Below are 54,068 nucleotides of genomic sequence, written 5' to 3' on the forward strand. Positions count from 1 at the left end.
CGGGAAGTTCCTGGTAATGGCGGGCGGTGATGGAGCCGGTGACCCGCGCGTGCACCACATCGGGCACGGTGGCCGCGCGGTCGAAGGTGAGGCGCCGCGGCGGGAGGTCGCGCAGCAGCACCGCCGCGCCCGCGGCGCCGGTCTGCTCGGCGATGATCAGCGTCAGCGTGTCGGCGTTCCAGGTGGCCTTGCTGACCAGGTGCCAGTCGACCCGGCGCATGCCCTGCGGCTGCCGGCACCACAGGCCGTGGCTGGTGGCGACGGCGTGGCCGCCGCCTCGCACGTCGGCGACGGCGAGCACTCGCTCGGCTGCCTCCAGGTCGAGTTCACAGCCCTTGGGCAAGCGGTCGCCGAACAGGCGGGAGAACAGGCTCATCGGGACTGCCATTCGCCGATGGCCTGGTTGCGCAGGGCCTTGTGGTACTCCTCGAACGCGACGAGGTCGCCCCAGAGCGCGCGGTAGTCGTCGGGCTGTTCCACCGGGGACAGCCGCTGCAGGCGGGACTTGATGTCGGCGATCTGCCTGCCGACCAACTCCTTCTGCAGGCCTGCCAGCACCGCCTCGACATAGCGGGCGTCGTGCTCGTCCTTGGTGGGCAGCGTCTCCACCGCCAGTTCGCTCACCAGCGTGCGCACGGTGCCGAACCGGCAGTGCTCGCTGACCGCGTCGACCAGCGCGGGGCCGGACAGCCCGCTTCCGGTGCCGCCTGCGGCGCGGATGGCCTGGTGGACCACCAGGTAGGCCTCGTCGGTGAAGGCTTCGTCGGGCAGCGCGTCGTACACCGGGCCCGCCATCGCGGGCAGTTGGAGGGCGGCTTTGAGCACATCGCGCTGAGCGCGCAGCCGGGGGTCGCGGCGGTCGGGCCGCGGTGGGCCGTCCACGTCGACGGCCAGCGCACCCTGGTTCGGGTCTGGGGTGGGTAGGCGGCGGTTGGTGCGGGGTGTGGGGGCGTTGCCCGCCTCCTCGCGGACCCTGCGCAGCACCGTCGGCACGTCCTCCCATCCGACCCAGCCTGCCAACTGGCGGGCGTACTCGTCCCGCAGCGACACGTCCTTGATCCGCGATACCAGCGGCACCGTGCGGCGCAGTGCCTCCACCCTGCCCTCGGCGGTGTCCAGGTTGTGCTCGCCGAGCATGGCCTTGATCGCGAAGGTGAACAGCGGCTGCCTGCGCGCCACCAGGTCGCGGACGGCGACCTCACCCTTGGCCTGGCGCAGCTCGCAGGGGTCCATGCCGTCGGGGGCGACCGCGATGTAGGTCTGTGCGGCGAAGCGCTGCTCGTCGTCGAACGCCTTGAGCGCGGCCTTCTGGCCCGCGGCGTCACCGTCGAAGGTGAAGATCACCTCACCGCGGAAAGCGTCGTCGTCCATCAGCAGCCTGCGCAGCACGCCGATGTGCTCGCCGCCGAAGGCCGTTCCGCAGGAGGCCACCGCGGTGGGCACGCCCGAGGCGTGCATGGCCATCACGTCGGTGTAGCCCTCCACCACCACGGCCTGCCTGCGTTTGGCGATCTCCCGCTTGGCCTGGTCGAGACCGAACAGCACCGTCGACTTCTTGTAGATCGGCGACTCGGAGGTATTGACGTACTTGGCCTGGATGGGGTCCTCGTCGAACAGCCTGCGGGCGCCGAAGCCGACCACGTCGCCGCTGAGGTCCTTGATCGGCCACAGCAGCCTGCGGTGGAAGCGGTCGATCGGGCCCTGTCTGCCCTCTTTGGACAGGCCCGCGGTGTACAGCTCGGACAGCTCGAAGCCGCGGCCAAGCAGGTGCTTGGTGAGCTTGTCCCAGCCCGCTGGGGCGAAGCCGCAGCCGAAGGTGGTGGCCGCGGTGGCGTCGAAGCCGCGCTCGGTGAGGAATTCACGCGCCGTCTTGGCGTCGGGGGTGCCCAGCTGTTCGGCGTAGAACTCGGCGGCGACCCGGTGGGCGTCGATGAGCCGGGAGCGCGTGCCGCGGTCGCGCTGCACGCTGGAACCGCCGCCGACGAAGGTGAGCCGGACGCCGACCCGGTCGGCGAGCTTCTCGACCGACTCGACGAAGCTGAGGTGTTCGATCTTCATCACGAAGGCGATCACGTCACCGCCCTCGCCGCAGCCGAAGCAGTGGAAGGTGCCGTGCGTCGGGCGAACGTTGAACGACGGCGACTTCTCGTCGTGGAACGGGCAGAGTCCCTTGAGCGCACCGCCACCTGCGCGGCGCAGCGCGACGTACTCCCCCACCACGTCGTCGATCCGGCTGCGCTCGCGTACCTCGGCTATGTCGCTTTCCCGGATCCGTCCTGCCACAACAGCGGAGTGTACTGAGGTCACAGTGTTCGGCGGCGGCCGCAGGTGCAGGATGGGCACTGTGCAGCACAGCTTCGAGGAACACCGCGGTCATCTGTTCGGCGTCGCCTACCGGATGACCGGTTCGGTGGCCGACGCGGAGGACGCGGTCCAGGAGAGTTGGCTGCGCCTGAACGGCCTCGGCGACGTCGAGCGCGCCGCGCTGCGGGACCTGCGGGCCTGGCTGACCACGGTCGTCGCGCGGCTGTGCCTGGACCGGTTGCGTTCGGCGGCGGTCCGCAAGGAGAACTACGTCGGCTCCTGGCTGCCGGAGCCGCTGGTGGCGCGGCTGGGCGAGGGCGAGAACCCGCTGGACTCGGTGGTCCGCGACGAGGAGTTGCGGATGGCGGCGATGGTGGTGCTGGAGTCGCTGACCCCCGAGCAGCGGGTCGCGCTGGTGCTGCACGACAGCCTGCAGATGCCCTTCGCCGAGATCGCCGACGTGCTGGGCTGCTCCTCCGCCGCGGCGCGGCAGCACGCCTCCCGGGCGCGCAAGGTCGTCGCGGACGCCGATCCGCCGCGCCGCGCGCCGCTGGCCGAGCAGCAGGAGATCCTGGACCGCTTCATGGCCGCCCTCGCCGAGGGCGACGTCCAGGGCGTGGTCGCGTTGCTGCACCCCGACGTCGTCGCGGTGGGCGATGGTGGCGGCCAGGCCGCGGCGGCCCGCCGCCCCATCGTCGGCGCGCAGGCGGTCACCCAGTTCTTCCTCGGTCTGATGCGCATCTACCGACAGCGCATCGGTTCGCTGGAGAACGTGCTGATCAACGGCGATCCGGGGGTGGTGTTCCGGCTCGCGGAGGACGCGAAGGCCACCCGCAAGCCCACCGATGTCGGTACCTCGGTGTTCGTCGTCCGCGACGGTCGCATCGCCGCGATCTACAACACCACCAACCCGGACAAGCTCATCGGCGTCTGAACCGCCTTGATGGCGGGCGGCGGCCTGCGCGTCCGCGAGGCCTGGTTTGGTCAGTGGTCGCCGGTGCTCCGCCGATCAGTTGGCGACGGGATAGGGGACGCGGCAGGCCGCACCCGAGGTGAAGCCCTGATCGGTGATGCCCAGGGCGTGGTTGTAGCGGGCGCGCAGGTTCTCCATCGCGATGGCGAAGGTGAGCTCCACCAGGCCCTTGTGCCCCAGCCTCCGGTCAAGCTCGGCGACCTGCTCTTCGGTGACCGTCATGGGTTGGTTGGTCATGGCCTCGGCGTAGGCGAGCACGAGCTTCTCCAACTCGGTGTAGTGCGCCGAGTTCCGGTAGTCGTGGATCTCGGTGAGCCGGTCGATGTCCAGGCCGTCGTGCTTCTGCAGCATGGTGCCGAAGTCGACGCACCAGGAGCAGCCGACCTGGACGGCCACCTGGTAGTAGGCCAGTTCGATCAACGCCTTGGGCAGCGTCTTCTGCGACCGTTCCGCACCCGCCTCCGCGATGGCCATGCTGACCATCAGCCTCGGGTGGTTCGCGGTGACCGCGAACGGCTCGGGCACCGCCCCGAAGCGCTTCTTGGCGAACCGGTAGAGCAGCCGGACCACCCAGCCTGCGTCCTTGGTGGGAACCGCGGGGATACGAGGCATCTCGTCCTCCTGTGAAGTCGTGTCATCAGGAGGACGAGCCGCCGAGCGGATTTGTGACAGCGCAGGTCAGGGGTTGGTCACCCGGGCCATGAAGTAGATGGCTCCGGTCTCGCGGTGCTGCACCAGCAGCAGGAACGGCCGGTCCACGTCGACCTGGACCGGCTGGTCGGGCAGGGCCATGCTCAGCCGCATCACCATCGCGGTGGCCGCGGCACCCTCCATGCCCTCCTCGTCGACCCGCAGCACGGCCTCGTGCACGGCCGCGGACACCATCAGCGGCACCTCCCCGGTGATGCCGGAGAGGTCGGCCTGCTCGGTGAACAGCTCGTTCACGCCCACCTTGCCCAGCACCCGGTCCAGGTCGTAGCGGCCCTTGATCTTCAGCTTGGGCAGCCGCAACTCGACCTTCTGCAGCGACGGCGCGTCCAGCAGCCGCCGCAGCACCTCGGAACTGAGCCTGCCCTCCGCTTCGGACAGTTCACCGTCGGGCAGCAGCACCGTCGCGGTCACGCCGCCGTTGGCGGGCAGCGACACCACCTGCCAGCCGTCGGTGTGGGCGTAGCCGAGGTCCTCGGCGAGTTGCATGGTCTGCACGTCGCGGGTGCCGCGCCGGGTGTGGAAGGGACGCAGCAGGGTGCCGCCGCGTTGGAAGCGGTGCCGCCAGCCGGTCTTGAGGTACAGGGCGTTGACCAGTGCGGCGACCGTGAGCTTCTCGATCGTGCCGGGCTGGAGCAGTTCCGGGATGAGCTGTCGCGTGGTTTTGGCGACGTCGGCGTTGATCAGCCTGCGCGCCGACTCCGGGTCGTGCTGGAAGGGCGCGAGCTGGGACGACCCGCCCGGCCAGGCCACCAATTCCGCCGAGTAGGCGTCCTCCACCGGCACGTCGTCCCTGATCCACAGGGTGTTGGACACGGCGAGCACGGCGTCGTCGTCGGCCAGTTTGCCCGCCTTGTTGAGCAGCTCGGCGTGCCGCCCCAGTCCGTCGTCGTCCCCGCCCGCGATGAGCGCCAACAGTTCCTGGCGGGTCTTGCCCGCGGCGCCGGTCGCGGTCAGTCCCAGCGCGCTGGCCACGGACACCGGCGACCAGCAGAGGTCGTCGTCGGCCGTGCCCAGGGCCCGGTGCAGGGTCAGGGCGAAATCCACGTGCTCGGTCACTCGGCCTCCAGGGTTTGCGGTGTACCCGCTCCCCCTGAGGACGGGAGCACGCGGGCTATGGGTTGCGTCGGGAGTCCGGGAGCCGGATGTTCGTCGGCGGCTTCGGATCGGGTTTGGCACCCGCTCCGGCCACCGGGCCGACCGGGAGCGGCCTGCGGGGTTCGCGAACCCCGGCGGCACCGCCGCCCGACTCACCACGGCCTCCACGGTTCGTCACGCCTGCGGGAACCCGCCTGCGGAACAACCGGCGAAGGCGCGAGCGCAACGCACGGAGCAACCCTCTCGCCATAACCCCGAGTGTGCCACTCGAACGAGTGTCGGCGTCGGTTTTCGCTGACAGCATGCGGATTGACCTGTTTGCGGACATCCCGGTTCGCGAAGCAGGCCGCGGGACGGAGGTGCACAGAACCATTCTTCGCAAATAGACATCGCCACAAACGATCGATCTGATGCGCCTGCACCGCTACCGATCCCGGACTGGCCATCGCGACTGCCTGCTCGTTCTGCCCGGTCGGCCTACTGCTGCCCCATCACGGACCTGGTCGGATCGCCGGCATCGGTCGGACAACCAGGCTGGTCCTCGCCGCACCCTCAGGCCATGGGGAGATGTCGCCTGCCTCCATGAATCGGTTCCGCACTCCGCGACTCCGCCGCTGTCGGGCCTGGCTAATCAGATTGGTGGCAGCACAGTTCGCGGTGCCAGCGGAATGCCTGGAAGTCGGTGAGCAGACTGACCTGGTCTATGACCACCCGCAGGCGGGCGGCGTCGTCGGTCGCGACGTCCCAAGCGGGACGGAACGACGGGTCCAGGGCGAGCGGCGCGCGTTCGGTCAGCGTGTGGACCAGGTCGGTGAGCAGTTGCCGCTGTTCCAGCTGCACCTCAAGGCGGCGCGGATCGCTCATCACGTACCGCAGCGCGACCGCCTTGAGCACCGCGACCTCGGCCGCCACCTGCGCCGGGATCTGTAGGTCGGCGGCGTACCGGGACAGCGGCTCCGCGCCGTACTTCGCCCTGGTCGCGCCGACAGCGGCGGAGGCGAAGCGGCCGACGAGTTCGCTGGTGAGCCGCTTCAACGCCACCGACGCCGCGAGCGAACCGTCGTACTCCCGCTCCACAAGGCCCGCCACCGCCTCCACGTCGAGCAGCCCCTCGGCAGCGGCCTCCAGGTCCGCCGCCGACTCGACGCCGAACGCCTGCGCGGCAAGCCGCGCGATCGCGGCCCGCTCCCCCGCGTCCGCGAGCGTGGGCAGCGAGATCCGACCGGACACCACCCCGTCCTCGACGTCGTGCACGGAGTAGGCGACATCATCGGACCAGTCCATGATCTGGGCTTCCAGGCACCGTGCCCCCGCGGGCGCCCGGCCCCGCATCCACTCGAAGACACTCAAGTCGTCGTCGTACACCCCGAACTTCCGCTCGTTCACCTCCCGCGTCCACGGGTACTTGGTGGAGGCGTCCAAGCTGGCTCTGGTGAGGTTGAGGCCGCGTCCGAGCCCGTCGGCGCCCAGGTACTTGGGCTCCAGCCTGGTGAGGATGCGCAGGGTCTGCGCGTTGCCCTCGAAACCACCGCAGCCGCGCGCGATCTCCGCCAGCGCGTCCTCGCCGTTGTGCCCGAACGGCGGGTGGCCGATGTCATGGGCCAAGCCCGCGGTGTCCACGACATCGGGATCGGCACCGAGTTCCTCGGCGATGCCCCGGCCAATCTGGGCCACCTCCAGCGAGTGGGTCAGCCGCGTACGCGGCACGTCCCCCTCCCCCGGCCCGACGACCTGGGTCTTCGCGGCGAGCCGCCGCAACGCGGCGGAGTGCAGCACGCGGGCACGGTCCCGCGAGAACGGGCTGCGGCGGGTTCCGTCGCTGCCGGGCAGCGCCGCCGTCTTCGGTGCCTCGGGCAAAAGCCGCTCGGCGTCATGCTCGGTGTAGCCGCTTTTCACCACACCAGCATGTCAGCCCAACCCGTCGCCGGTCCCCTCGGCCGAGGCATGCGTGAACCGGTAGTACAGCAGCGCCGCCGTTTCGCGCAGGATGTACCGGATCTGCCGGATCCGGGTCTGCACGACCGGTCCTCGCCGTGTCGGCGAGGTCCAACTCTCCAGCCCGGCGTCCCGGGCCATGGTGCGGGCCCGCAGCGAATGCCACGGATCGGACACGATCACCGCCGAGTTCCAGCCGCGCCGCTGTGCCTCGGCTGCCACGGCCTGCAGGCTGCCGAGGGTGTCGGCGCCCGCCCCGACCGCCACGACTCTGGAGGCGGGAACGGCGTTCTTGGACCTGCCGGAGGTGCGTTCGGTGCCGAGCAGCCACTTCCGGCCTGCTTCCGCCTCGGTGTACTTGTCCCCGCTCTGACCGCCGCCGACGGTGACGATGGTCTTGGCGACCTCGGTTTCGAACAGCCGCTGAGCGTGTTGCAGCCGCGCCTCGAACACGTCCGATGGCCTGCCGTCGTACTGCGCCGCGCCGAGCACCACCACCGCGTCGACCGGTTGCCGCTCATCGGACCGCGCGACCTGCCACACCCGGAACGAGGTACCGCCCACCAGCAGCAACCCGATCATGACGGCACCCACCACCGCCCGTCTGACCAACCGGACCGACATCGATCCGGACGGCGTCAGGCGCATGCTCACCACCCCATGGTCGCAGACCCGGTTACCGCTGTCTGAACACCCGGTTGCGTGTCCACCACCCTGATTCTCCCCACCCGCGCATCCGACAGCGAGGTAAGGCCCGCGGATAGCGGAGTGAATACGTTTCGGCCGAATGAACGTCGCCGGATGTGCTCAGGCGAGTTGCCACGATTCTTTCTCCGTTCCTGGGGCGTGCAGACGGGCCGGGAAGGGGATCAGCGGAGCAGGCGGGAAGCGAGGCGGCGCCGGTGGGCCGTGGGGTGCGCGGTCGGCGAGCGAGATGACGTTGGCTTCGGTTTCGCCGGGCTGTGCCGCATCGGAGATGGCTCCTTTCAGAGTGGCGGGGTGGTCGATGAAGCCCCGGAGGATTTCGCGTGGCAGCCAGGAACCTCGGGCTTGGGGCGCCAGCATCGCCAGCAGCGCCGGTGGGGTTCCGGCGCCCCGGGCGATCGCGGCCGCCAGCAGGATGCGGACCTCGGCGGCGATGCAACCTCCGAAGGACGAGGTCTTGGTGTAGGTGAGGCGGCGGCAGGCGTCCAAGACGGCCCTGGCCATGGGGACGGCGGGGATCGCGGCGATCGGGCAGGGCTCGGGCATATCTCGGGTGCGTTCGATGTGGACGAGGTCGTTGCCCGCCGGATGGCGGCGCGTCGGGACGAGGACGTGGACGGAGGTCGTGGCGGGTGGGGGAACCACGCGGTGCAGAGCCAGCGCGTCCAGGCCTGTGATGGCCGCGTCGGGGCCCGCGTGCAAGTGGGCGGCCCGCATCAGGTGCAGTGGCCCTGGGGGCGCGTGACTGAGCAAGACGATGCCGGGCAGCAGGCGCTGCCACGGACCGCCCGGTTTGCAGCGGCGGGAGATCGTGGACGCGGTGAGTCCGCTCGCCACCAGGTCCGAGGAGCGAGCTACCGCGTAGGGGAAGCGGTGGGGCAGGTCGGGCTGTGAAGGGGTCATGGGTCCAGCCTTCGCCGTCGGCGGGGGCGAAACCAGCAGAAGATCGGAATCTGTGGATGGCCGGGGGTCCTGTGGATAACACGCCGAAAACGAAGGAGTGATAGGGCGGGAGTGTCGGGCGGGTCTGGTAGGGGGCGCCGGCAGGATTCGGGGCATGGGCGCACCGGAACCGACGATTCTGGCCACCTCCGGCGGGTGGCGCCGCGGCGGCAGGATCACGCTGGAGTTCGGACCGCTGATCCACCACGCGCTGGAGCTGTCCGGGGTGGACGGTCGGCGGCCGAGGCTGTGTCACATCGCCACCGCGGGCGGCGACCAGCGGTACTTCAACGCCTTCGTGTCCGAGGCGGGCGAGCACGCGGGGGTGGAGGTGAGTCACCTCAACCTGTTCCCGCAGCCGCCGACGGCAGACCTCGCCGACTACGTGGGACGCAACGACGTCGTGTGGGTCGACGGGGGTTCGGTGGCCAACCTGCTCGCCGTGTGGCGGGTGCACGGCCTGGACGCGGTACTCCGCAAGGCGTGGCTGGACGGGGTGGTGCTCGGCGGGGTGTCGGCGGGGTCCATCTGCTGGTACCTCGGCGGCTCCACCGACTCCTTCGGTCCCGAGTTGCGCATCGTCACCGATGGGCTGGCCATGCTGCCCTACGGCAACGGCGTGCACTACGACTCCGAACGCAACCGGCGACCGGTCATCCACGCGGCCGTGGCCGCCGCCCAACTGCCTGTCACACACTGCACCGACGACGGCGTCGGCTTGCTCTACCGAGGCACCACGCTCGTCGAGGCGGTCGCCGAACGCCAAGGCGCGGGCGCCTACCAGGTGGAACGGTCGGCTGACGGCAGCGTCACCGAGCATCGGCTGGACGTGCGGCGCCTGCCCGGATGAGAACAAACGGTTCCGCGCAGAGCACCACCTCGTTCGGCGCGATCAGCAGGGACGTCGTCCACGGCGGTCATCTCGCCGACTGAATCCGGACACGTCGGGAGCGGCGTTCTCGCCGGGCAGCCTGTGGACCGACCACGGAAACGGAAGGTCGATGATGACCTTGCCGACCAGGTCGGCGAGGCCCGGTTGATTTCATTGGCAGGCCATGGGCCTGGCGCAGGCCACACAGGTCGTGGCTCAGCTGTCACGACCTGCCCATGACGTTGGTCAGCAGCCCAGCAGAGGACCTGCCAGGTAGGACTCGACCTTGTCGAGCGCGACCCGCTCCTGGGTCATGGTGTCGCGTTCGCGGATGGTCACCGCGTGGTCGTTCACCGTGTCGAAGTCGACGGTGATGCAGAACGGCGTGCCGATCTCGTCCTGCCTGCGGTAGCGGCGGCCGATCGCGCCCGAATCGTCGAAGTCCACGTTCCAGTGCTTGCGCAGCGCGGCAGCAAGGTCGCGGGCCTTGGGCGAAAGCTCGGGGTTGCGGGACAGCGGCAGCACCGCCACCTTCACCGGCGCCAAGCGGCGGTCCAGCTTCAACACGACCCGCTTGTCGACGCCGCCCTTGGCGTTGGGCGCCTCATCCTCGGTGTAGGCGTCCAGCAGGAACGCCATCATGGGCCTGCCCACACCGGCCGCGGGCTCGATGACGTACGGGCGGTAGCGGGTGCCCTCGGCCTGGTCGAAGTAGGACAGGTCCACACCCGAGTGGTTGGAGTGCGTGGTGAGGTCGAAGTCGGTGCGGTTCGCGACGCCCTCCAACTCGCCCCACTCCTGGCCGCCGAACCGGAAGCGGTACTCGATGTCCACCGTCCGCTTCGAGTAGTGCGACAGCTTCTCCTTCGGGTGCTCGTACAGCCGCAGGTTGTCGGCGTTGATGCCGAGGTCGGTGTACCAACGCAGCCGCTCGTCGATCCAGTACTGGTGGGTTTCCTCGTCGGTGCCCGGCTCGACGAAGTACTCCATCTCCATCTGCTCGAACTCGCGGGTGCGGAAGATGAAGTTGCCCGGGGTGATCTCGTTGCGGAAGGACTTGCCGATCTGACCGATGCCGAACGGCGGCTTCTTGCGCGCGGTGGTCATCACGTTCATGAAGTTGACGAAGATGCCCTGCGCGGTCTCCGGGCGCAGGTAATGCAGGCCCTCCTCGGACTCCACCGGGCCAAGGTGGGTCTTGAGCAGGCCGTTGAACATCTTCGGCTCGGTCCACTGGCCGCGGCCGCCGCAGTTGGGACAGGGGATGTCGACCAGGCCGTTCTCCGGCGCGCGGCCCTTGCGCTCGGTGAACTCCTCTTCGAGGGTGTCCGCGCGGAAACGGCGGTGGCAGGCGGTGCACTCGACCAGCGGGTCAACGAAGGCCTCGACGTGACCGGAGGCCACCCACACCTGACGCGGCAGGATCACCGAGGAGTCCAGACCGACCACGTCCTCGCGGCCGGTGACCATGTACTTCCACCACTGCCGCTTGATGTTGTCCTTGAGCTCCACACCCAGCGGGCCGTAGTCCCAGGCCGAGCGGGTGCCGCCGTAGATCTCGCCGCACGGGTACACGAAGCCCCGTCGCTTGCAGAGACTCACGATGGTGTCGATCCGATCGGCGGCCACTAGCGCTCTCCTGGTGCAGGTCAGTTCGGGGGATTCCAGCCTAGCCAGCAGCGCAAAGCCGATTCGACGCGGCCTCGACTACGCCCCGGTCTCACCCATTGGGAGCAAACAGCTGCCTCCTTTTGACATGCATGGATACGCATATGACGATGGCTCTGGCGTTACCGAAACGAGATTCAGGAGCGATCATGCTGACCGAGCACCGTCAGGCGGAGAAGCACAGCCACACCCACGGACCGGGCTGCGGTCACGACGCGGTCGTGCACGGCGACCACGTCGACTACCTGCACGACGGCCACGTCCATCGGGAGCACCGCACCGATCAGGGCGTGCACTACGACGAGTGCGCGAAGTGCTCGTGCTCCAACTGTTCCGACACCTGCGCGGCCTGCGATTGCGCGGACTGCACCTGCCCGACCTGCAACCACAACTCGTGCAGCTGCTCCAACTGTTCGGACTGCCGGTGCACCAACTGCACATGTGCCGACTGCAACTGCGCGACCTGCGCGCACGCCGCCTAGTCAGCGTGGCGGGATCGACGGGCCTGCCGCCTCGCCGAGGCGGACCCGGCCTGCATCGGAAGCAAGCAGGCTCGTCTCCCTCTCAGTGGCGCCGTCCCGCGCCCGGGTGCGGACCTCGTAGGCCGCGGGCTCATCCGCCAACGCCTCGGACAGCAGCGGAACCACGTGCTCACGCACCTCGAACGGCGACATGGCACGCCGGTAGGCGGGCACCGACTCGAAGCGGACCGTGAGCAACCAGCGCTCGGCGTCCTCCGTCGAACGACCCAGTTCGCCGCCGAGGCAGCCCGGCTGCGCGGTGAGCAGTTCCAGTGCCCGCTCCGCACGCTCGGTGAAGCGTACGGCTTCCGCATCGGGGACCGTGAACCGGCAGTTGAGAAGCACAGTGCATGCTAGACCGGTGACGTCACGACGCCTGATTCCCGGCGACGGCCCGCTGGCGCGGGTCCGTCCGCTTGCCGTGTTCCTCGTCGTCGCCGCCCTGTTCGGACTCGGCGTCTGGATCAAGGGTGCGGCGGGCGCAGGCCTGCTCGGTCTGCTCGCCGCGGGCGTGGTGGCGCTGCTGGCCGCCACCTGGTCCCGTCTGCGCCCCGCCGAACGCGCGCTCCGCGTGCTGGTGCTGTTGATTCTGATCGCCGTGGCGGTCTCGGTCGTGCGGTAATGGTTCTACGATGACTAGGCACGCTGGCGAGCTCGCGCGGTCCACTGACGTAGGTGCTGGAGATGACGATGGCTACCCCCGACGCTGTTTCGACCGAGCACGACGGGCTGCCGGGCGTCGAGGAGCACTCCACGGAACGCAGCGCCGCCAAACCCGCCCCGGCGAGATCCCAGCGCACCCTGGAGGCCGCGGGTGACCTGCTACGCGCACTGGCCGCACCGGTGCGGATCTCCATCGTGCTCCAGCTCCGCGAGGCCGAGCGCTGCGTGCACGAGCTGGTCGACGCCCTCGGCGTGACCCAGCCCCTGATCAGCCAGCACCTGCGCGTACTCAAAGCCGCGGGGGTTGTCTACGGCGAACGACACGGCCGCGAGGTCATCTACCGGCTGGTGGATGATCACCTGAGTCATATCGTGGTGGACGCGGTCGCCCACGCCGAGGAGAACCGGCCGCGAGGGGAGGACGCGTGAGCGCGGAGAGAGTCGCACCGGTACCCGGCCTGCGGGCCACCCGGCAGCGCGCGGCGGTGTCCCGGCTGCTGGATCAGCTTTCCGACTTCCGCTCCGCCCAGGAGATCCATGAGGAACTCCGCCGCCGCGGTGAAGGCATCGGCCTGACCACCGTCTATCGCACCCTGCAGACCCTGGCCGATGCGGGCGAGGTGGACACGCTGCGCACCGACAGCGGCGAGGCCATCTACCGCCGCTGCTCCAGCCACCACCACCATCACCTGGTCTGCCGCGAGTGCGGCCGCACCGTCGAGGTCGAGGGCCCTGCCGTCGAACGCTGGGCCGAAAAGGTGGCAGCCGACCACGGCTTCGTGCAGGTCAGCCACACCGTCGAGGTCTTCGGCACCTGCGGCCCCTGCGCGGGCTGACCGCCTGGCAGAGAGTGATTCGCGTCTTAACCCACTTTGGCGGAACCGCCGCGCCCTGAGCTGCGTCATTGCTAGCGTGACCCTGGACGATTCCAGCAAAGGGGGGTTCCGGTCATGCCATTCGGCCCTATGCCGGCCCAGATGCCCAGCCATGGCGGCGCGGCGCCCACCGCGGGCGCGCCCACCGGCGGCGGCAATGTGGTCATGCGCGTCAACCCGGAACGAGTCGTAGCGCTCAAGCGGGAACTCGAGGACGTCCGCAACGACATCGCCAACTTCATGCAGTCCAAGGGCAGCGACCTGCGCGTGCCTCCGATGGCGGGCGACCCGGTGTCGGGCGACGCCTCGAAGGAGTTCACCGGCAACGCCCAGCTGGCCATCCAAGTCGCGGACCAGTACATCCGGGAGTTGGAGGCGACCATCAGCGGGCTTCAATCGGCTGTGGACAACTACGGCTTGGCCGAAGAAGACAACACCACGACGATGCAGGACCGGAGCTGACCATTTCCATGCGTTCTCTTGCCTGGCTGCCCGCCATCGCCCTGGGGTTCATCGCGCTCAGCGCCTGTGGGAACGGGGAAGGCGGCGATACCTCGACCACCAGCGCGACCACCACGACCAGCCCATCGAGTTCGCAGCAGGCTCGGCCGCGCGAGATCAAGCTTGATGGCGCCGACCCCTGTGGATGGTTCGACCCTGCGAAGCACACCGAGTTCAAGATCGATGTGCAGGGCAAGCCTCATGACGACACATCGTCGCTGAAAGCCAAAGAATGCGTGTGGAACGTGAACGGGGCTGACTTCAGGCTGAGCTCGGTCACCGGCAAGGGAATCGAGCACTGGACCGCTCCGGGTGGGCTCTGGCAGACCTCCCCGGGAACCGTCCTCGACTTCCCCGCGGTCCGGGTCGTCCATTCCACGCCCAAGGAGCGGTGCGACGTGGCGGTGGACGTGGCGAACGGGCAGCACCTGTTCGCCAGCGCCACGGTTCGCGACACCACCAAGTACCCGCAGCCCTGTGATGCCGCCGAAAAGATGGCGACCTCGGCGATGACCGCCCTCGGCGCGGGGCGGTAAGCAAGCTTTGGAACGACCCATGTCCTGGAGGGGATGACGATGGGCCAGTGCTACAACTTCGACTCGTTCAGTCATCAGACCATGTACGACTGGATGCACAAGGGCGACACCATGTGCACCGCCGACGGGAACGTGGGTGGGGCCAAGGTGAGTGAGGGGTCCATGAGTGCCTGGAAGGAATTCCAGGCGTTGATGGCCAATGCCCAGGAGCGGGTCAACACGGCACTGGCCAAGGCGGCGCCCGAGTGGGAGGGGCAGGCCGGGAACGCCATGCAGGGTGGGGTCGCTCCGCTGGCGCAGTGGGCGGCGGACGCTCACACCGCGGGTGGCGAGACGCAGGGCAGCCTGACCAGGCAGGACACGGATGTGGCCGAGACCGCCAAGAACGTGCCGCCGCCGGTGCAGGTGACCTCCACCGCCAACAGTGACTACCTGGGGATTCCCGGTGGGTTCACGCATTTGTTCGGCGGGCAGACCGACCAGGACAAGCAGGAGCAGGCCGCCAAGGACGAGAAGGCCAAGGCCGTCCGGGCGATGCAGACCTACAACGTGCAGACCGGGCAGAACACCGGCGGGGTCGGGCAGTTCACGCCGCCGCCCACGGTGGCCGTCGAGGTGCCGCCGCCGTCGACCGGAACCACCGGTGTCAACGGGCGGACCGGCGGGCCGACGCAGCGGTCCGCGGGGACCGGTTCGCGCACGGGTGGCAGCACCGCGGGCACCGGTGGGCGGGCGGTGCATGACACGCCGACGCTCAACGGTGGTGTGAACACCGGAGGCAGCGGCATCCCGGGGCACACCGGAGCGCAGAACGTCACGCCGACGCCGCCGATCACCGGCAACCCGAACGTTCCGCTGCCGAGCCCGGGCGGTCCGCCGAACACGGGCAACCCGATTGGTCTCCCCGGCCCGGTACCCGGTGGCCTCCCACCAGGGGCCGGCGGCGGCAACGGGACCGGTGGGGGCCGGTTCGGTGGGGCAGGTGGCGCGGGCGGGCTGCGTGGCGGTGCGGTTGCGGGTGGCTTCGGTGGACGTGGCGGGCTCGGCATGGGCGGTGCCGCGGGTTTCGGGGCCTTCGACGACGGAGTGCAGAACCGCGGAATGCGCGGGGCGCCTGGGCAGCCCGGTATGGGCGGTATGGGTGCGCCTGCCGCGGGGGCTCGCAAGGAAGAGGACAAGGAGCACAAGCGCGCCGAGTACCTCGAGGAGACCGACGACACGATCTGGGGTGACAGGGACTTCAAGGTCGCGCCGCCGGTGATCGGGGCGTGACCGGGCGGTTCGTGCTGTCCAGGCTGGAGTACGACGTCTGCTGGGAGCAGCTTGGACTCGGCGAGTTCCCGACCTTGTTGAACATGAACTCGCACGGCACGACGATGGACGAGCGGACCGAACTGTCGGTCCGGGCGTGGCAGTCGCTGCGGGCCAAGGGCTACATCGACGGGCCGCGGCGGCTGCATCCCGACCTGGAGGACGCGCTCGGCCTGCTCGCGCGGCCCGAGCGGGAGGTCGACGCGCGGTTGCGGCTGGACAAGCACGGGCCGATGTTGCGGGCGCTGGCCGGGGCGAACGGGCAGTTCGCGGCGATGGCGGTGCTCAGCCACCAGGATCTGACCGTACAGCTGGTGCAGGCGGACGGGTTGCCGCAGGCGGTGGTGGGCCTGCTGCCGCCGCACCCGCCCGGGCCGAACCGGTCGGTGAACATCCTGGCGGAGAACCTGGACCGGGCCGCGGCGCAGTCCGGGGAGTCCGCGGAGGTGTTCGAGAACGCCCTCGCTCAAGAGGGGCTGAGCCGCGGCGATGCGAAGTTCGTCGCCGAGGTCATGGGCGATGTGGTCAGGATGGGCCAGTTCGGCGTCGGGTACCGGCCGCGGGTCTCCGGTCGGCGGGAGCGCGGCGAGTACGTGGTGTCGTTCTACGACAGCTCGCGGGGTCGCTACCAGTTCACCCGCAAACCCAGCAACGGCCGACTGTGGTGCACGCTCGCGCCCGGTGACCACGCGCGGTTGACCAGGTCGGTGCAGGAGCTGCTGACGAACCTGGTCAACCGGCTCGAGTACGCCTAGAACTCGTACGGGTCGGCGGGCGTGGCGATCGGGTTGAGCTGCTCCACGTTCAAGGTGGGGACGTAGTTGTTGGCCTCGGTGGCGGTGCCGGGCTGGAGTTTGCCGATCACCTCGACCCAGCTGTCCTGGGACAGCGTCGACAGGTCGGCGCCGTCCATGCGAACGCGGATGGGTCGCGCGTCGCCGACGCAGCAGGCGATGGCCATCCGGCCGACGAAGGTGGTGCCGTTGTCCTGCATGATGAAGCCGGTCAGCTTGACCGAGCGCTTCTCCAGACTGCCGGACTTGTCCCACACCGCGCGGGTGACGAAGTCGGTCATGCGCAGCGCGGGGTTGTCGCCGGGCGGGAGTTCGGCGAACTGGCTGCTCTGCTGGTTCTGCGCGGCGAAGTTGTTGGTGGTGGACTTGCTGGCCGCGGCGGCGCCCAGGGCGGGCGGGGCGATCAGGAAGATGGCCAGCACCGGCAGCAGCAGCATCCACGGGCTGCGGGACTCGTCGTGGGAGTGGTCGTGCTCGCTCGCGCAGACGGCCTCCACCGGGGCTTTGTCCTTGCGGAAGTCATGCAGGATCGCCAGCGAGGCCAGCACCACCATCACCACGCCGGAGCCGATCAGCCACGGTTGCAGGCTGGGCTTGACGTAGTTGAGGTAGGTGCCGGTCAGGGAGATCTTCAGCAGCGCACCACCGAGCAGGATCAGCAGGATGTTCTGCGTCTCGCGTTTCATCGGAAGCCTCCCAGGACGACGAACCCGGCGGCGGTGGCGCACAGGATCGCGACGACAAAGGTGGTCGGGGCGAAGCGGAAGGCGAACTTCCGGCCGAAGGTGCCCGCCTGCAACGCCATCAGCTTGACGTCCACCGCGGGGCCGACGACCAGGAACACCAGTCGCGGGAGCAGCGGCAAGGTGGAGAAGGAGGCCGCCACGAACGCGTCGGCCTCGCTGCACAGGGCCAGGATCACCGCGAGCGCAGCCATCACGATGATGCCGAGTGCGATCTGGCTGGCCAGCGAGTTGAACCAGGATTCCGGCACGACCACCTTGAGCACCGCGGCGAACAGGCCGCCGAGCACCAGGAACCCACCGGCCTGCACCAGGTCGTGGCGGGCGGTCTCGGCGAACACCATCCACTTCGACTGACCCGGCTTGGACTCCAGGCGCTGCAGTGCGCGCTCGGCGATCCACTCGGACTTGCCGAAGCGGGTCCACAGCCAGCCCATCACGCACGCCGTGAGCAGCGAGCCGACGAAGCGGGCGACCACCATGCGGGGCTCGCCCTGGAACGCCACGGCGGTGGACACCAGCACGATGGGGTTCACGGCGGGCGCGGCGAGCAGGAAGGTCAACGCGGCGGCGGGGGCGATGCCCTGCTGCATGAGGCGGCGCGCGACCGGCACCGAGGCGCATTCACAGCCGGGCAGCGCGACGCCTGCGATACCCGCGATGGGCACGGCGGCGGCGTTGTTCTTCGGCAGCGCCTTGCGCAGCGCGCTCGCTGGCACGAAGGCGGCGATGAAACCGCTGATCACCACGCCCAGCACCAGGAACGGCATGGCTTGCACGGTGATGCCGACGAAGATCGTGGCACCGGTCTGTAAGGCGGTGGTGTCCAGCAGGTCGGCCAACTGGCTCTGCAGGGCGATGGCCAGGATCAGCAGGACGCACAGCAGCTCCAGGGAGCCGGGGCGCCAGCGTTCCTTAGGCGGTCCGGGTATCGCATCCGGCTCCACCTGCTGGGTGGTGGTCGTCACGGCGCCCATGCTGTCATGCGCATCAGCGGAAACGGAACACCCTCCCCCATCGCAGCAGGTCGTAGTTCGAGCTCCTTCTTTAACTGTTTAGCCCCGTCGTGTTTGCCGTTTGTACAGCTGCGGTACTAAAGCTGCCCTGCATGAGCCCTGTTTCCCGACGCCGACTGCTCGGCGCCACCACCGCGGTCGCCGCGGGCACCACCGCCGCCTCGCTGCTGCCGCCCTCCCTGCACCGCGCCATGGCCGAACCGCTGCGCCGCGGCGGCCTGAACGCCGTCGAGCACGTGATCGTGCTGATGCAGGAGAACCGCAGCTTCGACCACTACTACGGGCGCCTGCGCGGGGTGCGTGGCTACGGCGACCGCACGCCGCTGGTCCTGCCCAACGGCAACCCGATCTTCCGGCAGCCCGCGGGCACGGGCGAGGTGCTGCCGTTCTCGCTGCGCAAGGCCGCCGAGGAGGCGGGCCGGGACAACGCCGCCATCCAGTACCTGGGCGATCTCGACCACAGCTGGAACGGCAGCACCACAGCGTGGGCGCAGGGCTGGAACAACGACTGGATCGCCGCGAAGACCGCGGCCACCATGACCTACTACGAGCGGCAGGACATCCCGCTGCAGTACGAACTGGCGGACACCTTCACCATCTGCGACGCCTACCACTGCTCGGTGTACGGGTCGACCAACCCGAACCGGAACTACCTGTGGACCGGCACCACCGGCTTCGAGCCGGGCACCTCGAAGCGGGCCGTCACCAACGCCGCGTACTCCTATGACCACGCCGGATACGAGTGGACCACCTACCCGGAGCGCCTGGAGCAGGCAGGCGTGTCCTGGCAGATCTACCAGGAGTGGGACAACTTCACCGACAACCCGGTGGAGTACTTCCTGCCGTTCAAGAAGATCGGCCGCAAGATCCTGGCCGCCGTGGACGGCAGGTACCGCACCACCGAGGAGTTCTACTACGCGGTGCTCGGCAAGTCCGCCGAGGAGCGCGCGAAGCTGCTGGCGCAGTTCGACAAGGGCCTGGCCTCGCTGACCACGCCGGAGCGCAGGATGTTCGACCGGGCGATGTACCGCAGCGAGCCGGAGTCGCTGGTCACGCGGCTGCGGGCGGACATCAAAGCCCGCAAGCTGCCGAAGGTGAGCTGGCTGGTGCCCTCGGCGGTGGACTCCGAGCACCCGGGTAGCTCCACCCCGGTCGGCAGCGCGAACCTGATCTACGACGTGCTCGACGCCATCGCCGCCGACCCGGAAACCTGGTCCAAGACGGTGCTGTTGATCAACTTCGACGAGAACGACGGCTTCTTCGACCACGTGCCGCCGCCGGTGGCGCCGCGGCCGTCCTCGGGCGGCGGCGACGACTGGTACGAGGGCAGGCCGATCGGCCTCGGGCCGCGGGTGCCGATGACGATCGTGTCGCCGTGGACCATCGGCGGGCACATCGACTCGCAGGTCTTCGACCACACCTCGGTGCTGCGTTTCTTGGAGCGCTGGACCGAGGTGAAGGAGCCCAACATCAGTTCGTGGCGGCGCACCGCCTGCGGCGACCTCACCTCGGCCTTCGACTTCGACCAGGCGGGCAAGCCGAAGCAGCCCGCCAAGCCGGGCGCGGTACCCGCGCCGATCAGCCGTTGGCGTCCCTCGGCGCCCGCCCAGCAGTCGCTGCCCGGTCAGGAAGAGGGCCGCCGCCCGGCCCGCGCCCTGCCCTACCAGCCCACAGTCACGGCCGCGCTCACCGACGCCACGCTCGCACTGACGCTGCGCAACGGGGGCGCGGCGGCCTCGCACTTCGCCGTCTACCCCTACCGCGGCGAGTTCCCCCACCCGGTGCACGTCGACGTGGCGAAGGAGCATGTCGAAAAGGTGCGGGTCAAGGACGAGTACCGGCTCGCCGTGCAGGGTCCGAACCGCTTCTGGGCCGAACTCGCCGGTTCGGCGACCGGCGCCAACGTCGAGGTGTCCACCAGGAGTTCCCGCTGGCGCGACAAGATCGCGCTGACGCTGACCAACGCGGGCAAGACTTCGGTCACGCTGCGGGTCAAGGCACTGGCCTACGGCGGCACCGATGAGAACGTGCAGCTCAAGCCCGGTAGGACGCACGAGGCCGCGCTGGCCACCGATCAGGGCTGGTACGACGTGGAGGTCACCGCGGCGGAGGACGCCAAGTTCCGGCGGCGGCTCACGGGTCGCGTCGAGAACGGGCGGCCGGGAGTAACGGCCTAATCCCTGGTGAACACCCGTGAGTGGCAACCGAGGTTGCCACTCACGGGTGCCCTACTTGACGCTGGCGAGCAGCTCGGTGCGCAGCTGGGAGGCGTTGGAGACCACCAGCATGAGCAGGGTGCTCAGCGCCTCGTTGCCGAGGCCGTCGGCGGGGAAGGCGTAGCGCAGGGTGACGTCGTAGTTCTTGTCCGCGCGGACCACGCCGAGCGTGCCGAACAGGCCTTGGCCTGCCCGTTCGGCCACCGAGATGGCGAGGGCATCGGTGGCGGGCAGGTCCCAGGCCACCACGCAGGTAAGGCTGAGCACGGTGAGGCCGTCGGACAGCTCCATGCACTGCACGGCGCAGGGCACCCCGGAGTGCTGGAAGCTCAGCGCGCCGTCGTCGTCGACATGCACATCGTGGTAGCGCTCCAGCGCCTCGCGGGCCGCGGTCAGCAGCTTCCCGGTTCGCAGTGCCTCGCTCATCCGGTGCCTCCCATCGCCTCGGGGGTGTCCTGCGCGCCGCCGAACCGCCGGTCGCGGCGGGCGTAGGTCTCGCAGGCCGCCCACAGGTGCCTGCGGTCGAAGTCCGGCCACAGGATGTCCTGGAACACCAGCTCGGCATAGGCGGACTGCCAGAGCAGGAAGTTGGAGATGCGCTGCTCACCGGAGGGCCGGATGAACAGGTCCACATCGGGCATGTCCGGCTCGTCCAGGTGCTTGGCGATCGTCCGCTCGTCCACCCGGTCCGGGTTGATCTTGCCCTCGGCGGCGAGCCGGGCGATCTCGCGGGCGGCGTCCGCGATCTCGGCGCGGCCACCGTAGTTGACGCACATGGTCAGGGTGAGCACGTCGTTGCGCTTGGTGCGCTCCTCGGCGACCTGAAGCTCGGTGACGACGCTGCGCCACAGCCGCGGCTGCCGCCCGGCCCAGCGGACCCGGACACCCAGCTCGTCCAGCTCGTCCACCCGGCGGCGGATCACATCCCGGTTGAAGCCCATCAGGAAGCGCACCTCTTCGGGGCTCCGCTTCCAGTTCTCCGTGGAGAAGGCGTACAGCGAGATCCACTTGACGCCGATCTCGATGGCGCCGCGGACCACGTCCAGCACCACCGCCTCGCCGCGCTTGTGACCCTCGATGCGGGACAGGCCGCGCTGGTTGGCCCAGCGGCCATTGCCGTCCATCACGATCGCGACATGGGCGGGTACGAACTCCGCCGGGATACGCGGCGGTGTTGCACCCGAAGGATGCGGGTCGGGCGGTCGGACGCCGGTGTCACCGCGTCCACGCAACCGACGCAACATGCGGTTCTCCATCCCCCCGCGCGAGGGTCAACTGGCGTTGCCGCTCACGGGTCTCTTGCGCTCAACCAACGGCAGCGAGCGTAGCTGTCGCTCCAGATGCCACTGCAGGTGAGCGGCGACCAGGCCGCTGCCCTCCCGACGGGCCGCGGCCACACTCGCCTCCGCCACCGTCCAGTCGCCGTGGAGCAGAGCGACCATCAGCGCCAACGTCTCCTCGGCCGGGCTGGCCGAGCCCGCGGGACGGCAGCGAACGCACACCGAGCCGCCCGCGGGCACGGAGAACGCGCGGTGTGGGCCGGGTGTTCCGCAGCGGGCGCACTCGGCCAGCGCGGGTGCCCAGCCCGCCTGCGACATGGCCCGCAGCAGGAAGGCATCCAGCAGCAGCGTCGGCTCCCTGGTGCCCTCGGCCAGTGCCCGCAACGCCCCGCAGACCAGCAGGTACAGCTTGAGCACCGGCTCGCCCTCCTCGGCGGAGAGCCGGTCGGCGGTCTCCAGCACCGCGCAGCCCGCGGTGTAGCGGGGATAGTCGTCGACCATGGTGGAGCCGAAGGCGTCCAGGGTCTCGGCCTGGGTGATGACGTCCAGCGTGCGGCCGGTGTAAAGCTGCAGGTCGACGTGGGCGAAGGGCTCCAGGCGGGCGCCGAAACGCGACCGGGTGCGGCGCACGCCCTTGGCGGCGGCGCGCAGCTTGCCGTGGCGGCGCGTGAGCAGGGTGATGATCCGGTCAGCCTCGCCCAGCTTCTGCACCCGCAGCACGACTCCGCAGTCCCGATACAGGCTCACCGGCTTATCGTCGCATTCAGATGCGGAACCAGAGGAAAGGCTCGACCGGCAGGTTGCGCACAACCCACCACACCATGACCAACGCGCCGAGCGTGAACAGCAACGCCGTGCCCGTGCGGCCCGCGGGCCAGAAGCGGCGGCCCCAGCCCAATTCGGTGCGGGCGAAGGCGACCAGCACAGCGGCGGCCACCGGCACGAGGACCAGCAGTGCGAAGGCGTTGAAGTGCAGTGCCGCGGTGAAGTCGCCCTCCAGCAGCGCGCCTGCCATCCGGCTGCCGCCGCAGAACGGGCAGTTCAGGCCGGTGAGCAGCCGGAACGGGCAGGGGATGGCGACCAGCCCGGTGCCCAGCGCGGCGCCGACCGCACCGGTCGCGCCGAGGATGATCGCCGTCTTGCGCAGCCGGAAGATCACGGGCGTCTGGGCAACGTGCACGGCTGGGCCTCCCTATCGGATCGCGATGACCACGGTACCGGCGGCCATATCGTGCCAACCCTGTTTGCGGCGGGAATCGAACAGCGGCGACAGCCACAACAGCGCCACGAAGATCGAACAGGCCAGCGCCACCGCGTACGGCAGCGCCGCCCGACCCAGGGCCTGGCCGTAGTTGACCGGCCCGCCCGTGCGGGAGTCGATGATCTTGATGCCCATCCACTGCTTGCCCAGTGTGGCGCCCCACGCCGCGACCATCAGCCACTCGTACAGCGGCGGCCCGAAGATCCAGAAGACCATCAGGACGATGAACACGGCCACCGCCAGCGGCGGCGGGGAGTCGTGCTCGAAGCCGCCGCCGAGTCCGACGACAAGGAACGCCAGCACGGCGGGCAGTACGTTGACCAGCAGACCGTCGAGCAGTCGCGCCACCAGCCGCTTGCCCATCGAGGCCAGTCGCACCTCGCCGACAGCGGGTAGCACGAGCCGCTCGCCGGGCACCACGACATCCAGATCGCCCGCGGCGTAGGCGGCCGGATGCATCGGGTACGGATAGGGCTGTCCGAGGTGCGGCGGCGGATACGCCGGATAGGACTGCTGACCGTACTGAGCGGGCGCGGGTGGGTACTGGCCATAAGGATCTTGCGGATCGTGACTCACGTCGGTCTTTCTGTCCACGCTCCGGCGCCTGCATCCGCCCGGAACCCCGTCGACGACACTAGCTCGGCAACACCCGACGCGGGTCGGGATCGCCGTTCGGCATAAAGCATTCGGCCACACCAAGGGTCAGCGCCGCGGCCGTCATTCCCGCACATTGCGAAGGCTTCGATCGGATGCTCTTCGATCGAAGCCTTCGCGGTGCGAATTCGTTTACTTGGTGCTGATCACCACGGTCTTGGCGACCTTGTCGTGCCAACCCTGCTGCTTGCCGGACTTGTCGAAGAAAGGCGAGATGTAGACGACCAGCTGGCCGATACCACACACCAGGGAACCGACCATCGGAATCACCCAGCGCAGGACCGCGGGGCCCCAGCCGGGCACCTGTCCATCGGCCTCGCGGACGACCTTGAGCCCGAGAATGGACTTTCCGAGAGTCGCACCCCGGACCGCGATCAACACGATTTCGTACAGGATGGCGACGATGCCGACGAAAGCGATCGTCCCGAAGTAGGCCGCGAAGAATCCGGCGCTGGGCTGGCCACCCGCTTCGAAGTTCTCCTGCTCGTTCACCGCCGCGCCACCGATCAGCAGGGTGGCCAGAATGGAGACCGGGATGCCGACGATCAGAGCGTCCAGGATGCGCGCCAGCAGTCGCTTCCCCATGCTCGCAACGGGAATCTGTCCATAGCCGGGGTGGGGCTGTTGCCCTCCTGGAGCGCCATAGGGCTGTTGGCCATAGGGAGGCGTGGTCACCGTGACTCCTCGCGTTGTGTTCTGGTCCGGAGGAGCAAGGCGAGTTCCCCCAGAATTTCGCTGCGCGGAATGTACCGACAAACCCGGAGGCAGGCAGGCGAAATAGATAAAGCTTTCATCAACTTGGGTCAAAGATCAGGCATGAGTGACCGCTGGTGATCGTCATGTCACGGAGACGACCACGGTGCCCGCTGCCTTGTCGTGCCAACCCTGCCGTTTCAGCGAGTCGAACACGGGCGAGAGGTGGATCAGCGGCATCGCGACGAAGCAGAAGCAGGGGAACCAGCCCAGCGCCGTGATCACCCAGCGGACCAGCCCGGCGCTCCAGCCGGGAAGCTGCCCGTCCTTGAGCCGGATCGCCCGGATGCCGGTGAGCTGCATGCCCACGGTGGCGCCGCGCAGGGCGACGGTGCTGATCTCGTACAGCGCGCCGATCAGCCAGAGCGCGCCGATGCCCAGGTAGATCACCGGGCCCATCTCATTGAACTCGCTGAGCTCACGCAGGTTGACGGCATCGCTAAGGCCCCGCCAGAGGTAGGCGATGTAGGCAGCGACCGGGGGCACGATGGTGAACAGCGAGTCGATCAGCCGGGCGAGGAACCTTTTGCCGAAGCCCGCCAAGGGCAGCGTGCCCCGGCCCGGCACCGTGATCTGGCCGGTCGGACGCAGCGCGAAGCCGGGTTGGAACGGGGGTCCTGCCTGCGGGTACGGCTGGGCGGGGTACTGCGGTGGTCCCGCCTGCGGGTACTGGCCGGTCTGGGGGTGCTGCGGCCCGGTCTGCGGGTACTGCGGGTAGGGCTGTTGCCCGTACGGCTGCGGAGGGTACTGGCCGTACGGATCGTGCGGGCTGCTCACCGGTGGTTCCTCTCCCCTGGATGGCGCAGCGCACGATACCGTTCTAGAAGCCCAGCTTCCGCAACTGGCGCGGGTCGCGCTGCCAGTCCTTGGCGACCTTCACATGCAGGTCCAGGTAGATCTTGCTGCCCAGCAGCGCCTCGATCTGGCGGCGGGCGTCGGTGCCGACCTTGCGCAGCCGTTCGCCGCCCTTGCCGATCACGATGGACTTCTGGCTCTGCCGCTCCACGTAGAGGAAGGCGTGCACGTCGATGAGGCCCTTGTGGCCGTCGCGGGGCATCATCTCCTCCACCACCACGGCGATGGAGTGCGGCAACTCGTCCCGGACACCCTCCAGCGCGGCTTCCCGGATCAGCTCGGCGACCAGGGTGGCCTCGGGCTCGTCGGTGAGCTCGCCGTCCGGATACAGCGCGGGCCCCTTGGGCAGGCGCTTCACCAGCAGATCGGACAGGGTGTCGACCTGGAAGGACTTGACCGCCGATACCGGCACGATCTCGGCAAAGTCCATCAGGTCCTGCATGGCCAGCAGCTGCTGGGCGATGGTCTTCGGCTCGGCGAGGTCGGTCTTGGTGACGATGCCGATCACCGGGGTGCGCTTGGCGACCTTGGCCAACTCGTTGGCGATGAACTTGTCGCCCGTCCCGACCGGCTGGTCGGCGGGCACGCAGAAGCCGACCACGTCGACCTCGGACCAGGTCTCGCGGACCAGGTCGTTGAGGCGGCGGCCGAGGAGCGTCCGCGGCCGGTGCAGACCGGGAGTGTCCACGATGATCAGCTGTCCGTCGGTGCGGTGCACGATGCCCCGGATGGTGTGCCGCGTGGTCTGCGGCTTGTCCGAGGTGATCGCCACCTTCGCGCCGACCAGCGCATTGGTCAGCGTCGACTTGCCCGCGTTCGGTCGTCCCACGAAGCAGGCGAAGCCGGAACGGTAGTCATCCTGGCTCTCGCTCATCCGTCACATTCTGCTGCCAGGCCGCTAACGGCGCGGTGGCGGGGTGATGCGGTGCAGTTCGAGGAGATCCGGCACGGCATCCGCGTCGCCGCCCCGCCGCAACCAGTCTTCCATGCTGTTCACGGTGGTGTCGGCCAGCACGAAGCCGAACCACTGCGGCCTGCCCCTGCCATGCACGACAACGACATTCGAGTGCTCACAGGAGTCGAGGCAGTCGGCTGTCCGGACGGTGATCCGGCCCCCGGACTCGGCCGCCAGCGCCCGCAGCCTGGCCAGCTGACCGTCATGGTCGACGTCGGGGTGCTTGTGCCGGGTGCCGCAGCAGCAGTCGCGGCACACCGTCACCCGCAGGGGCTTGCTCATCGAGTTCCCGCCTGTGGAGGAAGTGGATCAGCAGTATCCTCCCCGCCCGGAGCCGGGCCGCGATCATGCTGTACGCCACATCGGGGCCGGTCTAGGGTCGGCCCATGCTGATCATCGCAGGCTGGTTGCGGGTCGACCCGGCGACGCGGGCCGAGTACCTCGAGGGGTGCCGGACGGTCGTGGAGCAGGCGCGGGCGGCGGCGGGCTGCCTCGACTTCGCGCTGGACGCCGATCTGCTGGAGGCGGATCGGATCAACGTGTACGAGCGGTGGGAGTCCGACGAGGACCTGCACCGGTTCCGCAGCTCGGGGCCGGACCCGGAGCAGACCGTGCAGATCCTGGACGCTTCGGTGGCGAAGTACCGCATCTCGGCCACCGAGGCCCCTTAGTCCCTCACCGCGCGCCGTGGACCTGGCCCTTGGCGTCGGCCAGCAGCAGGGCCGCGTCGGTGGTGAGGTCGCGGACGGCGGCGGCCGAGGCGTCGTCGATCCGGTCGGCGTCGGTGACGACGGCGGCGGCTTCAAGGCCCTCGGCGCCGCTGGACACGGCGGCGGCGACCGCGGCCTGGAGCGCGGTGAGCTTCAGTGAGGGCAGGCTGACGGTGCTCGCGGCGTAGGCGCGGCCATCGGTGTCGCGGACCGCGGCACCCTCCGCGGCGCCGGTGCGGGCGCGGACCGAGCGGGCCAGCGTCACGATCTTGGCGTCTTCGGCGTCGAGCTCGATCTGGTCAGTCACCCTGTCCGTTTCCTTCCGGGTCGGCGGAGCGGTCCACCAGCACCGTGGTGATTCGCATCCGGCCTCGGTTGTCCTTGCCGCCCTCGGCCCGCAGGCGCAGGCCCGCGAGCTCGGCCTCGGCGCCGGGCAGCGGCACCCGCCCCAGCCGCTGGGCGAGCAGGCCGCCGACGGTCTCAACGTCATGATCGCCCAATTCGATTCCGAACAGCTCGCCGAGGTCCTCGATGGGCAGCCGCGAGCTGACCCGGTAGGCGTCGGTCTCCAGCTGCTCGACCGGCGGGCGTTCCTCCTGGTCGTACTCGTCGGTGATCTCGCCGACGATCTCCTCCAGGATGTCCTCGATCGTCAGCAGCCCTGCGGTGCCGCCGTATTCGTCCACGGCGATGGCCAGGTGGTTGCGGGACACCTGCATCTCCTTGAGCAGCCGGTCCAGCCGCTTGGAATCGGGCACGAAGGTGGCCGGGCGCATCAACTCGCGGACCGCGGGCCCGCCGTCGCCGTGTTCGGCGTGTTCGATGGAGGCGCGGACCAGGTCTTTGATGTTGATCACGCCGACGATGTCGTCGACGGTCTCGCCGATGGCGGGCAGGCGGGAGAAACCCGTGCGCAGGCACAGGGCGAGCGCTTGGCGGACGGTCTTGGTCTGCTCGATCCAGACGATCTCGGTGCGGGGCACCATGACCTCGCGGGCGATGGTGCCGCGGAGCTCGAACACCGAGTGGATCATCTCGCGCTCGCCCGCGGCGACCACGCCGCGCTCCTGCGCGAGGTCGACCAGTTCGCGGAGCTCCACCTCGGAGGAGAACGGCCCCTCCGGGAAGCCCTTGCCGGGCGTGATCGCGTTGCCGATCAGGATCAGCAGCTTGGTCAGCGGGCTGAGGATGGTGGCGAGCAGCCGGATCGGCGCGGCCGCGATCAGGCCGACCCGGTAGGGGTGCTGGCGGCCGATGGTGCGCGGGCCGACCCCGACCAGCACGTAGGACGCGACCAGCATGCCGAGGCCCGCGACGAGCACGCCGAGCCACGGGGGCTGGAGGAGTTCGAGGCAGGCGACGGTGACCAGCACGGTGGCGCCCAGTTCACTGCCCAGCCGCAGCAACAGCAGCAGGTTGATGTGCCGGGGCCGGTCGGCGAGCACCTGGGCGAGCTGTTTGGCGCCCGCCCGGTCACGGCGCACCAACTCGTCGACGCGGGCGCCGGAGGCGCTGCCCAAAGCCGCGTCGGCGGCGGCGAAGCAGCCCGCGGCGAGCACCAGCAACACGGCGAAGATCAACAGTTGCACGGCGCCGCTGATCATCGACTACCGTCCCGGTTCTTCCCCGGAGGGCGGTTCGCCGGTGTCGGCGAGGCCGACCGCGCCGAGCATCCGCAGGTCGGCGTCGCGCTGGGCGGCGACCGTCGCCGCGTCCTGCACGGCCTGCCGGTACTCGGTGAGGATGCGGTTCTGCAGCGCGAACATCTCCCGCTCCTCGGCGGGCTCGGCGTGGTCGTAGCCGAGCAGGTGCAGCACGCCGTGCACGGTGAGCAGGTGCAACTCGTCGGTGAGGCTGTGGCCCGCCTTGCGGGCCTGGTCCTTGGCGAAGGCCGGGCACAGCACGATGTCGCCGAGCAGCGCGGGCCCGAGGCCCGCGGCGTCGGGCCGCCGCGCCGAGTCAAGCTCGTCCATCGGGAAGGCCATCACGTCGGTCGGCCCCGGCAGGTCCATCCACCGCTCGTGGAGGTCCGCCATCACGTCCAGCTCGACCAGCAGCACGGACAGCTCCGCCAGCGGGCTGACACCCATTTTGTCCAGGGCGAACCGAGCCGCGGCCACAATCGAGGACTCCTCGACCGTGACACCGGACTCGTTGGCGATCTCGATGGTCACCGGCCAACCTTAGTGTTCAGTTCTTCAATCGCACTCAGCGGCCGCGTCGCCCGAACTCCCGCTGCCTCCCGTCGCCGACAGCCGCGTTGGGGTGCCTGCGAGCGTGCCGGTTCTGGTAGATCGGCGCCTGCTCCGCTGCCTCCTGCGCCGCCTGCCAGCGGTCATAGGCGTCCACGATGTTGCCCACCAACCGGTGCCGAACCACATCGTGGCTGGTCAGCATCGAGAAGTGCACGTCATCCACACCGCCGAGGATGTCCTGCACAACCTTGAGCCCGCTGCGCTGCCCCCCGGGAAGGTCGATCTGGGTGATATCACCCGTCACGACGATCTTGGACCCGAACCCGAGCCGGGTGAGGAACATCTTCATCTGCTCGGGCGTGGTGTTCTGCGCCTCGTCCAGGATGATGAATGCGTCGTTGAGCGTCCGCCCACGCATGTAGGCCAGGGGCGCGACCTCGATCGTCCCCGCTTGCATCAGCCGCGGAATCGACTCCGGCTCGATCATGTCGTGCAGCGCGTCGTACAACGGACGCAGATACGGGTCGATCTTCTCGTACAGGGTGCCCGGCAGGAACCCCAGCCGCTCCCCCGCCTCCACGGCAGGCCGCGTCAGGATGATGCGCGTCACCTGCTTGGCCTGCAACGCCTGCACCGCCTTGGCCATCGCCAAGTACGTCTTGCCCGTACCGGCGGGCCCGATGCCGAACACCACGGTGTGCGCGTCGATGGCGTCCACATACCGCTTCTGATTCAGCGTCTTCGGCCGGATCGTCTTCCCCCGCCGAGACAGAATGTCCAGGCTGAGCACCTCGGCAGGCGATTCACCGGTCCCAGCGGACAACATCGCGATAGTCCGCCGCACGGTATCCGGCCCCAACTGCTGACCCTTACCCGCCAGCGCGATGAGCTCGGCAAACACCCGATCGGCAAAAGCCACATCAGCAGGCGTACCGGACAGGGTGATCTCATTCCCCCGGACGTGCACGTCCGCGGTAAGCATCTCCTCGGCAACCCGAAGGTTCTCGTCACGAGAACCCAGCAGGGTGAGCACCTTCGCGTCCGGTACGGCAATCCTGGACTGGGCCGACGCCGCGGCCAGGTCATCGGACCGCTGCGAGCCGGTCACGTCGGCGGAATCGGCGGAGTCGTTCCCAGTAGGTTGTGCGGTAGGTCCGGCCACGAGGCCCCTTGCCTGCTTCCTGCGCATCGCCTGCGCATTCGGGTTGGGTGTCGACACCGATGCTAGCGGTGCCCAAGCCCAAAACGCAGCGACTTAACCCCCGTGTCAGCTCGTAGGCCCACCCAGCCGTCCCATCGACCCCCATGCAGTTGTCACAACTGTGCTAAGAAGAGACCGTGCCAAAGGTGGTCGACCACGACGAACGGCGCCGAGAGCTGGCGCAAGCCCTGTGGCGAGTAGTGGAACGGGACGGAATCGAACACGCTTCGGTACGAACCGTAGCGGCCGAGGCCGGCTGGTCCACCGGCTCACTCCGCCACTACTTCCCAACCCAGGAAGCCCTGATCGGCTTCGCCGCCGAACTGGTAGGCGACCAGTTCACCCAACGCATGGACGCCCTGGTGGCCCGCTTCACCGGCCGAGACCTGCTCCGAGCCTTCATACTCCAGCTACTCCCCCTGGACGACCAGCGAAAACTGGAAATGTCCGTCTGGCTCTCCTTCTCCGCCAGATCCCGCTACGACGAAAGCCTCCGCGAGGTAGAACACAAAGCCAACGCCGCCATAGCAACGTCCTACACCGACGCCATGCACCACTTCGCCGCAACCGGCACCCTAAAACCCAACGCCGACCCCACCCTGGAAGCCCTGCGCCTACAAGCATTCGTAGACGGCCTGGCCATGCACGCCCTACTGGCCCCCACCCGCTTCAACGAGGCCACGGTAACCAAATTGGTAGACAGCCACCTCAACGACCTGCTACCCACCCCACCCCAGCCACAACCTACCCTCGGTGAGGCAACGGAATAACCATTAGCCTGCGGGCATGGATTGCCTGTTTTGCAAGATCGTGGCGGGAGAGATTCCAGCAAGCGTGGTCGCGGAAACCGAGCACGCCCTAGCCTTCCGGGACATCAACCCGCAGGCCCCCACGCATGTGCTGGTAGTACCGCGAAAGCACTACGAGCATGCCGCGGAGCTAGCCGACGCGGACCCGCAACTCGCGGCCGAACTGCTGAGCCTCGGCGGCAAGGTCGCCGAACAAGAGGGAGTGGCCAGAAACGGGTACCGGCTGCTGTTCAACACGGGCCGCGAGGCGGGCCAAACGGTGTTCCACGCCCATCTGCACGTACTGGGCGGAAAGCCACTAGGCGCAATGCTCGTGTCGTAACTGGAGCGCGAAGCTCGGATCGCAATCTGAATAAGCACCACACCAACGAAAATCCCCAGCTAGCCACCCAAACGAACAGTCCCAGCTAAACCCAAACGTCAGCACACACCCAGCCCCCCTCACCACAAAGTGGGGGTCCGGGGGCGAAGCCCCCGGCTGGGGGTCTGGGGGGCTCGGCCCCCCAGAGCAATCCAGTGCGGAATAAGGCGAAGAGCGAAGCTCGAGCACCACCCACCCAATTACGCACTGTGGCGGGGCCTGGGGGTCACCCCGCCACAGCGCTACCCCACCGGACCGAGGGGGGAGGTGTCCGGCGGTCCTCCGGGTGCCCGTCACCCGAGGCCTCTGGGAATCGATTTCACTACTGTTTGGTTACCAGTTGTGTTCCGACCCCGCTGAAGCCAAAGCCTATCCCGTTGCCGCCGCTGAGCGCTACATCTGCTTGCCGGGGTATTTCAGCTGCGAGGCGAAAGCCCAGGTCAGCAAGGTCAAATACCACCTCGTGGGCGACAACTTCACCTGGTGGCGGCACCCCAAAACGCGCCTGTCGGAGGGCATCCGCGGGTCGCTGGCGGCCACGACCCGATATCAATCCCACAAAGGTTGCATAACCCTGACAGAAGTCAGTTCCACCGCTCGGTCAGCACCCCAATGGCACCCAGCGCGACCGCGGCGGCGGTCGAGGCGCGAAGCACGCCCGGCCCCAGCCTCACCGCGTGCGCACCCGCCGCGAGCAGCACGGACAGCTCCTCCTCGGAGATCCCGCCCTCCGGTCCCACCACGATCATCAGCTCGCCGTCGGTCGGCAGCTCAAGCTCGCTGAGCCCGGACCCCGCCGCCTCGTGCAGGACCAGCGCCAGGTCGGAGTCGTCGATGCGCGCGGCAAGCTGCCTGGTGGTGACCGGCGGGTCGACCTCGGGCAGGCGGCTGCGGCGGGACTGCTTGGCGGCCTCGCGGGCGGTGGCCCGCCAGCGGGCGAGAGCCTTCTCCCCGCGCGGGCCTTCCTCCCAGCGCGCGACACAGCGCTGCGCACGCCAGGGGATGATCGCGTCGACGCCCGCCTCGGTGGCCAGTTCGACGGCGAGTTCGCCGCGGTCGCCCTTGATCAGCGCCTGAACCAGCGTGACCGCGGGCTGCGGCGCGGGATCATGGCGCTTGGACAGCACATCCAGCTGCAAGCTGTCCCGATCGGCTTGGGCCACAACGCATTCCGCCACTCCCCCGCGCCCGTCGGTGACGAGCAGGTGCTCACCGGGCTTCAGCCTGCGCACGGCAGCGGCGTGGTGGCCCTCCGGCCCGTCCAGGACGGCGGAACGGCCCTTCGGCAGTTCGTCGACGAGGAAGACCGGCAGGCTCACCGGAACGATTCACGCAGCCGCGAGAACAGGCCGCCGCGGGAGGTGCTGGCCAGCTGCGGCTCCTCTTCGTTGCGCAGCCCGGCCAGCTCACGCAGCAGTTCGGTCTGGCGGCTGTCCAGCTTCGTCGGCACCATGACGTCCATGTGCACATGCAGGTCGCCGTGCCCGACCACGCGGCCGTTGGACCGCAGCTTGGGCATGCCGCGGCCGGGCAGCACCCGGACCGTGCCGGGCTGGGTGCCCGGTTCCACGTCGAGTTCCTCCCTGGAGTCCAGGGTGGCCAGCGGAACGACGCTGCCCAGCGCGGCGGTGGTCATCGGCAGCCGCACCGTGCAGTGCAGGTCCGCGCCATCGCGGGTGAACACGTCGTGCAGTAGCTCTTCGACCTCCACGTAAAGGTCGCCGGGCGGCCCGCCGCCGGGGCCGACCTCGCCCTGGCTGGCCAGCCGGATGCGCATGCCGTCGGCGACGCCGGGCGGGATCTTCACGTTGATCGTGCGCCGCGCCCGGACCCGGCCCTCGCCGGTGCACTTCTGGCAGGGGTCGGTGATGACCTCGCCGAAGCCGCGGCAGACCGGGCAGGCCCTGGTGGTGACGACCTGGCCGAGGAAGGACCGCTGCACGGACTGGATCTCGCCGCGGCCGTCGCAGGTGTCGCAGGTGGTGGGGTTGGTGCCCTTGCGGCAGCCGCCGCCACCGCATTCGTCGCAGAGGACGGCGGTGTCGACGGTGAGCTCACGGTTGCCGCCCGCGGCGCAGTCCTCCAGCGTCAACTGCATGCGCAGCAACGCATCCGAGCCGGGCTGCACGCGGGAGCGGGGCCCGCGGGAGCCCGCGGTGGCCGCGCCGAAGAAGGCGTCCATGATGTCGCCGAGGCCGAACCCGGCGGTGCTGAACGGGTCGCCGCCGCCGGGACCGCCGCCGCCCGGGCTGAGCGGGTCGCCGCCGAGGTCGACGATCTGCCGCTTCTTGGGGTCGGAGAGCACCTCGTAGGCGGCCGTGACCTCACGGAAGCGCTGCTGGGCCTCGGCGTCGGGGTTGACGTCCGGGTGCAGCTCGCGCGCCAGCTTCCGGTAAGCGCGCTTGATGTCTTCGGGCGTGGCCTGTTTCGCCACACCCAGAATGCCGTAGTAGTCCCTGGCCACCGTTTCGTTTCCTCCTGCCGCGCAAGCGCAGCCTTCGGGGGTCGCCCCCCTCGCAGTGTTTCAGCTCTTCTGCCTGAGAACGTCAGGCGTTGGCAAGAATCTCCCCGACGTACGCGGCCACCGCGCGCACCGCGGCGATGGTGCCCGGGTAGTCCATTCTCGTCGGTCCGACCACGCCCATTCCCCCCAGCATGGTGCCGTGTGCGCCGTAGCCCACCGACACCACCGACGTGGTGCGCATCGGCCCATCCTCATTCTCCTCACCGATGCTGACCCGTACCTTGCCGGTGTCGGTGACGGCGGCGAGCAGCTTGAGGACGACGACCTGTTCTTCCAGCGCCTCCAGGATCTGCCGGAGGGAGTGCGGGAAGTCGGCGACGTTGCGGGTGAGGTTCGCGGTGCCGCCCAGCAGCAGCCGTTCCTCGGGGTGGTCCACCAGCGTCTCGATGAGCACCGTGGCGACCCTGGTCATCGCGTCGCGAAGCTCGTTGGGCGCCTGACCGGGCAGTTCGGAGACGCGCACGGAGGCCTCGGACAGCCGTTTGCCGACCATCGCGCTGTTCAGCACGCCCCGCAGCCGCGCCACGTCGTCCTCGACCATGACGTCGCCGAGGTCGACCATCCGCTGGTCGACCCGGCCGGTGTCGGTGATGAGCACGAGCATGAGCCGGGCGGGGGTGATGGGCACCACTTCGAGGTGGCGCACGGTGGCCCTGGTCAGCGTGGGGTACTGCACGACCGCGACCTGCCGGGTCAGCTGGGCGAGCAGCCGCACGCTGCGCCGGAGCACGTCGTCGAGGTCCATGGCCCCGGACAGGAAGTGCTCGATGCCGCGCCGCTCGGCCGTGGACAGCGGCTTGACCTGGGACAGCCGGTCGACGAAGAGGCGGTAGCCCTTGTCGGTGGGTACCCGACCCGCGCTGGTGTGCGGCTGGGCGATGAGCCCCTCTTCCTCCAGGGCCGCCATATCGTTGCGAATTGTGGCACTGGACACACCGATGCCGTGTCGTTCGACCAGCGCCTTGGACCCGACGGGCTCATTGGTGGACACGAAGTCGGCCACAATGGCACGCAGCACCTCGAAGCGGCGGTCCTCCGCGTTCACTACCGGCTCACCTCCGCAGTTCTCTCGCCTTGGCGTCGATTCTACGGTTTCGACGCAGCCTCCTCGGCCCGTGTGGCCCCGGCTACGCTGCTTGGCGGAGGTAGTGCGTGATCTTCTCTGACGTTCGGGACGGGCGGCCATACCCGGATCACGGCCTGTCCACCCGTGACTGGGCCAGAATCCCGCCCCGTCAGGTGCGCCTTGACGAGCTCGTCACGACCACGAAGGTTCTCCAGCTCGACCGTCTGCTGTCGACGGACTCCACGTTCTTCGGGGACCTCTTTCCGCATGTCGTGCAGTGGGAGGGCGAGCTTTTCCTGGAGGACGGGCTGCACCGCGCGGTCCGAGCCGCGCTTCAGCAGCGCTCCGTGCTGCATGTGCGGGTGTTCGAACTGGACGCCCTGCTTCCCGACTAGACCTTCTCCGCGCCCTTGAGCAGGCGGCCGGAAAGCCAGTCGACCAGGCGGTGCACGAAGATCCTCATCGCCTTTCCGACCAGTCCGTTCGCGGTGAAGCTGCCTTGCCAGTGCAGGTTCGTGCCGCCGTCGGTCCGCCTGCTCAGCAGGACGGTCGCGTGGTAGTCCTTCATCGGGGTCTTCGAAACCATCCGGTACTCGTGGCGCTCGGGCTCAACGGACTCGGTGATTTCCTCCAGCAGCGCCACCGGCCAGCCACCCACTTTCCGGATGGCTCCCTTTCCGCCCGGCGCGGGAGTTCCCTGCCTCGCCCACTCCGCTTTCCTGATTTGCGGGCTTGCCCAGGTCGGCCAGGTCGTCACGTCCGAAAGCAGCCTGAACACCGTTTCCGGAGCGGCTTTGGTGGTTTTGTTTATTTGGTACTGGAAAGTCGGCATCGTGGTCCTTCTCGATACGGCCTGGCAACGGGGCGTGGATTATCACACGCTCACGACAAAAGGCGGTGAACAAGCCCGTCCGCCAACAGCCGCCCGCGGCGGGTGAGCACACAGCGGCCCGCGGCCAGCGCGGCGGCGTCGAGAAGGCCCTCGGCGGCGGCCGACCGGGCTTCGGCGAGACCGGCGGCGGCGAGGACCTCGGCTGGCAGCCCGGAGGCAAGCCGAAGCTCCAGCATGACCCGCTCGGTGCGCCGGTCGGAGTCGGACAGGATTTCCCGCCCCGCCCCGGGGGACAGCCCCTCGGCGAGCAGCGCCGCGTATGTGGCGGGGTGTTTGACGTTCCACCAGCGGACCCCGCCGACGTGACTGTGCGCGCCGGGTCCGGCGCCCCACCAGTCCCCGCCCTGCCAGTAGCCGAGGTTGTGCCTGCAGGCCCCGTCGGCGTCGCGCGCCCAGTTCGACACCTCGTACCAGGAGAACCCGTGCAGGGCGTCGTCGATCTGCTCGTACCGTTCGGCGAGGAGGTCGTCGTCGGGCATCGGAAGCTCGCCGCGGGCGATCTTCCGCGCGAACGCGGTGCCGTCCTCGACGATCAGCGAGTACGCCGACACGTGGTCGACGCCTGCGGCCAGCACCACGTCGAGGGACCGGGCCAGGTCCTCGGCGGTCTCCCCCGGCGTCCCGTAGATCAGGTCCAGGTTCAGGTGGTCGAAGCCCGCGGCTCGCGCCTCTGTGGCGGCCGCCGCGGGGCGCCCCGGTGTGTGGCGCCGGTCGAGGATGGCCAGCACATGCGGTGCGGCCGACTGCATGCCCAGCGATACCCGGGTGTAGCCGGCGTCCCGGATGCCGGCGAAGAAGGCGGGGTCGGTGGACTCCGGGTTGGCCTCGGTGGTGACCTCCGCCCCCGGTGCCAGGCCGACGCTGTCGCGGACAGCGGCGAGCACCGCGGCCAGGCCGTCGGCGCCGAGCAGCGACGGCGTCCCGCCGCCCACGAACACGGTGTCCGCGGGCGGCGGGTCGCCAAGCACCTTCGCCGCCAGGTCAAGCTCGCGACGAAGGCCGTCAAGCCACGACCCCGGCGAGGCCTGGCTGCCAAGCTCGCCGGGGGTGTAGGTGTTGAAGTCGCAGTACCCGCAGCGGGTCGCGCAGAACGGGACGTGCACGTACACGCCGAACGGGTTCCGGGCCCGCACGCCGGGCGGCAGCGAGCCGTCCTCGGGTACGGGGTCACCTGGTGGCAGTGTCGATGGCACCCGCTCAGTGTCTCAGCAGGTCCGGGTCCACCGCCCGGGCCATCGCCTGGTAGCCGGCGTCGTTGGGGTGGATCCAGTCGGCTTGGAGGTCCTTGCGGATCCGGTCCGGGTCCGCGGGGTCGGCGACGGCGCGGTCGAAGTCGATGACCCCGTCGTACTCGCCGCTGGTGCGCAGCCACTGGTTGACCCGCTTGCGAAGCTCGTTGCCGCGCTCGGTGTAGTAGAAGTCGAAGCCCTTGTACGGCGTCAGGGTGGCCCCGATGATCTTCAGGCCGCGGGCGTGGGCACGCGCGATGAGGTCCCGGTGTGCCGCGATGAGCTGGTCGAAGGTGACCTGCGGGTTGGGCGAGAAGCACGGTTCGCCGCTGACCTCGCTGAAGCCGATGTCGTTGATGCCCTCCAGCACGATCACGGTGTGCACGCCGGGCTGGTCCAGCACGTCCCGCTCATACCGGGCCGCGGCGCGCTCTCCGAAGCAGGTGGAATCGCTGATCAGGCGGTTCCCGCCGATGCCCGCGTTGATCACCGGGCGGCCCTTGCCCAGCTCGCGCAGCCGCTCGGCCAGGTCGTCGGGGTAGCGGTTGTTCGCGTCCACGGTGGAGGCGTTGCCGTCGGTGATCGAGTCGCCGAGGGTCGCCACGCCGCCGCGCTGGACACCGCCCGCGACGTCGACTCCGGCCAACGCGTACCAGGACTCGGTGCGATCGGTGAACGCCGTGGCGTCGGCGTCGCCGCGGTGATCGCCCTTGGCCAGGTAGCTGGTGGCGCGGGCGTCCCAGTGCACATCCACCGGCCCGGTCGGGGCGTCGAAGTACAGGTCGATGGTCAAGCTCTGCAGGGCGCGCACCGGCAGCACGACCGGGTCGCTGCTGAGCTGGGTGCCCGGCTGGATCACCGTGCTGGTCGAGTGGCCGAAGGTGAGGTCGCGGCGGGAACCCGGCTGGATCGCGCCCTTCTCCCCCGCCCTGGCCACCGAGGCCGCGGTGATCCGCAGTGGCTTCGTTCCGTACACATTGGACAGACGTACTCTGACCAGCGGGCCCGCGGCGGTCGATCTCACCACTTGGCGCAGGGTCTGGTCGGCGAAGCCCTGGACGGACCAGTTGCGGGCGAAGGTATCGGTCGGGCCGTGCGGCGAGGCCGCCCAGGACGCGGTCCACTTCGGACTCGCCCCGGCGGCCGGTGCGGTGATCAGGCCGGCGAACATCGCCGTCAACAGCAGGAACAACGTGACAGGTCTGGCGCGCATGAAGGACCCCCAGTCTGAGTGCGCCGATGACGATCAGACTCAACGTCACAAAGATTTCACGCATTCCCACGCCAGGAAGCCGCCCGCTCGGGTGAGCGGGCGGCCCATGCGGAGCAATCAGACGCCGGAGACCTGGCGGATCCAGTCCCGGTAGGTCGCCACGCTGGTGTAGGCGGCGTTGGAGGAGCGGTCGCTGGTGGAGCACACGCCGACCTGGACACCGTTGTGCTCGGCGGGACCACCGGAGTCACCGCCCGCGGTGATGCCGTTGCCGCGGCGCAGGCCCAGCGCGGTGCCGCCGTAGTAGTCCCTGGTCAGTCCGGTGAAGGTGGTGGTGGCCGTCTTCAGCGTCGGGGACTGGCAGCTTGCCTCGGGCTTGCACTGGGAGGTGGCGCCCCAGCCGTAGATGTCGATCGTCGAGTTCACCGACGGGTTGGCGCTCGCCAGCTTCGCGGGTGCCAGGTTCACCGAGCGGTCCAACTTCACCAGCGCCAGGTCGGCCACCGAGTGCTTGGTGACCGAGGTCCCGTTGGCCTTGGTGCCGCCGGTGGAGCTTGTGCTGCCGATGCTGAAGCTCAGGTTCCCGCCGACGCAGTGCCTGGCGGTGAGGATCCAGGTCGGCGCGATCAACGTGGAGGTGCAGTTGTGCTGTCCGTTCAGGAACAGCCTGGCCGCGTAGGACTTCGCCGCGGCCTGCTGGCCGCCGATGATGTAGCCCTCCGGGTTGTCGTTCGCGGTGGCCGCGGGCGCCATCGCCAGCACACCCAGGACGGCGACAGCCGCCGACGCGATCATTTTCGAAATACGCATTTTCCCTCGTTTCAAAGACATTGCCGCGCGTGGTGCGCGGCAGCAGGGTTGTCTTTGCAGCGCCTGTCTACCGTCGGCGCTTCGAGGGCGACAATCCTTGACTTTTCTGTTGTCGAGAGGATTTCACCGTATTTCCGCCAGACAACGCGGAAACCCGCTGTCACGTTCTAACTGTCGACACCCGCGGGCCGCTCCCGCTCCCGAAAGGCGGGAGCGGCCCATGCCGGCCGCGCTGACTCAGACGCCCGCCACCTGGCGGATCCAGGAGCGGTAGTCGGCGATCACCGTGTACTGGGTGTTGTTCTGCCGGTCGCTGGTGGAGGCGACGCCGACCTGGGTGCCGTTGAACTCGGCGGGGCCGCCGGAGTCACCACCGGCCGCGATGCCGTTGATGCGCTGGAGGTTCAGCGCGCGGCCACCGTAGGCGTCCCGGGTGAAGCCGCTGAACCGGACGTTGGCCGTCTTCAGCGTCGGCGACTGGCACTGGGCCTCGCCGCCGTTGGGCCGGTAGCAGGTCGCGCCCCAGCCGTAGATCTGCACGGTCGAGCCGACGGCCGGGTTGGCCGTGGCCAGCCGGGCGAAGCCGGTGTTCACGGACCGGTCCAGCTTGACCAGGGACAGGTCGGCGGTCGAGTGGTTGGTGACCGAGACGCCGTTGGCGGGCGTGCCGCCGGTCGAGCTGGCGCTGCCGATGCTGAAGCTCAGGTTGCCGCCGCCGACGCAGTGCTTGGCGGTCAGGATCCACTGCGGGGCGATCAGGGTGGACGTGCAGGTGTGCCGCCCGCCGCTGAACAGGCGCGCGGCGTAGGCCTTGGTGCCCGCCTGGCTGCCGCCGATGATGTAGGCGTTCATATCGTCGTTGCCGGACTCCGGCGCCGCGGTGGCGGCGGGGACGGCGCCCAGCACGGCCAGCAGGGCGATCGCCCCGGTCGTGATGATTCGTGTCAAACGCACGATCGTTCCCTCGTTTCAAAGACGCGCGGCGCAGGGGTGGCCGCAACAGGGTTGTCTTTGCACGGGGATTCTTACATTAAGTTTCCACAGTTGAACAGACTATGCCGAAATCATGATTCAGGCCCATAAGAGGAAAAACGCATGCCGCGGACCGCTTTCGCCGATGCAGAAAGGCGAAAGCGGTCCGCGAGCGTTCAATCGCGCAGCGTCAGACGCCTGCCACCTGGCGGATCCAGTCGCGGTAGTTGGCGACCGCGGTGTACTGGGTGACCGTGCGGCGGTCACTGGTGGAGGCCACGCCCACCTGGACGTTGTTGTACTCGGCGGGGCCACCGGAGTCGCCGCCCGCGGTGATGCCGTTGCCGCGCCGCAGGTTCAGCGCGGTGCCGCCGTAGTAGTCCCGGGTCAGGCCGGTGAACGTCGTGGTGGCGTACTTCAGCGTCGGGGACTGGCAGCCCGCCTCGTTGCCGGTGCAGGTCGCGCCCCAGCCGTAGACGTTGACCGTCGCGTTGGTCGGCGGGTTGGCGGTGGCCAGCGGCGCGTAGCTGCCCTGGACCTCGCGGTCCAGCTTGACCAGCGCCAGGTCCGAACCGGAGTGCTGGGTGTTGGACACCGCGTTGGCCACGGTGCCGCCGCTGCCCGAGTTGTTGCTGCCGATCCGGAAGCTCATGTTGGCGCCGATGCAGTGCTTGGCGGTGAGGATCCAGGTCGGCGCGATGATGGTCGAGGTGCAGACACCGCGCCCGTTCTGCATCAGCCGTGCCGCGTAGGGCTTCGGAGGCGCCTGGCCACCGTCGATGATGTAGCCGCCCGCGTCACCGTTGGGCGCGGGGTCGGCACCGGCCGGGACGGCCGTTCCCAGTGCGGCCAGCAGGGTCACCGCGGCCGCCGTCACAACTCGTGAAAGTCGCACTGTTGTTCCTCGTTTCAAAGACCTGCGACCGGATCACGGCCGCATGCAGGGTTGTCTTTGCGCCTCTGTGTACATCTGGGCGAGTTTCAGGAACAACACTTGACATTTTAGTTCGCTTCTTGATTTAAAACCTGGCTGCTCTGTTCGGAGCAGCGCGAGCGACTTCGCGGTCCCATATCACCTTCCCACTGTCTGTTCACGGTATGCGGAGCGCTTTCAGCCGCTCTCAGGTCACGACGAGGACACGAATGCCTTGTTGATCAGGTGACGCTGGTCCCAGGGCGCCCTGAGCGCTAGACCTAAGTTGTCCCAACATGGCATCTTTGGGATATGTCTGCGCTGAAACTCCGTCTCGTGGCCCGCCGCCACGTTGATTTCCGACGGGTTTCCAGCGCTATGTGCCGACGGATGGCCTAGCCCCGCCGGCATTTTCTTGATCTTGTCCAGCCGGCGCAGGGTGCGCCGCTGGAGGCTTCCCCCGACCACCACTTCCGGGGCTTCGACGGTGCGCGCAGCGCCCCCGCGAACCCGGAGGAACATCCGATGGTCACCCCCACCAACGCAGCGGCACGCAAGCCCAAGCGGCGCCGTGGCGAGGGGCAGTGGGCGCTCGGCTACCGCGAACCGCTCAACCCGAACGAGCGCTCGAAGAAGGACGACAACCCCCTCAACGTCCGGGAACGCATCGAGACGATCTATGCCCACCAGGGCTTCGACTCGATCGACCCCGCCGACCTGCGCGGCCGTTTCCGCTGGTACGGCCTCTACACCCAGCGCCGCCCCGGGATCGACGGCGGGCGCACCGCGACGCTGGAGCCCGAGGAGCTCGACGACAGCTACTTCATGCTGCGGGTCCGCTCCGACGGCGGCGCGCTGAGCACCGAGCAGCTTCGGGTGATCGGGGAGCTGTCCCAGCTTCACGCGCGCGACACCGCCGACATCACCGACCGGCAGAACATCCAGTACCACTGGATCGACATCAAGAGCATGCCCGAGGTGTGGCGTCAGCTGGAGGCTGTCGGCCTGAGCACCACCGAGGCCTGCGGCGACTGTCCGCGCGTGGTGTTGAACTCGCCGTTGGCGGGCATCTCCGACGAGGAGATCATCGACGGCACGCCCGCGATGAACGAGATCGTCCGCCGCTACATCGGCGACCCGCAGTTCTCCAATCTGCCGCGCAAGTTCAAGACCGCGATCTCCGGCCTCCAGGACGTGGCGCACGAGATCCACGACATCGCCTTCGTCGGGGTGAACCACCCCGAGCACGGCCCCGGCTTCGACCTGTGGGTCGGCGGCGGCCTGTCCACCAACCCGATGCTGGCCAAGCGGCTGGGCGCCTGGGTTCCGCTGGAGGAGGTGCCCGAGGTCTGGGCGGGCGTGGTCAGCGTGTTCCGCGACTACGGCTACCGGCGGCTGCGGATGCGCGCCAGGATCAAGTTCCTGGTCAACGACTGGGGCGCGGAGAAGTTCAGGGATGTCCTGGAGACGGAGTACCTCAAGCGCAAGCTGATCGACGGCCCGGCGCCCGAGGTCCCGCGGCACCAGCACGACCACATCGGCGTGCACCGGCAGAAGGACGGCAACTACTACGTCGGCGCCGCCCCGGTGGCGGGCCGGGTGTCCGGCTCGACCCTGGTCGCGGTGTCCAAGGCCGCCGAGCGGGTGGGCTCCAAGCGGGTGCGGCTCACGCCGCTGCAGAAGATCGTCGTGCTGGACGTGCCCGAGGCCGAGGTCGAAAGCCTGGAGAGCGAGCTTGCCGCGCTGGGGCTGTCGGTCCGGCCGTCCATCTGGCGGCGCGGCACGATGGCCTGCACCGGCATCGAGTTCTGCAAGCTCGCGATCGTGGAGACCAAGGGCCGAGCCAAGTCGCTGGTACCCGATCTGGAGACGCGGCTGGCGGACCTCAACGCCCAGCTTGAGCAGCCGATCACCATCAACATCAACGGCTGCCCGAACTCCTGCGCCCGCATCCAGGTCGCCGATATCGGCCTCAAGGGCCAGATCGTGGTGGACAACGACGGCAACCAGGTCGAGGGCTTCCAGGTGCACCTCGGCGGCGGGCTCGGGCTGGACGCGGGATTCGGCCGGAAGCTGCGCGGCCACAAGGTGACCGCCGAGGAGCTTCCCGACTACGTGGAGCGCCTGGTCCGCGGCTTCGTCGCCCAGCGCACCGAGGGCGAGCGGTTCGCGCAGTGGGTGGCGCGGGCCGACGAGGGCGATCTCCAGTGAGCGCGGCTACCGGATTTTCAGACCAGGGAACAGGTCAGCGGGCGGTCCCGTTCTACTGCCCGTACTGCGGCGACGAAGACCTGCGCCCGCACGAGGAGCCGCGTTCGGCGTGGCTGTGCGGTAGCTGCCGACGGGTCTTCACGGTCCACATGACCGGCCTCGCCCTGCGCGACACGGAGGTTCCCGAATGACTCTCACCGCCACCAAAGAACAGCACCGCGCCCTCGCTCTGCAGGCGCAGAAGGACCTCGCCGACGCCTCCGCCGAGGAGGTGTTGCGCTGGGTCTTCGACACCTTCGGGGACCGGGTGATCGTCGCGTCCAACATGCAGGACGCGGTGCTGGTGCACCTGGCGAGCAGGGTCCGACCGGGCGTGAAGGTGCTGTTCCTGGAAACCGGCTACCACTTCGCCGAGACCATCGGCACCCGCGATGCCGTCGAGGCCGTCTACGAAGTGGAGATCGTCAACGCGATTCCCGCACAGACCGTGGCCGAGCAGGATGCCACCGAGGGGAAGAACCTCTTCGAACGCGAGCCGGACCGCTGCTGCCATCTACGAAAGGTGGTACCGCTGCGGAAAACGCTGGCCGAATATGACGGTTGGGTAACGGGAGTTCGCAGAGTCGAGGCCCCCACCAGGGCGAACACCCCTCTCGTGACCTGGGACGAACGTAACGGGCTGGTCAAGGTGAACCCGCTGGCCGCGTGGACCGACGAGGAGTTCGACGCCTACATCGCCGAGCACGGCGTACTGGTCAACCCTCTGGTCGACGCAGGTTACCCGTCCATCGGCTGTCAGCCATGCACCGCGAAACCGGCCCCCGGCGCGGACCCGCGCAGCGGGCGCTGGGCAGGACGGGCGAAGACCGAGTGTGGTCTCCATGGGTAGGGACTGCTTACCCGCCACCAGAGCTGAGGGGCAGATGACTGTCACCACCGAGGTTGCGCAGCGTACGGACAACCTGGACGCCTTGGAGTCCGAGGCGATCCACATCTTTCGCGAGGTCGCGGGCGAGTTCGACCGCCCGGTGATCCTGTTCTCCGGCGGCAAGGACTCCACCGTGCTGCTGCACCTGGCGCTGAAGGCCTTCTGGCCCGCGCCGGTGCCGTTCCCGCTGCTGCACGTCGACACCGGGCACAACTTCGACGAGGTGATCAAGTTCCGGGACGACGTTGTCGCCCAGCACGACCTGCGGCTCGTGGTGGCGCACGTCCAGGACTGGATCGACGACGGTCGGCTGACCGAGCGGCCCGACGGCACGCGCAACCCGCTGCAGACCGTGCCGCTGTTGGACAGCATCACCGAGCAGCGCTATGACGCGGTCTTCGGCGGCGGACGGCGCGACGAGGAGCGCGCCAGGGCCAAGGAGCGCATCTTCAGCCTGCGCAACGCCTTCGGCCAGTGGGAGCCGCGCCGCCAGCGCCCCGAGCTGTGGAACCTCTACAACGGCAGGCACAAGCCTGGCGAGCACGTGCGGGTGTTCCCGCTGTCCAACTGGACCGAGTTGGACGTGTGGCGCTACATCCAGCGCGAGCAGATCCTGCTGCCCTCCATCTACTACAGCCACCAGCGCGAGGTGTACCTGCGGGACGGCATGTGGCTGACGTCGGGCCCGTGGGGCGGTCCCCGCGATGGCGAGGACGTGCAGGTCAAGACCATCCGCTACCGCACCGTCGGTGACGGCTCCTGCACCGGCGCGGTGGAGTCCACCGCCGCCACGGTGGAGGACGTGATCGCCGAGGTGATGGCCTCCCGGCTGACCGAGCGCGGCGCGACGCGCGCCGACGACCGGCTGAGCGAGGCCGCCATGGAAGACCGCAAGCGGGAGGGCTACTTCTGATGACCGACCTGCTCAGGCTGGCCACGGCGGGCAGCGTGGACGACGGGAAGTCCACGCTGGTCGGCAGGCTGCTGTATGACACCAAGTCGGTGCTGGCCGACCAGCTCGACGCGGTGCACCGCGCCAGCGTCGACAAGGGACTGTCCACACCGGACCTGTCACTGCTGGTGGACGGGTTGCGCTCGGAACGCGAGCAGGGCATCACCATCGACGTGGCCTACCGCTACTTCGCCACGCCAAAGCGCAACTTCGTGCTCGCCGACACCCCAGGGCACGTGCAGTACACCCGCAACACCGTGACCGGGGCGTCCACCGCGCAGCTCGCGGTGCTGCTGGTGGACGCGCGCAAGGGCGTCATCGAGCAGACCCGCCGTCACGCCGCGGTGCTGGCGCTGCTGGGTGTGCCGCGGCTGGTGCTGGCGGTGAACAAGATCGACCTAGTCGACTACGACGAGGCGACCTACACCGCGATCACCAAGGAGTTCCTGGCACACGCCGCCGCGCTGGGCTACCCCGCGGACTCCGTGGTCACCATCCCGGTGTCGGCGCTGGTCGGGGACAACGTGGTCGACGTCTCCGAGCGCACCCCCTGGTACTCCGGGCCGACGTTGCTGGAGCACCTGGAGAACGTGCCGGTCGCACCCGACCCGCACGACGTGCCGTTCCGGTTCCCGGTGCAGTACGTGATCAGGCCGCGCACCGCCGAGTTCCTGGACTACCGCGGCTACGCGGGCCAGGTCTCCTCGGGCGTCGTGCGGCCGGGCGACGAGGTGACCGTGCTGCCGATCGGGCTGCGCAGCCGGGTGGTCAAGGTCGACACCCCGGACGGCGAGCTCGCCGAGGCCACCGCGGGCCAGTCGGTCACGCTATTGCTCGCCGACGATTTGGACATTTCACGCGGCGACTTCATTGTGGCCGCGGATTCCACTCCTCGTATAGTGGAAGAATTCGATGCAACGCTGTGCTGGCTGGCCGAGAAAGATTTGCGTCCAGGCGCCCGGGTATTGGTGAAACACGGCACCAAGACAACTCAGGCAATCATTGTCACGCTGCGGTCGCAATTCGATGAGCAAACCCTGTCGACCGTGGACAATCCGGATACCTTAGGGCTGAATGGTATTGGTCAGGTTTCACTGCGGGTGGCGGAGCCGCTGCCCGTGGATGACTACTCGGTCAACCGCCGTACCGGCGCGTTCCTGGTCATCGACCCGGCCGACGGCAGCACGCTGGCCGCGGGCCTGGTAGGTGACCCGCTGCCGGTGCCCGACGCCGACCGTACCTCGGAAAATACTTCCAGCGGATCCGGGAATACCCCCGACGTATTTTCTCCCGGCCCATAAGGCAGCACGACTCGGAGGCTTGATATGCATCCCGTCTTACGGCGCTTTCTCGCGCTCGCGATAACGGTTCCCTTGGTTGTGGCTGTTTCCTCCTGCACGAGGCAGGAAGCGCCGAAGACGGATGTGCAAGCGGAAGGCCCGGCGAAGGAACTGCGGCTGGGCTTTTTCCCGAATATCACACACGCAGCGGCGCTGCTCGCCGCAGAGCAGGATTTCATCAAACGCGAGCTGGACGAAACCAAGCTCACCACACAGACGTTCAACGCGGGGCCCGCGGCCACCGAGGCGCTGCTCGGCGGTTCGATCGACGCCGTCTACATCGGGCCCAACCCGGCCATCAACACCTTCGCCAGGTCCAAGGGCGAGGCGGTCCGGCTGGTGGCGGGCGCGACCTCGGGCGGCGCCCAACTCGTGGTCAAGCCGGAGATCAACACCCCGGCGGACCTACGCGGCAAGTCGCTCGCCTCGCCGCAGAAGGCCAACACCCAGGACGTGGCGCTACGCAAGTGGCTGCTCGACCAGGGCCTGAAGACCGACTCCACCGGCGGCTCGGATGTCAAGGTGCAGACGCTGGAGAACGCGTTGATCCTCGACGCGTTCCGCAAGGGCGAGGTGCACGGTGCCTGGGTGCCGGAGCCCTGGGCGTCCCGACTCGCCATCGAGGCGGGCGGCAAGGTTCTGGTGGACGAAAAGCAGCTGTGGGACGGCGGGCGGTTCCCCACCACGGTCCTGATCGTGCGCAAGGAGTTCCTCGACAAGCACCCCGCCACGGTCAAGGCGCTGCTCAAGGGCCACGTCTTCGCCGTGCAGTGGAGCAAGGGCAACCCGGAGCAGGCCAAGCAGTCCGTCAACGCCGCGCTCGGCAGGCTGGCGGGCAAGCCGTTGGCCCCGGCGGTGCTGGAGCGCGCCTTCACGGGCATCGAGATCACCAACGACCCACTGGCGGCGCTGTTCCCTCGGCTGGCCGAGGACGCCAGGAAAGCGGGCGTCGCCACCGAAGTGCCCGACCTGTCCCGGCTCGCCGACCTCACGCTGCTGAACCAGGTGCTGCGGGAGAACGGCCTGCCCGAAGCCGGCTCGGCCGGGAACTGAGGGGGCTGACATGACGGCGACACTGGACCGAACTCGGCGCTCGGCCGACAGCAGCACCCCGATCGTTCGCCTGAGCGGCGTCGACAAGACCTTCGGCCGCGGCAGCGCCGCGGTGTCCGCGCTGTCCGATGTGGACCTCGAGGTGGCCCCCGGCGAGTTCGTCTGCCTGCTGGGTGCCTCCGGCTGCGGCAAGACCACACTGTTGAACCTGGTGGCGGGCTTCGACAAGCCCACCACCGGTAATGTCGCGGTGTCCGGCGGCCGACCCGCGGTCGTGTTCCAGGAGCCCGCGCTGCTGCCCTGGCTGACCGCGGCGCACAACGTCGAACTGCCCCTTAGGCTGCGCGGTGTCGGCCGGGCGGAGCGGCGTGATCAGGCCGCGGCCCTGCTGGAGCTGGTCCGGCTGCGCGATGCGGCGGCCAAGCGGCCGCACGAGCTTTCCGGCGGCATGCGGCAGCGTGTCGCGCTGGCCCGCGCGCTGGCCACCACCACCAGCGATGAGGCGGGTAGCCCGCTGTTGCTGATGGACGAGCCGTTCGCCGCGCTGGACGCGATCACGCGTGATGTGTTGCAGGCGGAACTGCTGCGCATCTGGGAGCAGACCGGCACCGCGGTCATCTTCGTGACCCACGACGTCCGCGAGGCGGTCCGGCTTGGCCAGCGGGTGGTGCTGCTGTCCTCACGGCCCGGCCGGGTCGTCCGCGAATGGCGGATCACCGAGCGGACCGAAGCGGTCACCACCGAGATCACCGCCCGCCTGCGGGAGGTGATCAGCAGCCATGCCGCCGCCTGACGCCGCCGACACGCTGGCCTCCCGGCCCAGCGACCTCGCCTCGGTCGAGGCCGGGCTGGACGCACTGGACACCCCGACCGTGCGGGCCAGGCGCACCTCGCAGTGGCTGCTCACGGCGCTGCTGCCGCCACTGGTCGCGATCGGTGCGGGCCTCGGTGTCTGGCAGTTGCTCTGGTCGCTGGCGCTGTGGGAGGAATACGTCCTGCCCTCGCCGGGACAGGTGTGGAACCACACGACGAAGCTGCTCGCGGAAGGCGTCATCGGCGAGGTGCTGTGGACCTCCATGCACCGGGCGGTGCTCGGCTTCGCCGCCGCCGTGGTGATCGCGGTCCCGCTCGGAATGCTCGTCGCCAGGACGCCCCTGATCCGCTCGGCGATCGGGCCGCTGCTCAACGGTCTCCAGGCCATGCCCTCGGTGGCCTGGGTGCCCGCCGCCGTCGTATGGGTAGGGCTCAACGACGGCTCGATCTACCTGGTGATCCTGCTGGGCGCCGTCCCGTCCATCGCCAACGGCCTGGTCGCCGGACTGGACCAGATCCCGCCGCTGCTGTCCAGGGTCGGTCACGCACTGGGCGCGACCCGGCTCCAGCAGGTGCGACATGTGTTGCTGCCCGCCTCGCTGCCGGGCTTCCTCGCCGGTCTCAAGCAGGGCTGGGCGTTCTCATGGCGGTCCCTCATGGCCGCCGAGCTGATCGTCCGCTCCCCCGACCTCGGGACGGGCATCGGCCAACTGCTGGACGACGGTCGGATCCTCGGCGATATGCAGCAGATCCTGACCGCGATGCTGCTGATCCTGGCCATCGGCATCGGCATCGAACTGCTGCTGTTCCGGCCGCTGGAGCGGCGGGTGTTGCGCGCCCGCGGACTGGCAGCCGCGCTGTGAGAAGCACTGTTCCCCCGCTGGTCGCGGTTGCCCACGGCAGCCGCGACCCGCGGTCCGCGGCCACCGTCAGCGCGCTGGCCGACGTGGTGCGCCTGCTGCGCCCCGAACTCGACGTGCGGGTGGCGTTCCTCGACCTGTCCGCGCCGAGGCTGGTGGACGTGCTGGCCGCGGTGGACGGCGACGGCCACGACGAGGCCGTGGTGGTGCCGCTGCTGTTGGGCAGCGCCTACCACGCCAAGGTGGACGTGCCAGGCCTGGTGTCCGAGGCACGGACCGCCTGCCCGCGGCTGCGGGTCAGGACCGCCGAGGTGCTCGGCCCCGACGAGCGGCTCTCCGCGGCCGCGCTGGGGCGACTCTTCGACGCGGGAGCGGTACCCGGCGACACCTCCCTGGGCGTGGTGCTGGCCGGTGCGGGCTCCTCCCACGCGCCCGCCAACGCCGCGGTTGCCGCGGTGGCGGCGGAGTGGGCGCGGCGCTACGGCTGGCACACCACCGCCGCATTCGCGGCGGCCGCCCCGCCCCGGGTCGGCGCCGCGGTGAACGCGTTGCGCCGCAGGGGCGCCGCCCGCCTCGCGGTGGCCGCCTGGTTCCTCGCCCCCGGTCTGCTGCCGGACGGCGTGATCAGGGACGCGCTGGCGGCGGCGCCCGACGCTGTGATCGCCGAGCCGATGGGCGCCGATGTCCGCGTCGCGGAGCTGATCGTCGACCGCTATCTCGCCGCGCTGTGCCCACTTCCCCAGCTGGTAGCCCTCTGACGTGCATATTCACCCTTAAAACTGAAACCTTGTTTGGCTTGCTACCGACGGGTAACACTGACCTCGCCTGGGGAACGCTGATCAACTCAAACCCTGCGAGGAGATCATGGGTATCCGTCCACTGTGGTGTGGTGGGGCCGCGATGGCCCTGCTGTGTGCGCTCGCGCTGCCCGCGTCGGCAGATCCGCACACGCTGAACTACAAGTGCCGTTCGAAGGCGCCGACCGGGGATGTGCTCACCCCGCTGGAGCAGAAGCTGACCGCGACCGCACCCGCGTCGGTCGCTCCCGGCGGCGAGCTGACCGTCGTGCTCGACCCCGAGCCCGGCAAGGTCCCCGCCGAGGCGGGCGGCCGCAAGATCCGCGAGCTGAAGGACCTCACGCTGGAGATCCCGATCCCGGCGAACTCCGGTCACGTCTCCTCCAAGCTCACCGGCGGCAACGGGCTGGGCAGCGAGCCCAAGCTGGAGGTCAAGGACAATGTCGCGAACGTGACGCTGGCGGGCCCGATCAAGGGCGGCGCCGACTTCGAGCTTCCGACGATCACCTTCCAGCTCAAGGCGGGCCAGTCCGGCACCATCGTGACGAAGATGGGCGGCACCAGCTACGACGATCCCGGCCTGACCTTCACGGTCGTGGTGGACACCCTCGTCGGACCGGTCAGCGCTCCGACCGGCTGTTATCCCGACCCCAACCCGGCGCTCACCACGACGACCATCGGCTAACCTCCGGCGGCATGACCGATGAGCTGGTGCACATGGCCGTGCGGCGGGGGATCGCCACCGTCACGCTGGACTCCCCCGCCAACCGCAACGCGTTGTCCGCGCAGCTTCGCAGCGAGCTTCGCGGTCACCTGACCGCGGCCGTCGAGGACGACGCGGTGCGGGTGATCGTGCTGGACCACACCGGACCGGTGTTCTGCGCCGGGATGGACCTCAAGGAGTCGCGCGGCGCGGGCGCGCAGAACCAGGGCGTCAACGAGTTCCCGCAGATCCTGGAGCAGATCTGGACCAGCCCCAAGCCGGTGGTCGCCAAGCTCGCGGGCCCGGCCCGCGCCGGCGGTGTCGGCTTGGTGGCCGCCGCCGACATCGCGGTCGCGGTGGACACGGCGACCTTCGCCTTCACCGAGGTCCGCATCGGCGTGGTGCCCGCGGTGATCTCGGTGACCGTGCTGCCCCGGCTGCTGCCGCGGGCGGCACACGAGCTGTTCCTGACCGGCGAGAACTTCGACGCGGCGCGGGCCGTTCGGGTAGGCCTGCTCAACTCGGCTGTGCCCACGGACGCGCTGGACGCCGAGGTGGACCGCTTCGCATCCATGCTCGCCCTGGGGGCCCCGAACGCCTTGGCGGCCACCAAGGCCATGCTCCGACGTCCCCGCGCGGAGGGCCTCGGCGAGCAGTTCGCCGACATGCTGGAACTCTCCGCCCGCCACTTCGCCGGCGAAGAGGGCCAAGAGGGCATCCGCTCCTTCATCGAAAAGCGCCCCGCCTCCTGGGTGCCCCAGGACTGATCGTGTGCCGGTGAATCCAGCGGGCCCCGCTGGATTCACCGGGGTTCTCGCTGTGGCTTCACGCGAAGAGGTGACGCACACAGTCCGCTTTCTCGGCGTGTTATCCACAGGGCCACCGGTTATCCCCAACCCGGCTTTTCGATCTTGCCCTCAGCCGCGAGGCCGATAGGGTGGACCAGGGGTCGTCCCCCCGGGCGGGCGGGGGGTGTCTTCCGTCAGGTGGGGGCTAGGCCTCGGTGAGGATGAGGGAAACGTTGCGGCCCTCGTGTTTGCAGGAGCGGGGAGACGCCGTCTCAGGAATCGGTGAGAACGACGGAAAGGCTGCGGCCTTCGTGTGCGCCGAAGTTCGCCGCGTCGGCTAGTACGGACCGGATGGCGTCATAGCCAACTGGGTCATGGGTGCGCAGCGTGTCCGGCGACGACCAGCGGAGGACGTGCTCGCCCTCGGGCAGCCAGTGCAGGTCCGTGAGCAGGTCGTAGAGGGCGTCCAGGTTGTGGCCGAAGTAGTCCGGGAAGTCCAGGGCCTTGGCGATCTCGGTGAAGAACTGCTGCTTGCCGCGGATCTCACGGCCGTCCAGCCGGTGTTCGGTCATGTCCTCACCGCTTCGGGTCGACTGCGACGAAGGACTTGTAGTGATCCCCGGTGTAGTACAGCTCGCTGCTCTGCCCGGTGACCAGCCTGCGCGCCCCGCGGTCGTTCTCGCCGGGCGTCGGCACGGTGTACTCGCGGTAGTAGCCGCCCTGCTTGCGGGGCAGCAGCTGTTCCCGGTTCTGGAACACCACCCCGTCCCGCTCATACGGGAACGGGCCGTTGCTCTGGATGAGCTGCCAGGTCTTGGCCGCCTCCGGCGGAAGCTGCGACAGCGGTGTGACCCGCAGACCGCTCACGGTCGGCCGCTCCGACGGCGGTGGCAGGTGCACTCGGGTCTGGGTTGTCTGCCCGCTGCTCGGCGCGGGAGAGGGCTCGGTGGCCACGTTCTGCACGACCCAGCCGATGAGCACCAGGGCGATCAGGCCGAGCAGCGCGAGGGTGATGCGCCTGCGGGAGGTCACGGTGCCAGCCTAGGAAACGAGCTCGTCGGACCGCACCGGAGGCTCGTCCCGCCTGCCGAAGCGCGCCGAGACCAGGTCCACGACCCGGTCGATGCCCCACGCGGCCAGCCAGCACAGCGGCAGCACGATCAGCAGCACGAGCGCGATCTGCAGCGGGTACCAGAGCTGGACAAGCCACAGCTCCACCGAGTCCCACCAGTTGCCCAACCACTCGAACACACCGCGAGCCTAGCCTGGTGACCGGCATCACGGGCCGGGCGCCGTACTACCCGGTAACGTCGTCGACCATGTTCGCCGTGTACGCCGCTGAGCCCAACCGTGACGATCCGCTGGCCAGTCTCGTGGTCGGCGAGCGACCCGAGCCGCAGGCACCCGAGGGCTGGGTGCCCGTCACCGTTCGGGCGGCAAGCCTGAACATGCACGACATCTGGACGCTGCGCGGGGTCGGCATCAAGCCGGAGCAGTTCCCGATGACCCTGGGCTGCGACGGGGCGGGCGTGCTGCCCGACGGCACCGAGGTGGTGCTGCACTCCGTCATCTCCGACCCGTCCTGGAGCGGCGAGGAGACCCTCGACCCCAAGCGCACCCTGCTGACCGAGAAGCACCAGGGCAGCTTCGCCGACACGGTGGTGGTGCCCGCCCGCAACGCGCTGCCCAAGCCCGCGGGCCTGTCGTTCAGCGAGGCCGCCTGCATGGGCACCGCCTGGCTGACCGCCTACCGCATGATCTTCGTCAAGTCCGGCCTGCGCCCCGGCCAGACCATGCTCGTGCAGGGCGCCTCCGGTGGCGTGTCCACCGCCTTGATCCAGCTGGGCCGAGCCGCGGGCCTGCGGGTCTGGGTCACCGGCCGCACCGAGGAGAAGCGCGCGCTGGCCGAACAGCTTGGCGCGCACCAGACCTTCGAGTCCGGCGCCCGCCTGCCGGATCGGGTGGACGGCGTGTTCGAGACCGTCGGCAAGGCCACCTGGTCGCATTCGATGAAGTCGCTCAAGCCCGGCGGCATCGTGGTGATCTCCGGTGCCACCAGCGGCGATGCGACCGCGGCCGAACTCCAGCGGCTGTTCTTCCTCCAGCTTCGGGTCGTGGGCTCCACGATGGGCACCCGGGAGGAACTGGCCGACCTGCTGCGCTTCTGCGAGCTCAACGACGTGCGTCCGCAGATCGGCGCCGAGTTGCCGCTGGAGAGGGCCCGCGAAGGCTTCGAGCACATGCTCGCGGGCGAGACCGCGGGCAAGATCGTCTTCACCCGGTCTTAGAGACGTCCCGTTCGACATACTCCGCGATCATGGGCGGCAGGTCGTCCAGCGCTTCCGCCATGCGGGGCGCGAGTTCACGCCTGCCGCCCCACGCGTAGGAGAACACCTCGGTCAGCAGCACGCCGTGCGCGGGGCGGCTGAGCACCTCGATCCCGTCACCGGCACGCAGGGTGCCCGGTTGCTCCACGGCGAACATCACACCGGTGCGGTTGGCCAGCGTGAAGCGCCTGACCCACTGCTTCTCCCCCAGCCAGTCGGCGAACACCCGGCACGGGCTGCGCGGCATCGTGGCCCGCAGCACC

General features: G+C 69.1%; 65 protein-coding genes (2 of these 65 only partly in view). 28 read left to right on the forward strand and 37 right to left on the reverse strand.

The features are described 5' to 3' along the window. Together ACU6XJ_RS03380 and dnaG are read right to left on the reverse strand one after the other, a co-directional pair. Positions 1-376: the 5' portion of a hypothetical protein gene (locus tag ACU6XJ_RS03380; protein WP_476306795.1), read on the reverse strand. Its footprint begins 149 nt before the window's first position; the window shows 376 of its 525 coding nt (coding positions 1-376); the start codon lies at positions 374-376; its stop codon lies off the left edge, out of view. Next, entirely contained in the window at positions 373-2,283 is a 1,911-nt protein-coding gene (gene dnaG / locus ACU6XJ_RS03385) for a DNA primase (RefSeq protein ID WP_476306797.1), read from the reverse strand. Before dnaG ends, ACU6XJ_RS03380 begins: the two co-directional genes overlap by 4 nt. Positions 2,284-2,335: 52 nt before the next feature. Between dnaG and sigJ the strand changes: the two genes are divergently transcribed. Continuing rightward, on the forward strand, positions 2,336-3,238 hold the full coding sequence (gene sigJ, locus ACU6XJ_RS03390) for an RNA polymerase sigma factor SigJ (protein WP_476306799.1): 903 nt from the start codon (positions 2,336-2,338) through the stop codon (positions 3,236-3,238). A 75-nt stretch (positions 3,239-3,313) separates the two neighbouring features. Here sigJ and ACU6XJ_RS03395 read toward each other — a convergent pair whose 3' ends face one another. The 5 genes from ACU6XJ_RS03395 to ACU6XJ_RS03415 all read right to left on the reverse strand — a co-directional run bounded on the left by ACU6XJ_RS03395 (position 3,314) and on the right by ACU6XJ_RS03415 (position 8,626). Beyond that, entirely contained in the window at positions 3,314-3,889 is a 576-nt protein-coding gene (locus ACU6XJ_RS03395) for a carboxymuconolactone decarboxylase family protein (RefSeq protein ID WP_476306800.1), read from the reverse strand. 66 nt (positions 3,890-3,955) lie between these two features. Beyond that, the gene (locus ACU6XJ_RS03400) at positions 3,956-5,044 is read right to left on the reverse strand and encodes a serpin family protein (RefSeq protein WP_476306801.1); all 1,089 of its coding nucleotides are present in this window, start codon (positions 5,042-5,044) and stop codon (positions 3,956-3,958) included. Positions 5,045-5,710: 666 nt separating this feature from the next. Further along, positions 5,711-6,979, reverse strand: a complete 1,269-nt coding sequence (locus ACU6XJ_RS03405) for a deoxyguanosinetriphosphate triphosphohydrolase (protein ID WP_476306802.1) — start codon at positions 6,977-6,979, stop codon at positions 5,711-5,713. Between the two features lie 12 nt (positions 6,980-6,991). Beyond that, positions 6,992-7,666 (reverse strand): YdcF family protein, encoded by a 675-nt coding sequence (locus ACU6XJ_RS03410; protein WP_476313785.1) that lies wholly within the window; start codon positions 7,664-7,666, stop codon positions 6,992-6,994. Positions 7,667-7,825: 159 nt separating this feature from the next. Next, a complete protein-coding gene (locus ACU6XJ_RS03415) occupies positions 7,826-8,626 on the reverse strand; it encodes a hypothetical protein (protein WP_476306803.1) in 801 nt (266 codons plus the stop codon). A gap of 154 nt (positions 8,627-8,780) precedes the next feature. Here ACU6XJ_RS03415 and ACU6XJ_RS03420 point away from each other — a divergent pair, with 154 nt between their 5' ends. After that, the gene (locus tag ACU6XJ_RS03420; protein WP_476306804.1) at positions 8,781-9,515 is read left to right on the forward strand and encodes a Type 1 glutamine amidotransferase-like domain-containing protein; all 735 of its coding nucleotides are present in this window, start codon (positions 8,781-8,783) and stop codon (positions 9,513-9,515) included. A gap of 267 nt (positions 9,516-9,782) precedes the next feature. Here the strand turns inward: ACU6XJ_RS03420 and ACU6XJ_RS03425 are convergent, their stop codons facing one another. Beyond that, a complete protein-coding gene (locus ACU6XJ_RS03425) occupies positions 9,783-11,165 on the reverse strand; it encodes a glycine--tRNA ligase (RefSeq protein ID WP_476306805.1) in 1,383 nt (460 codons plus the stop codon). Positions 11,166-11,353: 188 nt separating this feature from the next. Between ACU6XJ_RS03425 and ACU6XJ_RS03430 the strand changes: the two genes are divergently transcribed. Further along, positions 11,354-11,686, forward strand: coding sequence for a hypothetical protein (locus ACU6XJ_RS03430; protein ID WP_476306806.1), 333 nt, complete (start codon positions 11,354-11,356; stop codon positions 11,684-11,686). Here ACU6XJ_RS03430 and ACU6XJ_RS03435 read toward each other — a convergent pair whose 3' ends face one another. Next, complete coding sequence (locus tag ACU6XJ_RS03435) at positions 11,687-12,070, reverse strand: antibiotic biosynthesis monooxygenase family protein (RefSeq protein ID WP_476306807.1); 384 nt, start codon at positions 12,068-12,070, stop codon at positions 11,687-11,689. A 16-nt stretch (positions 12,071-12,086) separates the two neighbouring features. Here ACU6XJ_RS03435 and ACU6XJ_RS03440 point away from each other — a divergent pair, with 16 nt between their 5' ends. The 7 genes from ACU6XJ_RS03440 (at position 12,087) to ACU6XJ_RS03470 (ending at position 16,366) form a co-directional block, all read left to right on the forward strand. Continuing rightward, on the forward strand, positions 12,087-12,347 hold the full coding sequence (locus ACU6XJ_RS03440; RefSeq protein WP_476306808.1) for a hypothetical protein: 261 nt from the start codon (positions 12,087-12,089) through the stop codon (positions 12,345-12,347). 62 nt (positions 12,348-12,409) lie between these two features. Then, positions 12,410-12,817, forward strand: a complete 408-nt coding sequence (locus tag ACU6XJ_RS03445; protein ID WP_476306809.1) for an ArsR/SmtB family transcription factor — start codon at positions 12,410-12,412, stop codon at positions 12,815-12,817. Further along, positions 12,814-13,224: a Fur family transcriptional regulator gene (locus ACU6XJ_RS03450; RefSeq protein WP_476306810.1), complete on the forward strand. Its 411-nt coding sequence runs from the start codon at positions 12,814-12,816 to the stop codon at positions 13,222-13,224. Before ACU6XJ_RS03445 ends, ACU6XJ_RS03450 begins: the two co-directional genes overlap by 4 nt. A gap of 129 nt (positions 13,225-13,353) precedes the next feature. After that, positions 13,354-13,725 carry a PE domain-containing protein gene (locus ACU6XJ_RS03455; protein ID WP_476306811.1) on the forward strand — a complete coding sequence of 124 codons (372 nt, stop codon included), beginning with the start codon at positions 13,354-13,356 and terminating at the stop codon, positions 13,723-13,725. 8 nt (positions 13,726-13,733) lie between these two features. Further along, positions 13,734-14,300: a DUF3558 domain-containing protein gene (locus tag ACU6XJ_RS03460; RefSeq protein WP_476306813.1), complete on the forward strand. Its 567-nt coding sequence runs from the start codon at positions 13,734-13,736 to the stop codon at positions 14,298-14,300. Between the two features lie 33 nt (positions 14,301-14,333). Continuing rightward, positions 14,334-15,572: a hypothetical protein gene (locus ACU6XJ_RS03465; protein WP_476306815.1), complete on the forward strand. Its 1,239-nt coding sequence runs from the start codon at positions 14,334-14,336 to the stop codon at positions 15,570-15,572. Next, on the forward strand, positions 15,569-16,366 hold the full coding sequence (locus ACU6XJ_RS03470) for an ESX secretion-associated protein EspG (RefSeq protein ID WP_476306817.1): 798 nt from the start codon (positions 15,569-15,571) through the stop codon (positions 16,364-16,366). The genes ACU6XJ_RS03465 and ACU6XJ_RS03470 overlap by 4 nt, the downstream gene beginning before the upstream one ends. On the opposite strand, the gene ACU6XJ_RS03475 is transcribed toward ACU6XJ_RS03470, so the two are convergent. Beyond that, positions 16,363-17,091 carry a TIGR03943 family putative permease subunit gene (locus ACU6XJ_RS03475; protein ID WP_476306819.1) on the reverse strand — a complete coding sequence of 243 codons (729 nt, stop codon included), beginning with the start codon at positions 17,089-17,091 and terminating at the stop codon, positions 16,363-16,365. The two genes, ACU6XJ_RS03470 and ACU6XJ_RS03475, sit on opposite strands and share 4 nt — an antisense overlap. Further along, on the reverse strand, positions 17,088-18,125 hold the full coding sequence (locus ACU6XJ_RS03480) for a permease (RefSeq protein WP_476306821.1): 1,038 nt from the start codon (positions 18,123-18,125) through the stop codon (positions 17,088-17,090). Before ACU6XJ_RS03480 ends, ACU6XJ_RS03475 begins: the two co-directional genes overlap by 4 nt. A 131-nt stretch (positions 18,126-18,256) precedes the next feature. Here ACU6XJ_RS03480 and ACU6XJ_RS03485 point away from each other — a divergent pair, with 131 nt between their 5' ends. Then, the gene (locus tag ACU6XJ_RS03485; protein WP_476306823.1) at positions 18,257-20,341 is read left to right on the forward strand and encodes a phosphocholine-specific phospholipase C; all 2,085 of its coding nucleotides are present in this window, start codon (positions 18,257-18,259) and stop codon (positions 20,339-20,341) included. Positions 20,342-20,392: 51 nt separating this feature from the next. On the opposite strand, the gene ACU6XJ_RS03490 is transcribed toward ACU6XJ_RS03485, so the two are convergent. The 9 genes from ACU6XJ_RS03490 to ACU6XJ_RS03530 all read right to left on the reverse strand — a co-directional run bounded on the left by ACU6XJ_RS03490 (position 20,393) and on the right by ACU6XJ_RS03530 (position 26,420). After that, positions 20,393-20,806, reverse strand: coding sequence for a hypothetical protein (locus ACU6XJ_RS03490; RefSeq protein WP_476306825.1), 414 nt, complete (start codon positions 20,804-20,806; stop codon positions 20,393-20,395). Then, entirely contained in the window at positions 20,803-21,624 is an 822-nt protein-coding gene (locus ACU6XJ_RS03495) for an isoprenyl transferase (RefSeq protein ID WP_476306827.1), read from the reverse strand. The genes ACU6XJ_RS03490 and ACU6XJ_RS03495 overlap by 4 nt, the downstream gene beginning before the upstream one ends. Before the next feature lie 27 nt (positions 21,625-21,651). Then, on the reverse strand, positions 21,652-22,407 hold the full coding sequence (gene recO, locus ACU6XJ_RS03500; RefSeq protein WP_476306829.1) for a DNA repair protein RecO: 756 nt from the start codon (positions 22,405-22,407) through the stop codon (positions 21,652-21,654). 16 nt (positions 22,408-22,423) lie between these two features. Continuing rightward, on the reverse strand, positions 22,424-22,840 hold the full coding sequence (locus ACU6XJ_RS03505) for a DUF2752 domain-containing protein (RefSeq protein ID WP_476306831.1): 417 nt from the start codon (positions 22,838-22,840) through the stop codon (positions 22,424-22,426). Between the two features lie 12 nt (positions 22,841-22,852). Beyond that, on the reverse strand, positions 22,853-23,515 hold the full coding sequence (locus ACU6XJ_RS03510; RefSeq protein WP_476306833.1) for an RDD family protein: 663 nt from the start codon (positions 23,513-23,515) through the stop codon (positions 22,853-22,855). A gap of 192 nt (positions 23,516-23,707) precedes the next feature. Beyond that, entirely contained in the window at positions 23,708-24,160 is a 453-nt protein-coding gene (locus tag ACU6XJ_RS03515) for an RDD family protein (protein WP_476306834.1), read from the reverse strand. Positions 24,161-24,412: 252 nt separating this feature from the next. After that, positions 24,413-25,105, reverse strand: a complete 693-nt coding sequence (locus tag ACU6XJ_RS03520) for an RDD family protein (protein ID WP_476306836.1) — start codon at positions 25,103-25,105, stop codon at positions 24,413-24,415. Positions 25,106-25,148: 43 nt separating this feature from the next. Beyond that, positions 25,149-26,057: a GTPase Era gene (gene era / locus ACU6XJ_RS03525; protein ID WP_476306837.1), complete on the reverse strand. Its 909-nt coding sequence runs from the start codon at positions 26,055-26,057 to the stop codon at positions 25,149-25,151. Between the two features lie 24 nt (positions 26,058-26,081). Then, positions 26,082-26,420, reverse strand: coding sequence for a (2Fe-2S) ferredoxin domain-containing protein (locus tag ACU6XJ_RS03530; protein ID WP_476306839.1), 339 nt, complete (start codon positions 26,418-26,420; stop codon positions 26,082-26,084). A 104-nt stretch (positions 26,421-26,524) separates the two neighbouring features. Between ACU6XJ_RS03530 and ACU6XJ_RS03535 the strand changes: the two genes are divergently transcribed. Then, positions 26,525-26,809: a putative quinol monooxygenase gene (locus ACU6XJ_RS03535; protein WP_476306840.1), complete on the forward strand. Its 285-nt coding sequence runs from the start codon at positions 26,525-26,527 to the stop codon at positions 26,807-26,809. Between the two features lie 4 nt (positions 26,810-26,813). Here ACU6XJ_RS03535 and ACU6XJ_RS03540 read toward each other — a convergent pair whose 3' ends face one another. The 4 genes from ACU6XJ_RS03540 to ACU6XJ_RS03555 are packed head-to-tail and all read right to left on the reverse strand — an operon-like array spanning position 26,814 to position 30,232. Continuing rightward, on the reverse strand, positions 26,814-27,155 hold the full coding sequence (locus tag ACU6XJ_RS03540; RefSeq protein ID WP_476306842.1) for a cytidine deaminase: 342 nt from the start codon (positions 27,153-27,155) through the stop codon (positions 26,814-26,816). Next, positions 27,148-28,452, reverse strand: coding sequence for a hemolysin family protein (locus tag ACU6XJ_RS03545; protein WP_476306844.1), 1,305 nt, complete (start codon positions 28,450-28,452; stop codon positions 27,148-27,150). The genes ACU6XJ_RS03540 and ACU6XJ_RS03545 overlap by 8 nt, the downstream gene beginning before the upstream one ends. A gap of 3 nt (positions 28,453-28,455) precedes the next feature. After that, positions 28,456-29,022 (reverse strand): rRNA maturation RNase YbeY, encoded by a 567-nt coding sequence (ybeY, locus tag ACU6XJ_RS03550; RefSeq protein ID WP_476306846.1) that lies wholly within the window; start codon positions 29,020-29,022, stop codon positions 28,456-28,458. Between the two features lie 34 nt (positions 29,023-29,056). Further along, complete coding sequence (locus ACU6XJ_RS03555) at positions 29,057-30,232, reverse strand: PhoH family protein (protein WP_476306848.1); 1,176 nt, start codon at positions 30,230-30,232, stop codon at positions 29,057-29,059. A gap of 149 nt (positions 30,233-30,381) precedes the next feature. Between ACU6XJ_RS03555 and ACU6XJ_RS03560 the strand changes: the two genes are divergently transcribed. Then, the gene (locus ACU6XJ_RS03560; RefSeq protein WP_476306850.1) at positions 30,382-31,014 is read left to right on the forward strand and encodes a TetR/AcrR family transcriptional regulator; all 633 of its coding nucleotides are present in this window, start codon (positions 30,382-30,384) and stop codon (positions 31,012-31,014) included. A gap of 16 nt (positions 31,015-31,030) precedes the next feature. Continuing rightward, a complete protein-coding gene (locus ACU6XJ_RS03565; protein WP_476306852.1) occupies positions 31,031-31,375 on the forward strand; it encodes a histidine triad nucleotide-binding protein in 345 nt (114 codons plus the stop codon). A 623-nt stretch (positions 31,376-31,998) separates the two neighbouring features. Here the strand turns inward: ACU6XJ_RS03565 and ACU6XJ_RS03570 are convergent. The 3 genes from ACU6XJ_RS03570 to hrcA form a co-directional block, all read right to left on the reverse strand. Further along, positions 31,999-32,733, reverse strand: coding sequence for a 16S rRNA (uracil(1498)-N(3))-methyltransferase (locus tag ACU6XJ_RS03570; protein ID WP_476306854.1), 735 nt, complete (start codon positions 32,731-32,733; stop codon positions 31,999-32,001). Beyond that, a complete protein-coding gene (dnaJ, locus tag ACU6XJ_RS03575; RefSeq protein ID WP_476306855.1) occupies positions 32,730-33,878 on the reverse strand; it encodes a molecular chaperone DnaJ in 1,149 nt (382 codons plus the stop codon). The genes ACU6XJ_RS03570 and dnaJ overlap by 4 nt, the downstream gene beginning before the upstream one ends. Before the next feature lie 82 nt (positions 33,879-33,960). After that, positions 33,961-34,983 (reverse strand): heat-inducible transcriptional repressor HrcA, encoded by a 1,023-nt coding sequence (gene hrcA / locus ACU6XJ_RS03580; RefSeq protein ID WP_476306856.1) that lies wholly within the window; start codon positions 34,981-34,983, stop codon positions 33,961-33,963. Between the two features lie 107 nt (positions 34,984-35,090). Between hrcA and ACU6XJ_RS03585 the strand changes: the two genes are divergently transcribed. Further along, positions 35,091-35,399: a type II toxin-antitoxin system VapB family antitoxin gene (locus ACU6XJ_RS03585; RefSeq protein ID WP_476306857.1), complete on the forward strand. Its 309-nt coding sequence runs from the start codon at positions 35,091-35,093 to the stop codon at positions 35,397-35,399. On the opposite strand, the gene ACU6XJ_RS03590 is transcribed toward ACU6XJ_RS03585, so the two are convergent. The 6 genes from ACU6XJ_RS03590 to ACU6XJ_RS03615 all read right to left on the reverse strand — a co-directional run bounded on the left by ACU6XJ_RS03590 (position 35,396) and on the right by ACU6XJ_RS03615 (position 41,015). After that, positions 35,396-35,836 (reverse strand): SRPBCC family protein, encoded by a 441-nt coding sequence (locus ACU6XJ_RS03590; protein WP_476306858.1) that lies wholly within the window; start codon positions 35,834-35,836, stop codon positions 35,396-35,398. The genes ACU6XJ_RS03585 and ACU6XJ_RS03590 overlap by 4 nt on opposite strands. 50 nt (positions 35,837-35,886) lie before the next feature. Continuing rightward, the gene (hemW, locus tag ACU6XJ_RS03595) at positions 35,887-37,041 is read right to left on the reverse strand and encodes a radical SAM family heme chaperone HemW (RefSeq protein WP_476313787.1); all 1,155 of its coding nucleotides are present in this window, start codon (positions 37,039-37,041) and stop codon (positions 35,887-35,889) included. 52 nt (positions 37,042-37,093) lie between these two features. Beyond that, positions 37,094-38,338 carry an SGNH/GDSL hydrolase family protein gene (locus ACU6XJ_RS03600; protein WP_476306859.1) on the reverse strand — a complete coding sequence of 415 codons (1,245 nt, stop codon included), beginning with the start codon at positions 38,336-38,338 and terminating at the stop codon, positions 37,094-37,096. Between the two features lie 117 nt (positions 38,339-38,455). Beyond that, positions 38,456-39,148 (reverse strand): S1 family peptidase, encoded by a 693-nt coding sequence (locus ACU6XJ_RS03605; protein ID WP_476306861.1) that lies wholly within the window; start codon positions 39,146-39,148, stop codon positions 38,456-38,458. Positions 39,149-39,385: 237 nt separating this feature from the next. Beyond that, positions 39,386-40,102, reverse strand: a complete 717-nt coding sequence (locus ACU6XJ_RS03610) for a S1 family peptidase (RefSeq protein WP_476306862.1) — start codon at positions 40,100-40,102, stop codon at positions 39,386-39,388. A gap of 208 nt (positions 40,103-40,310) precedes the next feature. Further along, on the reverse strand, positions 40,311-41,015 hold the full coding sequence (locus tag ACU6XJ_RS03615) for a S1 family peptidase (RefSeq protein ID WP_476306863.1): 705 nt from the start codon (positions 41,013-41,015) through the stop codon (positions 40,311-40,313). Between the two features lie 330 nt (positions 41,016-41,345). Here ACU6XJ_RS03615 and ACU6XJ_RS03620 point away from each other — a divergent pair, with 330 nt between their 5' ends. From ACU6XJ_RS03620 to ACU6XJ_RS03675, 12 genes are all read left to right on the forward strand, one after another. Beyond that, a complete protein-coding gene (locus tag ACU6XJ_RS03620) occupies positions 41,346-41,432 on the forward strand; it encodes a putative leader peptide (RefSeq protein WP_476313789.1) in 87 nt (28 codons plus the stop codon). Positions 41,433-41,558: 126 nt separating this feature from the next. After that, on the forward strand, positions 41,559-43,244 hold the full coding sequence (locus ACU6XJ_RS03625) for a nitrite/sulfite reductase (RefSeq protein WP_476306864.1): 1,686 nt from the start codon (positions 41,559-41,561) through the stop codon (positions 43,242-43,244). Continuing rightward, a complete protein-coding gene (locus tag ACU6XJ_RS03630) occupies positions 43,241-43,435 on the forward strand; it encodes an Insertion element protein (protein ID WP_476306866.1) in 195 nt (64 codons plus the stop codon). Before ACU6XJ_RS03625 ends, ACU6XJ_RS03630 begins: the two co-directional genes overlap by 4 nt. Further along, positions 43,432-44,133: a phosphoadenylyl-sulfate reductase gene (locus ACU6XJ_RS03635; protein WP_476306867.1), complete on the forward strand. Its 702-nt coding sequence runs from the start codon at positions 43,432-43,434 to the stop codon at positions 44,131-44,133. The genes ACU6XJ_RS03630 and ACU6XJ_RS03635 overlap by 4 nt, the downstream gene beginning before the upstream one ends. Positions 44,134-44,167: 34 nt before the next feature. Then, positions 44,168-45,085: a sulfate adenylyltransferase subunit CysD gene (cysD, locus tag ACU6XJ_RS03640; RefSeq protein WP_476306868.1), complete on the forward strand. Its 918-nt coding sequence runs from the start codon at positions 44,168-44,170 to the stop codon at positions 45,083-45,085. Further along, on the forward strand, positions 45,085-46,425 hold the full coding sequence (locus ACU6XJ_RS03645; RefSeq protein ID WP_476306869.1) for a sulfate adenylyltransferase subunit 1: 1,341 nt from the start codon (positions 45,085-45,087) through the stop codon (positions 46,423-46,425). Before cysD ends, ACU6XJ_RS03645 begins: the two co-directional genes overlap by 1 nt. A 24-nt stretch (positions 46,426-46,449) precedes the next feature. Then, positions 46,450-47,517 (forward strand): ABC transporter substrate-binding protein, encoded by a 1,068-nt coding sequence (locus ACU6XJ_RS03650; RefSeq protein WP_476306870.1) that lies wholly within the window; start codon positions 46,450-46,452, stop codon positions 47,515-47,517. A gap of 10 nt (positions 47,518-47,527) precedes the next feature. Next, on the forward strand, positions 47,528-48,310 hold the full coding sequence (locus tag ACU6XJ_RS03655; RefSeq protein ID WP_476306871.1) for an ABC transporter ATP-binding protein: 783 nt from the start codon (positions 47,528-47,530) through the stop codon (positions 48,308-48,310). Further along, positions 48,297-49,193, forward strand: coding sequence for an ABC transporter permease (locus ACU6XJ_RS03660; protein WP_476306872.1), 897 nt, complete (start codon positions 48,297-48,299; stop codon positions 49,191-49,193). The genes ACU6XJ_RS03655 and ACU6XJ_RS03660 overlap by 14 nt, the downstream gene beginning before the upstream one ends. Continuing rightward, positions 49,190-49,948: a sirohydrochlorin chelatase gene (locus ACU6XJ_RS03665; RefSeq protein WP_476306873.1), complete on the forward strand. Its 759-nt coding sequence runs from the start codon at positions 49,190-49,192 to the stop codon at positions 49,946-49,948. The genes ACU6XJ_RS03660 and ACU6XJ_RS03665 overlap by 4 nt, the downstream gene beginning before the upstream one ends. Positions 49,949-50,054: 106 nt before the next feature. Beyond that, positions 50,055-50,672 (forward strand): cyclase, encoded by a 618-nt coding sequence (locus ACU6XJ_RS03670; protein ID WP_476306874.1) that lies wholly within the window; start codon positions 50,055-50,057, stop codon positions 50,670-50,672. 11 nt (positions 50,673-50,683) lie between these two features. Further along, positions 50,684-51,457: an enoyl-CoA hydratase-related protein gene (locus ACU6XJ_RS03675; RefSeq protein ID WP_476306875.1), complete on the forward strand. Its 774-nt coding sequence runs from the start codon at positions 50,684-50,686 to the stop codon at positions 51,455-51,457. 293 nt (positions 51,458-51,750) lie between these two features. Here ACU6XJ_RS03675 and ACU6XJ_RS03680 read toward each other — a convergent pair whose 3' ends face one another. Genes ACU6XJ_RS03680 through ACU6XJ_RS03690 form a run of 3 tightly spaced genes read right to left on the reverse strand, consistent with a single transcriptional unit; the run spans position 51,751 to position 52,729 of the window. Beyond that, positions 51,751-52,050 (reverse strand): barstar family protein, encoded by a 300-nt coding sequence (locus ACU6XJ_RS03680; RefSeq protein ID WP_476306877.1) that lies wholly within the window; start codon positions 52,048-52,050, stop codon positions 51,751-51,753. 4 nt (positions 52,051-52,054) lie between these two features. Then, entirely contained in the window at positions 52,055-52,510 is a 456-nt protein-coding gene (locus ACU6XJ_RS03685) for a guanyl-specific ribonuclease (RefSeq protein WP_476306879.1), read from the reverse strand. 9 nt (positions 52,511-52,519) lie between these two features. Continuing rightward, positions 52,520-52,729: a hypothetical protein gene (locus ACU6XJ_RS03690; RefSeq protein WP_476306880.1), complete on the reverse strand. Its 210-nt coding sequence runs from the start codon at positions 52,727-52,729 to the stop codon at positions 52,520-52,522. Positions 52,730-52,797: 68 nt separating this feature from the next. Between ACU6XJ_RS03690 and ACU6XJ_RS03695 the strand changes: the two genes are divergently transcribed. After that, a complete protein-coding gene (locus ACU6XJ_RS03695) occupies positions 52,798-53,766 on the forward strand; it encodes a zinc-binding dehydrogenase (protein ID WP_476313791.1) in 969 nt (322 codons plus the stop codon). Here the strand turns inward: ACU6XJ_RS03695 and ACU6XJ_RS03700 are convergent. After that, positions 53,753-54,068 carry the 3' end of an MOSC domain-containing protein gene (locus ACU6XJ_RS03700; protein WP_476306881.1) on the reverse strand. It continues 326 nt past the right edge of the window, so the window shows 316 of its 642 coding nt (coding positions 327-642); the start codon falls outside the window, past its right edge — the gene reads right to left on this strand; the stop codon is at positions 53,753-53,755. The two genes, ACU6XJ_RS03695 and ACU6XJ_RS03700, sit on opposite strands and share 14 nt — an antisense overlap.

Source organism: Actinorectispora metalli (assembly GCF_056323685.1).

Excerpts from the sequence above, each read along its gene's own strand:
- sigJ (WP_476306799.1), top strand. The coding sequence starts at position 2,336 with ATGGGCACTGTGCAGCACAGCTTCGAGGAACACCGCGGTCATCTGTTC.
- ACU6XJ_RS03395 (WP_476306800.1), bottom strand. The coding sequence starts at position 3,889 with ATGCCTCGTATCCCCGCGGTTCCCACCAAGGACGCAGGCTGGGTGGTC.
- ACU6XJ_RS03410 (WP_476313785.1), bottom strand. The coding sequence starts at position 7,666 with ATGCGCCTGACGCCGTCCGGATCGATGTCGGTCCGGTTGGTCAGACGG.
- ACU6XJ_RS03415 (WP_476306803.1), bottom strand. The coding sequence starts at position 8,626 with ATGACCCCTTCACAGCCCGACCTGCCCCACCGCTTCCCCTACGCGGTA.
- ACU6XJ_RS03420 (WP_476306804.1), top strand. The coding sequence starts at position 8,781 with ATGGGCGCACCGGAACCGACGATTCTGGCCACCTCCGGCGGGTGGCGC.
- ACU6XJ_RS03430 (WP_476306806.1), top strand. The coding sequence starts at position 11,354 with ATGCTGACCGAGCACCGTCAGGCGGAGAAGCACAGCCACACCCACGGA.
- ACU6XJ_RS03445 (WP_476306809.1), top strand. The coding sequence starts at position 12,410 with ATGACGATGGCTACCCCCGACGCTGTTTCGACCGAGCACGACGGGCTG.
- ACU6XJ_RS03455 (WP_476306811.1), top strand. The coding sequence starts at position 13,354 with ATGCCGGCCCAGATGCCCAGCCATGGCGGCGCGGCGCCCACCGCGGGC.
- ACU6XJ_RS03460 (WP_476306813.1), top strand. The coding sequence starts at position 13,734 with ATGCGTTCTCTTGCCTGGCTGCCCGCCATCGCCCTGGGGTTCATCGCG.
- ACU6XJ_RS03465 (WP_476306815.1), top strand. The coding sequence starts at position 14,334 with ATGACGATGGGCCAGTGCTACAACTTCGACTCGTTCAGTCATCAGACC.
- ACU6XJ_RS03475 (WP_476306819.1), bottom strand. The coding sequence starts at position 17,091 with ATGAAACGCGAGACGCAGAACATCCTGCTGATCCTGCTCGGTGGTGCG.
- ACU6XJ_RS03480 (WP_476306821.1), bottom strand. The coding sequence starts at position 18,125 with ATGGGCGCCGTGACGACCACCACCCAGCAGGTGGAGCCGGATGCGATA.
- ACU6XJ_RS03485 (WP_476306823.1), top strand. The coding sequence starts at position 18,257 with ATGAGCCCTGTTTCCCGACGCCGACTGCTCGGCGCCACCACCGCGGTC.
- ACU6XJ_RS03490 (WP_476306825.1), bottom strand. The coding sequence starts at position 20,806 with ATGAGCGAGGCACTGCGAACCGGGAAGCTGCTGACCGCGGCCCGCGAG.
- ACU6XJ_RS03495 (WP_476306827.1), bottom strand. The coding sequence starts at position 21,624 with ATGTTGCGTCGGTTGCGTGGACGCGGTGACACCGGCGTCCGACCGCCC.
- ACU6XJ_RS03515 (WP_476306834.1), bottom strand. The coding sequence starts at position 24,160 with ATGGGGAAGCGACTGCTGGCGCGCATCCTGGACGCTCTGATCGTCGGC.
- era (WP_476306837.1), bottom strand. The coding sequence starts at position 26,057 with ATGAGCGAGAGCCAGGATGACTACCGTTCCGGCTTCGCCTGCTTCGTG.
- ACU6XJ_RS03530 (WP_476306839.1), bottom strand. The coding sequence starts at position 26,420 with ATGAGCAAGCCCCTGCGGGTGACGGTGTGCCGCGACTGCTGCTGCGGC.
- ACU6XJ_RS03535 (WP_476306840.1), top strand. The coding sequence starts at position 26,525 with ATGCTGATCATCGCAGGCTGGTTGCGGGTCGACCCGGCGACGCGGGCC.
- ACU6XJ_RS03545 (WP_476306844.1), bottom strand. The coding sequence starts at position 28,452 with ATGATCAGCGGCGCCGTGCAACTGTTGATCTTCGCCGTGTTGCTGGTG.
- ACU6XJ_RS03555 (WP_476306848.1), bottom strand. The coding sequence starts at position 30,232 with ATGCGCAGGAAGCAGGCAAGGGGCCTCGTGGCCGGACCTACCGCACAA.
- ACU6XJ_RS03565 (WP_476306852.1), top strand. The coding sequence starts at position 31,031 with ATGGATTGCCTGTTTTGCAAGATCGTGGCGGGAGAGATTCCAGCAAGC.
- ACU6XJ_RS03590 (WP_476306858.1), bottom strand. The coding sequence starts at position 35,836 with ATGCCGACTTTCCAGTACCAAATAAACAAAACCACCAAAGCCGCTCCG.
- ACU6XJ_RS03600 (WP_476306859.1), bottom strand. The coding sequence starts at position 38,338 with ATGCGCGCCAGACCTGTCACGTTGTTCCTGCTGTTGACGGCGATGTTC.
- ACU6XJ_RS03605 (WP_476306861.1), bottom strand. The coding sequence starts at position 39,148 with ATGCGTATTTCGAAAATGATCGCGTCGGCGGCTGTCGCCGTCCTGGGT.
- ACU6XJ_RS03620 (WP_476313789.1), top strand. The coding sequence starts at position 41,346 with ATGTCTGCGCTGAAACTCCGTCTCGTGGCCCGCCGCCACGTTGATTTC.
- ACU6XJ_RS03625 (WP_476306864.1), top strand. The coding sequence starts at position 41,559 with ATGGTCACCCCCACCAACGCAGCGGCACGCAAGCCCAAGCGGCGCCGT.
- ACU6XJ_RS03635 (WP_476306867.1), top strand. The coding sequence starts at position 43,432 with ATGACTCTCACCGCCACCAAAGAACAGCACCGCGCCCTCGCTCTGCAG.
- cysD (WP_476306868.1), top strand. The coding sequence starts at position 44,168 with ATGACTGTCACCACCGAGGTTGCGCAGCGTACGGACAACCTGGACGCC.
- ACU6XJ_RS03645 (WP_476306869.1), top strand. The coding sequence starts at position 45,085 with ATGACCGACCTGCTCAGGCTGGCCACGGCGGGCAGCGTGGACGACGGG.
- ACU6XJ_RS03650 (WP_476306870.1), top strand. The coding sequence starts at position 46,450 with ATGCATCCCGTCTTACGGCGCTTTCTCGCGCTCGCGATAACGGTTCCC.
- ACU6XJ_RS03655 (WP_476306871.1), top strand. The coding sequence starts at position 47,528 with ATGACGGCGACACTGGACCGAACTCGGCGCTCGGCCGACAGCAGCACC.
- ACU6XJ_RS03660 (WP_476306872.1), top strand. The coding sequence starts at position 48,297 with ATGCCGCCGCCTGACGCCGCCGACACGCTGGCCTCCCGGCCCAGCGAC.
- ACU6XJ_RS03670 (WP_476306874.1), top strand. The coding sequence starts at position 50,055 with ATGGGTATCCGTCCACTGTGGTGTGGTGGGGCCGCGATGGCCCTGCTG.
- ACU6XJ_RS03675 (WP_476306875.1), top strand. The coding sequence starts at position 50,684 with ATGACCGATGAGCTGGTGCACATGGCCGTGCGGCGGGGGATCGCCACC.
- ACU6XJ_RS03680 (WP_476306877.1), bottom strand. The coding sequence starts at position 52,050 with ATGACCGAACACCGGCTGGACGGCCGTGAGATCCGCGGCAAGCAGCAG.
- ACU6XJ_RS03695 (WP_476313791.1), top strand. The coding sequence starts at position 52,798 with ATGTTCGCCGTGTACGCCGCTGAGCCCAACCGTGACGATCCGCTGGCC.